Raw genomic sequence first — 56,749 nt, 5'->3', positions numbered from 1 at the left:
TTTGATTTAGCCTCGAAGCCCCCGCATTGCGGGGGTTTTGTCGTTCTGGACGGGCCAAAGATGTCGCCTCGTTCAACTCATGACCGATGAGTCGTTTGGTCTGATCACGGAAAGTTTCGCACTGAGTCTTGAAGGCTGCCGCCAGTCGCACCATGATCCGTACCTGCGACTGGATATTCAGGCGCCTTTTTGCAAAAGCAGGATCCCGGGGAGCTGGGCTGCGTCCATCACAAAAACAAGAGAAAACGATGAGCAGTAGCAAGAACAAGGAAATCGAGTATCTGCGCGGCGTGGCCATCCTGATGACGGTGTTGGCCCATAGTTCGTTGTTGTTGCCATTCCATAGCGACTTCATGCAGAAAGTGTTCAATGTGTTTTCCCCGTGGTCAGGGGTGGACCTTTTTTTCTGTATTTCCGGTTACGTGGTCAGCAAAGCGTACCTCGATTATTTTGATAAAAATCGTGAGCAGGGCCGATTCGGCCTCGCGGCCACCTCGTTCTGGATCCGGCGGGCCTACCGCCTGCTGCCCACGGCGTGGCTGTGGGTATTGATTCCGCTGGCGTTCTCGATCTTCTTCAACCAGTCGAATGCATTCCAGTCGTGGTTCGATAATTTGCGCAGCTTCACGGCGGTCGCGACCTTCACCGGCAATCTGGCGAACCAGTACGGTGTGCTGCTGGGGCCGAACTCGGTGTACTGGAGCCTGGCGCTGGAGGAGCAGTTTTACTTTATCTTCCCGCTGTTTCTGCTGCTGATCACATCCACCCGTTGGCGAGTAATCGCCCTGCTCGCACTGATTGCCGTGCAGTTCCCGTTCAATCGTTATGCCTTCGGCGGGCCAACGGCGGCCATGCTCTTCTCGTTCCGTCTGGATGCGATGATGTGGGGCATTCTTCTGTGCCTGTTCACGCGCACCTCACTGTACAAAGACATTGAGCCAGTGGCGCTGGGCGCCAGCCTGATCAAGCGGTTCGGGTTGACGCTGTTCCTGCTGTACATGCTCGGTGCCATTGCCGGGCAACTGATCGCCATGCCCATCGCGGTGGGGCTGATCGCATTGAATGCATTGGTTCTGGTCTGGCTCTCCAGTTATCAAAAAGGCTATGTCTACTGCCCGGCGTTCTTGAGTGGAATTGCCCAATGGCTAGGCTCGCGTTCTTACGCTTTGTACGTGATACACATGTTCGCCTACCACTTGAGTACCGAAATCTGGAGTCGAGTGGCCAGCGACAGAGGTGTCGAACTGGGGCCTGAGTTCACCGTGGAAATGTTGCTCACCTCGTTTGCGATCATGTTGGTCTGCAGCGAGTTGAACTACCGTTTTGTCGAAACTCCGCTGCGTCGTCGCGGCGCGGAAATCGCACGGCGCAGAATGGCTGGTGTGAGCACGTCGGAAACCGCCAGGGACAAACTCCCGGCAGATCGTCCGGTACGCTCGACAGAGCTGTCTTGACCGAGGGCGAAAAAAAACCGTAGAGCTCACGCGCTACGGTTTTTTTATGGCTGAAAAGTGGCCTATGGCTCAGTCGAGGATCAGGTGCGGCAGGAAGCGGCTCGAGTCTTTGGTGATCAGGCTGTTGTCTTCGCGCACGCCAATACCTGCGGCTTGATCGCCAATCACCCACGAACCAATCAGCGTGTAGCTGTCGCCAAACTTCGGCAGTGGCGCAAATTCCTGCAGGATAAACGGCGCATCGGTGTAGGGCCCGTCTTCTTTGACGATCAGACCTTCAGCCGTCTGCAACTCAATGTTCGCGCCTTCACGGGAAAAGTACGGCTTGCGCACCCAACCCTTGGGCACCGCGCTGGCCGGGTTTGGATCAAGGTGCGCCGCGAGCAAGTTCGGATGACCCTTGTGCAGTTCCCACAATAAAGGGAGCGCGCCTTTGTTCGACAGAATCGCCTTCCACGCCGGTTCAAAAAACTGCGTATCGCACTCGGCAATCGCCGCGCCGAACGGTTCGTGGAAGATGAACTCCCAGGCGTGCAGCTTGAACAGGTGCGGGATCCAGCGATCCTGCAGATCGACAAAGCGGCCCTCAGAAGTCAGGCCAATGTCTTCAATGTCGATGTGCCGCGATTCGATGCCGACTTTTTCTGCGATCAGCCGCAGGTAATCGGTGGTGCCCTTGTCTTCGACCGAGTCTCTCATCGAAGAGAAATAGAACGGCCGCGTCAGCTTCAGTTCGGCAAAGGCCTGATGCAGTTTGGTGTCGATGCTGTTGAACTGGTCGGCATTCGCCGGCAGCGTTCCGCGCTCGATGCATTGCTCCAGCCAGCCCCACTGAAACGCCGCTGCCTCGTACAGGCTGGTCGGCGTGTCGTAGTTGAGCTCCAGCAGTTTCGCCGGGCCGTTGCCGCTGTAGGAAAAGTCCATGCGCCCGTACAGATGCGGATGACCTTCGCGCCAGGAGGTGCGGATCATGTCGTAGTACGGCGCAGGGATGCTCAGACGATCCAGCAACTCTTCGCTGTTGACCACGCGGTCGACCAGGTCCATGCACATCTCGTGCAGCTCGGTGGTCGGATCCTCAAGATCGTTTTCGATCTGCGCGAGCGTGAACTGGTAGTACGCGCTTTCGTCCCAGTAGGGCTCGTCGTCGATGGTGTGAAACATAAAGCCGAGGCTTTCGGCGGTCTGTTTCCAGTCGGGGCGCTCGGCGCAGAGGATTTTCTTCATCGTCAGCTGCTCGAGCGACCGGAACTGCTGCCCCAGCCACCCCAACCGCTGCGAGCACTCGACTGGCTACCGAAACCGCCGCGCGAGGTCGACGAGGCAACGTTGACCGGTTTGCTTTTGCTGCTTTCGTAATCCGTTTGGCTGCGCGTCGTCGTTTCGGCTCGGCGGTATTGCGTCGAAGTGTTGTAGGGCTGGCGCGTGTCGCGATCGCGGTACACCGTGCGATTGACGTTGTTGCTCATCGCGTTGCCGATCAGCCAACCGGTCAGCCAGCCACTGCCGCCGCCACTGGAGGTGTGCGAGGTGTTTTGCACATTCTGCGCGGCGTCACCCGCCGGCATTTGCGCGCCGGCGATGGCGTCGAGGTTCTGCGCCGGTTCACCGTTCTGCGGCACTTTGAAGCCGCCGAGTTTCGGCACGAAGCGGCCATCGGAATTTTTCTGACACCAATCGGCGGCGAAATCCGCGTCGCACTTGGCCTTGTCGTCGTACGCCGGGGCGATGCGCCGGTGTTCGGTCAGGGCAGCGACGTAGGCGTTGGAGCAGACATCGGCAGCCACTTCGGCATCGACGCACTGTTCCACGCTCTGGAAGTTACGCGGCTGCTCGACCGCCGCCGCTTCACCGGAGATGGCCATGGCCACCGACGCGGCGAGGGACAACTGCACATATTTACTGCGTTTCATCGAAGGCTTCCTGCCGGTCAGTTGGACGGGGTCATGCACGCGGCGTTGAGCATGCCAACGCTGATGGCGACCGCTGCCACGTAAATGCCCGAAGCGATTTCACCGTTGGCGATGCGCTGCGAGGTGCCCTTGAGCACCAGGCCGGTGGCGAGGAATGCCAGCAGTTGCACAACAGCGGCAATCACCGCCCACAGGACGAAGTCGAGGACGTTGACCGAGAAGGCGATCACGTTGCTGGCCGGGATCGCGAAACCGATGATCGCACCGGACAGCGCGATGGCGGCGGCGACGTTGCCGGAGCGAATCAACTCGAACTCTTTGTGCGGGGTGATGCGGGTGTAGACGAATTGGAACAGCATGAACAGCAGCACGGCGCCGATCAGGTAGACGACGAAACCGACCAGCGCGGTTTTGTTCAGGGAAACGGCCAGCACTTCCAGCATGAAAAACTTCCTTTTTTAGATGGGGCTCAGATCAGTCGTGTACAGCGAGATACCCAAAGAGGTGCTCAGGCTGACGGTGCCTTCTTCGTCCTGTTCGACGGAGAACAGCAGCAATTCGCGGCGATCGGTCAGGCCGGTTTCGCGCGCGTAAAGCATCGAGTGGTGTTCGATGGTGTAGGACTCGTCCGGGTTGATGACTTGTTCGGTCATCGGCACCAGTTCGGTCTGGCCCTGTTCGGTGCCCCATTCGCGGGTGTACTCGACGCCATCGTGGGTGTAGGTCGGCAGGCCGATCGCGCTATTAGGGCCGGCCAGGCGCTGCAGTTCGGCGTCACTGTTGACGGTCACGTAACTGAGGTAGTTGAACAGCGTGACCGATTCGATCTGGTCGTCGCCGGTAACGTGGATCTGCAGCCAGAAATCCTCGTCGTTCATGTAATAGCGGTGCAGTTTGTTCGACTGGCCGAGGTCGACCCAACCGGCGCTCCAGATCGCTTGATCGAAGGGCACGCGCACCGTGGTCGAACCGTCGAGCAACAGCGCCAGCGTCGTATCGAACCTGACAGCCTTGCCCTGGGCCATGCCGAGTGGGCCACTGGCAACGGTCGGTGTCGGCGCAGCGGTCTGCCAGTTGCTGGTGCCCAGCAAATCTTTAAACCATCCCATGGGTACGTTCCTTGAGGCGGGTGGAGGTGTTCGTCGGCGGAAAAAGCGTGGCTAGTGTACCGGGCCGGGATCCCATGTAGGAGCTGCCGAAGGCTGCGATCTTTTGATTTTGTTTTTAAAGACAAGATCAAAAGATCGCAGCCTTCGGCAGCCCCTACACAGGGCAGGTTGCGATGTTACTGAGCGGATTTCTGCTTCAGGCGCTCAAGGATCGCATTGGCGCTGCCGGCGTTCGGCGTGATGCCGGCTTCTTGCAGTTTGCGATCCAGGTCATTGCCGGTCGCGGCGTCTGCCAGTTCATCGGCAGCGCTCAGTTCGGCAGCGCGTTGTTGCTGTTTGGCTTGCAGGCGGTTCAGCGTACCCACGGCGGTTTCCAGTTTGCCGTTGGCGCCGCCGCTGGCGATGGACGCACTGACCTGAGCCTTTTGCACGCTGTCGCGGGCCTTGGCCATGTCGACTTGCTGGCGCAGGCTCTTGATGCGGGCTTCGGCCTTGTTGATGTCTTTGCGCATGTTTTCGGCGTAGACACCGAACTCGTCGCTCTGCTTTTTCTCGGCATCGAGGTCGTTGGTCAGGGTCGAAATCGCTTCGGCCACTTCCAGCGCCAGATCTTCACGGCCAGCGTTCAACGCCGACACAGCCTTGGCTTCGAGATCCTTGATCTTGGCGTCGTACTCGCTCACACGGTCGGCGGCCAGTTTGTGCTTGGCCATGATGGTGACCAGCTCGCGACGTGCGTTCGACAGGGCGGTGTCGGCATCGCGGATTTCCTGATCGAGGATGCGCAGGGCCTGTTGGTCGACGATCGATTCGCCGACTTCATTGGCGCCGCCGCGCAGCGCGGTGAACAACTTGCTCCAGATGGACTGAGTCATTGGATTTTCCCTGTTGATTACTTGAAGAAGTGTTCGAAGGCTTCGCTCGCGCGCTGCACGTTGTCGACCAGGGTTTTCACCTCGGTGACCACGTTGGTCAGGCTCGAGTCGGCGCTGAGGGCGCCAAACATGTTGTAAACGGTCTGTCCGTTGGGCATCGATTCGATACCGATCGACGACAGCGGGAACATTTCCCGGCTGCGCAACACGGCGTCGTTGAAGGCGTGCACGTCGGTGATCGAATCGATATCGACCAGCACGGTGTCAACGATGATCTGCTGACCGGCGACGGCGATGTGAATCGGCAGACCGCCGAATTCGTTCATTTCCAGCTTGATGCTGGGTTCGGAGCTCTGGATCAGCGACAGCGTGATCTCGTGCGAAGCCACCTCGTCCAGGGCCTTGAGGGCGTTGAAGAGGCTATCGATATTCCAGTTGTTGCCTGCGCTCATGTAATTCTCCGACATGAAAGAGCCAGCCAGAATCGGTTGGCGTAGCTGTTGCTCCATTTGCTTGAGCAAGCTTCGGTTTTCGGGAAGCACCCAAGTTTCGTGTTTCACATAACCGGCAGCGGCCAGGCCCGCACGCATCTGCTTCATATAAAAGCTCGACGGTTTTTTTGCGGACGCCTTCGCGCGCTCTCCCTTGGGACTATCAGATTTCGCGGTGGGGGAACGGCTTTTCATGGCTATGACTCGGTTATGAACATCTCACGCGTGAGCCACACTACAACCAATCCAAAATGCCATCAATGGCTCACGCGTGAGTTTTTTATGACAGACGAAAAAAGGCCCGCAACGTGGCGGGCCCTCTGTTTATAGACTGTTTGCAAAGTGTTGCTTAGCGATCAGCCGACAGAAATTCGTCCGTCGAGATCACATTGGCGTAGGCAAAGCCCAGTGCTGACATGAACGCGGCGTGTACATGGGCGGCAGGCACGGTCAGGCCGTTGAATTCCAGATCGCGGCTGGCGCAGGCGTCGTGAATCACCGTCACGGTGTAGCCCAAATCCGCTGCCGCGCGAGTGATGCCATCGACGCACATGTGGCTCATGCTGCCGACCACCACCAGCTCCTTGATGCCTTGCTCATCGAGGATCGATTGCAGTTCAGTCTCGCGAAACGAATTGACGAAGTGTTTGAGCACGACCGGCTCGTCGGCGCGGTTGAGCACTTTCGGGTGCAGCTTGGCGCCGTCCGAACCCGGAGTGAAAAACGGCGCATCCGGCGAAGTGAATTCGTGGCGGATATGCACTACCGAATCGCCCGCTTCGCGGAACGCTGCAATCAGTCGCACGGCGTTGTCGGCGGCGGCATCCGCGCCGACCAGCGGCCACTTGCCTTGGGGGAAGTAGTCGTTCTGGATATCGACTACGATGAGTGCTTGCTTGGCCATGGGTGTGTCCTCGAATTGCTTGTTGGTGTGGTGCAAGTATTGGCGCTGGCCGATGATTCGAGGATTGGCCGCACCGACAATAGACAGGGGAAAACTGACAATGGGCGTTGAAAAAGCCGCCATCGCTGAACTCGGCGTGCTGATTTATCCCGGCGCGCAGATGGCGGCGGTGCATGGCTTGACCGATCTGTTCGGCGTGGCCAACCGCATTGCCGCTGAGCATCAGACCGCGCAATTGCCGGTGCTGCGGGTCAGTCATTGGCAGGTCGACGGTGATCAGCCGCCCGTGCGGGTTTACGACAGTCATCCGAGCGACGAAAGCGATTTGCTGGCGGTGCTGATTCCGCCGTCAATTGGCGGCTTCAGTTCGGCAAACATGCCAGCCAGCCTTGCGCAGTGGTTGCGCGATCAACATGCCCGTGGCGCGACGCTCGGCGGTGTCTGCGTGGGTTCGCTGATGTTGGCGGAAAGCGGTTTGCTCGATGGCCGTAGCGCCACCACCCACTGGACATCGGCCAAGGCGTTTGCCGAGCAATACCCGAAGATCAAATTGAAAGCCGATACGCCCATCGTCGATGACGGCGACCTGATTACCACCGCTGGATTGATGGCCTGGTCGGAGCTTGGCTTGCGCCTGGTCGACAGGTTGCTCGGGCCGAGCATCGCCACCGGTACCGCACGTTTTCTGGTGATCGAACACAGCGACAGTGCCAGTGAGTGCGGGAGCAATTTTGCGCCGATTCTCAGTCATGGCGATGCGGCGATTCTCAAGGTTCAGCATTGGCTGCAAAGCACCGGCGCGACGGATGTTTCGCTGACCGCGATGGCGGAGAGGGCGGGGCTGGAAGAGCGTACGTTTCTGCGGCGCTTTCGCGCGGCGAGCGGGTTGAAGCCGACCGAGTATTGTCAGCATCTGCGGGTGGGCAAGGCGCGCGAGATGCTCGAGTTCACCAATGGCACGATCGATCACATTGCGTGGACAGTGGGGTATCAGGATCCGGGAGCGTTTCGGGCGATCTTCAGGAAGATCACCGGGCTGGCGCCGAGTGATTATCGGGCGCGGTTTGGTGTGACCCCAACCCCAAAAGCAACGAATGCCTAATGTGGGAGCAGAGCTTGCTCGCGAAGGCAGTGTGTCAGTCACATATTTGCCACCTGACACAGCGCTTTCGCGAGCAAGCTTTGCTCCTACAAGGGCCATAGATCGTGCAATTTGCCGGGGTTTTGTCGGCGGTCGTGCAGATTGAAACAGGCGTGGTGCCAGCACGATTCCGCCAAGTTTCTGATTAAACGAGGGTTTCCCTAGAGCAGCCGTTGGCCTGATCTCTGCACCCTTCACCGCTACAGTCATCGAACCGAGGGAAGGGGGACGCATGACCCCGATCACCCGCAGGAAAATCGTCGTCGCCCACTCGGTGCGTGCCGGCGCGCCGCAGCATGAAGTGCAAACCAACAAAGCACTGGCCCGTTGGCTGGCGCAAATTCTCGGGTTCAAATTCGGTGGCAGTTACGACCCGGAAAAACATCGCGGTCGTGACCTTTATCTATTGCCGACGCAAACCATCGTCGGCGCCACCCACGCTCACGAACTCGGCATCAAAGGCCCGGAAGATTTGTGGGGCGGATTTGTCGAGCACGACTTCATTTGCACCAAAGCCATCAGCCACGGTTTGCGCAGCCACTTGGCCCATGCGCCTGAGGGCTGGTCGCCGCTGTTTTCCGAACGGGTGCGCAACGTGGTGCTCGACGGCCTCAGCGTGTTTTCCCTGGAAGATGCGCGACCCGCCGCCGAGCATTTGCTGTACAGCGGGCCGATCCGTTTGAAGCCGGTTCATGCCTGCGCCGGTCGCGGCCAGGAAGTGATCAAGAGCCTCGACGCTTTCGACGAAATCCTCGCTCGGCCCGATAGCGAAAAACAGTTCAGCGAAGGCGTGGTACTGGAGCAGGACTTGAGCGACGTCGTCACCCACAGTGTCGGCCAGACGTTCATCGGCGACAAAGTGCTGAGCTACTGCGGTGATCAATACTTGACCAAAGATGCCCACGGCGAAGACGTGTATGGTGGTTCGAACCTGCTGGTGGTGCAGGGCGGCTATGCCGATCTGCTGGCGCTGGATCTGGCGGATGATGTCCGGCTGGCCATCGAACAGGCGCAGATTTTCGACAGCGCCGCCGATGAAGCTTATCCGCGCTTCTACGCCTCGCGGCGCAATTACGACATCGCTCAAGGGTTGGACAGTAACGGCAAAACCCGCAGCGGCGTGCTCGAACAATCCTGGCGCATGGGCGGTGCCAGCAGTGCTGAAGTTGCCGCGCTGCAAAGCTTCGTCAACGACCCGGGGATGCGCGCGATTCGTGTGTCGTCGGTGGAAACCTACATCGATCAGCCGCTGCCGGCGGACGCCATCGAGGTGTATCGCGGCCCGGCGGAAAACAGTGAATTTCTCCTCAAATACGTAACGGTCAAATCTTATGACGGCTAGAAGCGAAAGCATTCAAATCGACATTGATGATGAACAGATGAGCGGGACGTTTCTCAGTCCCAAATCGAAAGTCCCGGGGGTGTTGTTTGTTCACGGATGGGGCGGCAGTCAGGAGCGAGATCTTGAACGGGCCAAAGGTATCGCAGGGCTGGGTTGCGTGTGCCTGACCTTCGACTTGCGCGGGCATACCGGTGGCACCGGAATTCCGCTGACTCGCGTCACCCGTGAAGACAATCTGCGTGATTTGCTCGCGGCGTATGACCGCTTGCTCGCGCATCCTGCGCTCGATACCTCGGCGATTGCCGTGGTTGGCACCAGTTACGGTGGTTATCTGGCTGCGATCCTGACGTCGTTGCGCCCGGTGCGCTGGCTGGCGCTGCGGGTGCCGGCGTTGTATCGCGACGAGCAATGGCACACGCCGAAGCGGGAGCTGGATAAAGCGGATTTACGTGATTATCGAAGCACGCTGGTGCGCGCCGACAGTAACCGTGCGCTGCATGCGTGCTCGCAGTTCACCGGGGATGTGTTGCTGGTGGAATCGGAAACCGACGACTACGTGCCCCACGCGGCGATCATGAGTTACCGCGCGGCTTGTCAGCAGACGCATTCGCTGACACACCGGATTATTGATGGTGCCGATCACGCGCTGAGCGAGCCGGTTTCGCAGCAGGCGTACACCTCGATATTGGTGGACTGGATTACCGAGATGGTCGTCGGCGAACGGTTGAGCATTATTCAATCTACTTGAATTTTTAGCGTTCTTTCGGACGCCTTCGCGAGCAAGCTCGCTCCCACAGGGGATCGCATTTCAAATGTGGGAGCGAGCTTGCTCGCGAAGGGGGCATTAGCCTCACCCAAAAATTCAAGAAGGTTTTTTCTCTATCCGCAACGCCTTGGCTTTGGCCTCAACCACCAAATACATCACCACCGTAATCAACAACGGCAACAGAAAATAAATCGCCCGATACGCCAGCAACCCCGCCACCAGACTCCCTCGCGAAGCCTCGTGCTGCAGCAGCGCAACAAACACCGCCTCCAGCACGCCAAGCCCCGCCGGAATATGCGTGATCACCCCGGCAATCGCGCTGATCAACAGCACACCCAGCACCAACGGATAATCCAATTTGCTCGGCAATAATGTGAAAATCACCGCCGCCATCAGCGACCAGTTCAACGCGCCCAACAGCAGTTGCAACACCGACATGCGCAGCGATGGCAGGTTGATTTCCACGCCACGAATCGACCACTCGCGGCGCTTGGAAAACTGACACGCCGCGAGGTAACCGGCGCTGACCAGCAGCAACAAAATCCCGATGCCCTGCAACGCGTCGCTGCTGACTTTCCACCCCGGCGGCATAGTCACCAGACCACTGCTGAACACCGCGCCGGCAATGGTCATATAGCCAAACCAGTTAGTCGCCAGGCTCAGCCCGAGAATCTTGGCGATGTTGCCTTTACTCACGCCCAACCGTGAATACAGCCGATAACGCATGGCGATGCCGCCGACCCACGCGCTCAGGTTCAGATTGAACGCGTAGCTGATAATCCCCACCGGCAGGATCTGTTTCCAGGTCAGATCCTGACGAATGTAAGTGCGGCCGATCAGGTCGAAACTGGCGTACACCAGAAAGCTCAGCAGCGTCAGGCTGGCGGCAATGATCAGCGTGCGCACCTTGAAGTCGGCGAGGGTTTCCAGCACTTCTTTCCATTCGATGCGCGTGGCGAACATCGTCAGCAGCACGATCAGTGCGAGGAAAAACAACAGGGTCAGCGGGCGTTTCCAGCGGCTCCATTTCGAGTGCGTCGCTGGCGCCGCGTGACCGCTCGGGTGCGCTTCGGAATGGCTCATGAGCGGTTACCTCGAAACGGCTTGAGCCGCGGTTTGTGCGCCGGCAGCCAACCCGCCATCGCCGGGAAATGCCGCAGAAAGTGGAACACCAGAAAGCCCACGGTCATGTGCCAGATGCGCCCGCGTGGCGACTTGCTGGCGTCCATGGCTTTGCAATGGTTCTGGCTGAGGTCTTCGAGGCGCTCGAACAAGTGCTGATTAAACGCGCGATCGCGGATCAGCACGTTGGCTTCCAGGTTCAGCGACAGACTCAGCGGATCGAGATTGCTCGAACCGACGGTGCTCCATTCATCATCGACCAGCGCGACTTTGCCGTGCAGCGGACGCTGGCAATACTCATGAATCTGCACGCCAGCCTTGAGCAAATAATCGTAGGTCATGCGCGCCGCGAGTTTCGCCACCAGCATGTCTGGCTGGCCTTGCAGGATCAGCCGCACATCGACACCGCGCCGGGCGGCATTGCGCATTTCACGCAGCAAGCGGTAACCGGGAAAGAAGTAGGCGTTGGCGATCACCACACGGCGTTTGGCGCGGCGCAGCACTTGCAGATAAACGTCTTCGATATCGGTGCTGTGCTGGTCGTTGTCGCGGAACACCAGGCGTACCTGACCGTCATGATCATCGAAGGCCATTTCCGCGCGACGCTGGCGCCGGCGTTGCCACCAGAACCGCGCGCGACCCGGGCGACCACTTTGCAGCAGGGCGAAGTGATGGATGTCGGCGACCGCCGGGCCCTGAATTTCCACCGAATAATCCTGCTTGGCTTCAGGGCCGAAATCAGCCAGATGATCGCCGGAAAAATTGATCCCGCCGATGAACGCGACCATGCCGTCGACCACGACGATTTTGCGGTGCAAGCGGCGGAACCAGTTGGTTCGGATACCGAGGCGTTTCGGCGCTGGATCGAAAATCTGCAAATGCACGCCGGCCTCGCTCAATGCGGCGAGATAACCGGTAGTCAACTCGCCACAACCGAAGCCGTCGAGGCTGACGGTGGTGCGCACGCCGCGCTTGGCCGCATCAATCAGAATCTCCTGCAACTCGGCGCCGACCTTGTCTTCGAAAACGATGAAGGTCTCGAGAATGATTTCACTCTTCGCCGCACGCATTGCTTCAAACACACGCGGGAAGTATTCCTCGCCGTTTTCCAGCAATTGCACATGGTTGCCGCCCTGCCAGCGGTACTCGACGTCGACCTGGCCGGGCTCGCGCACCGGCGGGGTAATGCTGATGGGTTCCACGGCGGATTTCTCCAGCGGCGCGCTGTTCATAGTTCGATCTCCACCGATAACGGTGCGTGGTCAGAAAGGTGAGACCAGGGCCGGTTGGCAAGGACTTTCGGCTGGCTGGCCTTGAGGTTACGGACATAGATACGGTCGAGGCGCAGGGTTGGCAGGCGTGCGGGGAAACTGCGCGCCGGTTTGCCGTGGTGCTCGGCGAACACTTCACGCAGGCCACAGGGTTTGAGCAACGCATCGGCGCGCTGGCGCCAGTCATTGAAGTCACCGGCGACGATCACCGGTGCGTCGTCCGGCAGTTCGGCCAAGCGTTCGCCGAGTAGCTTCAACTGCGCGTTGCGATGACTTTCACGCAGGCCCAGATGCACGCAGATCGCATGGATCTCGGCGCCGTCGCCGGGCAGGCGCAGCACGCAATGCAGCAGACCACGGTTCTCGTGGCCGCTGATCGACACGTCGAGATTGTCGTGGCGGATGATCTGGAATTTCGACAACAACGCATTGCCGTGATCGCCGTCCGGGTACACCGCGTTGCGCCCATAGGCGAACTGCGGCCAGAGGCTGTCGGCGAGGAATTCGTACTGCGGCATCGTCGGCCAATTGCTGTAGCGCTTGTGATGATGTTCGTGGGTGCCGTGGACTTCCTGCAAAAACACCACGTCGGCGGCGACGCTGCGCACCGCTTCGCGCAATTCCGGAAGGATGAAGCGCCGATTCAGTGCGGTAAAACCCTTATGGGTGTTGACCGTCAGCACGGTGAATGTGCGCACGGACGGCGCGACGACCGAGCCTTCGTCAGTGAAACCGACCGGTTCTGAAATACTCATGCCAGCACTCCTTCGCCAGCGGGTTCGCCGGGGGTGGTGGCGAGGTCTTTATCCAGCTCGAAACGCTGCAGCAGATCACGGGCGTCGTAGGGCGCGCGGACTTTGATGTCGTTGTCGAAATAGCAGAACACTTCGCGGGATTTGCGTGCGCGTGGCTTCAAGCGCGGGGCGATCAGATGGGCATCTTTCGGTTGCTCGCCATGGTGCCAGGCGTCGATGCGCTCGGCCCAGCGCTTGAGGGCTGGCGCCGTGTAACCGCTGGCGTAGAGTTCTTCGGCACCGTGCAGGCGCAGGTAAACGAAGTCGCTGGTCAGGTCTTCACGGTAGGGCCATTTATCGGCGGTGTCGGCGATTACCAGCGCGGTGTTGTAGCGCTTCAGTAACCGCACAAATTCGGGATCGAGGAAGCTGTCGTTGCGGATTTCCACGGCATGACGCAGCGGCTTTTTGCGCCAGGCTTTCATGCTCGCGTGGCCGTGCAGGTGGGAGTCGTGTTGATGGGCGAGGGCGGCGGCCGCTTCGGTGTCGTGGGGCAGTAGCGCGAGGAAATGTTCGAAACGCTCGGGCTCGAATTTGAAGTTCGGCGGGAACTGCCAAAGGATCGGCCCGAGTTTTTCCTTGAGCTCCAGAATGCCCGAGGCGAAGAAATTCGCCAGCGGTTTTTCGATATCGCGCAAACGGCGGATATGGGTGATGAAGCGCGGGGCTTTGACGCTGAAGACGAAGTCGTCGGGTGTTTCGGCGTACCACTGCGCATAGCGTTCGGGTCGTTGCAGGGCATAGAACGATCCGTTGATTTCGATGCTGTTGACCGCCCTCGACGCGAATTGCAATTCGCGCTTTTGCGCCAGTCCCTTGGGGTAGAAATCCCCGCGCCACGGTTCGTAGCGCCAGCCGGAAATACCGATGTGAATCGTCGCCATGCCACCCTCCCGTTGAAAGCCCTCGTGTTGCCGCTGTCTTTTGATGACTGCGGGCGGATCGGGAAAGTTTCGGCGGTATTACGGACGGTCACATCTATGGCGAAGATCAAAAGCGCTCCCCCTCACCCCAACCCTCTCCCCCAAGGGGTCGAGGGGGAAGGGAGCAGATCTGCGTGGTTTTGAAGGCCTGAGTTCGACTGTAGACCTTCAGGTCGATGCATCAAGACCAGTCAACTCGGTCAGTTCCCTCTCCCTCTGGGAGAGGGCTAGGGTGAGGGGGCTCTTGAACTTGCCGCGCAAAACTTGATCAGTTCCTTACAGGTTCAGCCACGGGAGATCGGAGTTTTGGTCAAGTTCAGGATCGCCATTCTGCTGGGAGCATTGCTGTTTCTCGGTGCCAGTGAAATCGACGCCGCCGCGCTGCCGGGTGTTCCGGCCGCTGCCGAGGAACCGGCCAAACCCGAGCCGCTGGTGCAGGGCGGTCTGCTCGGTGCGATCAGTTCGAGCATCGACGACGTGCAGGACAAACTCGACATCAACGAACATCTGGTCGACGCCTGGCGCCTGCGCGCCGACCGTGCGGCCGATGAAGTCGACAAATTGGTCAACCAGCCGTCGAACCGCTCAGGCTGGAGTGTCGCCGGAGATTTCCTCACGCTGTCCGGCACCTGGCTCGGCAGTTTTGCGCTGCTGACCGTTCTCGGCAGTTTGTTGGCCAACCGTATGCGTGGAGGTCGCTGGTTACGCACCCGCCAGCGCAGTCAGGATCTGATCGGCTACTTGCTGCCGTACACGCTTCCGGCGCTGATCTGCCTGCCGTTGACCCTGTATGTCAGTCATTTTCTGCAAGCTTCGGTGGGGCGCGCGCTGGCGCTGTGTCTGGCTTATGCCACCAGCAGCGGCATCTTTTCCACTTCGATGCTGTTATGCGTGGTGGTGATGTTCAACGTCGGGCACAAACGTCCCGCCGCACGCATCATCCGCAATTATTGCCCGCGTCCGTTGTTCCTGATCGGCTTCCTCGCCGCCCTCAGCGATGCGCTGACCAGCCCGCAAATCGCCCGGCAACTGGGCGGCAATATCACCAGCAGCGTCGCCGTGTTTACCGGCCTGATCGCCTCGGTGATTTTCGGACTGTTGGTGATTCGCTTGCGTCGCCCAGTGGCGCATCTGATCCGCAACCGTTCGCTGGCCCAACGTTTGAAACAGCCCTCCTTGCAAGAGTCACTGCGGATTTTTTCCGGGCTGTGGTATTGGCCGATTGTGTTGATGGTGCTGGTCTCGGCGGTCAACCTCATCGGCATCGGCGAGGACAATCAAAAAGCCCTGCGCTGCGCGTTGTTCACTACGGTGCTGCTGATCGGCACGGTATTTCTCAGCACGATTCTGCAGCACTTGTTCAAGTCACGAAAAGCCGAAGCGATCCAGCGCAGCAGCGCCTACAAGGAACGCTTCCTGAGCCTGCTGCACGCCTTGCTGCGCATCGTGATCGCCATCGCCTTCATCGATATTCTCGGACGGATCTGGGGCGTGTCGCTGCTCGATTTCGCCCAGAGCAGCACGGTCGGGCGAGCGATCAGTAACGCGTTGAGCAGCATCGGTTTGATCTTCCTGGTGACCTGGCTGTTGTGGGTGGTGCTCGACACGGCGATTCAGGAGGCACTGAAACCACCGCTCAGCAAACGCGCGGCGCGCCAGCCGAGCACACGGGTGAAAACCATCCTGCCGCTGCTGCGCAACGCGATCAAAATCATCCTCGTGGTGATCTGCGCGATCACCACCATGGCCAACCTGGGGATCAACGTTGCGCCGCTGCTGGCGGGTGCCGGTGTGGTCGGTCTGGCCATCGGTTTCGGTTCGCAGCAACTGGTGCAGGACGTGATTACCGGGCTGTTCATCATCATCGAAGACACCCTGTCGATCGGCGATTGGGTGGTGCTTGATTCCGGGCATGCCGGTACGGTCGAAGGGCTGACCATTCGTACCCTGCGCCTGCGTGACGGCAAGGGTTTTGTGCACTCGGTGCCGTTTGGCCAGATCAAGGCTGTGACCAACCAATCGCGGCAGTTCGCTTATGCGTTTTTCTCGGTGCAGTTCACCTATGACACGGACGTGGATAAAGCCATTGAGTTGATTCGCGAGACCGGCGATTCGATCCGCGAAGACCCGTTCCTCAAGTACAACCTGCAAGGGCCGCTGGATGTGTTTGGCGTGGACCGGATGGATTTGAATGGCGTGGTGCTGACGGCGCAGTTCAGGACGGTGTCGGGCGGGCAGTATGCGGTGAGCCGGGCGTTTAACCAGCGTTTGAAGAAGCTTGTGGATAACACCGAGACGGTGCATTTCGCGCAGACTTATCCACAGCAGGTTTTGTTGCCGAAGCGGCAGGTGCAGGAGGGAGAGGTGGTGGCGACCGAGGTGCCGCAAGGGTCGCGGACATAGCGCAAGATTATGTGGGGCAGTGCCGGCCTCTTCGCGAGCAAGCTCGCTCCCACATTGGATTTGTGTACGCCGCAAATCCCTGTGGGAGCGAGCTTGCTCGCGAAGGGGCCAGTGAGGACAACCTCAATGCCGGATCAATTTGCCGCGCACCTGCTCCATATCCATCTGATCCAACTCCAGCCAGAACTGCTGCTTGCCGGCAATCTCCGCCGCCGCCGGCAACCCATCCCGATACACCAACCGATTGCTCACCAGCGCCGGCACTTTCACCCCCGGCAACAACGTCCCGGCCAGGTTCAGCGGATCAACCCCACACACCGCCACCAGACTGCCGTCATGCGGCCGCCGCCGTACCTCGCGCAACAGTGGAATGGCTTCGGGCAAGGCAAACTGTTCCCCCGCCAAACCACTGACAAACCGCCCGCCACGAATCTCGCCGCGCGCTTCCAGCCGATGAAACGTGCTCAGCAATTCCCGCCAACTCGGCAGCCAATCCGCCTCACGCTCCAGCAAGCGCCAGAACACCACGCCGTAACGGCGCAGCAAGGTCATGGCGACATGCTCCAGGGTTTCGCTGTTATCCACAGCCGCCCCGCGCCGTAGCAAAGCCCAGCGCCCGGCATCATCCATGCCGCCAACAAACGCCCCGCGTCCACGCCGACTGCTGCGCTGCTGGCGCTTGCTTGCCGGGGTAATCAGCGCACGCAGGCCGGCGAAGCTGTCGGCGTTCACCAGCCCGGCGCCGACCAGTTCCTGCAAGGCGATTTCCAGTTCGGTGCGCAGCAAATGCGCTTCATGAATCAGCTCATCGAAAAACAGCGCACCGTGCTGACTCAAGGCTTCAAACACTTTCTGGGTTTTCGGCGAGAGTTCGCTCACGGGCGTCTGTTCGGCCAGCGCGCTCCATAAGCCAACCTGATTGCGCGGCAGCAAAACGATTGGCGTACTGCGTAAAGCCGTGCCGCTGATTTTTTGCCGGGCACTGAGGCGCGTCCACACCAGTTTGCCGTTGCGGCACAGGTCATCCAGCCAGCTCGGCGAATAGTCTTTCAGGCGCGCCGGGAGAATGTCGCTGTCCCACGCCGAAGCGGCTGCTGCGTAGCCTTCGAACTGGCCGACAATCGCCGGCAACACGGCGCTGCCCTGACCACGAGTCGCGGGCGAAAGGTGCTGCCAGTCGAACAGAAAGCGCATGAAATCCTGCAACGCCACCGGTTCGATTTCCCGGCGCAGACGCTTGACCGTGTAGCGATGAATACGCGCGAGCAGGTGGCGTTCGCACCATTCTTCGGTGTTGAGTTTCGGCGTGAATTGACCGCGCAGCACGTAGCCTTCACGCTCCAGTTGGGCGAGAGCCTGATTGACTTGAGCGGTCGGCAGCGCGAGCGGTTCAGCTATGGCAGGTAACGGCAGTGGGCCGAACGCACCGAGGCGCGCACGGATTACTTCGACCAACGCCTCGTCGAACGGCCAGACCTCATCGAATCCCGGCAACGCCTCCAGCTCAGGTTGCACTTTGGCCTGTGGATAAAGCGCTTGCAGGCAAGTCAGACGTTCGCGGGCCAGCCATAAACAATGCTCGGCATTGATCTGCAATCGGCAGGCGCGGCCGCTGCTGGCCAGGGTTTCCAGCCATTCACGCCAGCCTTCGTTCGCTTGCACCTCATCCTCGCTGATGCATGCCAGACTCATCAGCGCCTCATGCATTTCATCCACAGCATTCGGCGTCGGCCACGCCTCTTCGCGCACAGCCGTAATCGCGTCGGCATCCAGCGCACCGAGATCATCAGTCGATTGCGGATCACTCCAGCGGCGGTTGATCACCGCTTGGGTACGACGTTCTTCCAGCGGTGCATCGTCGAGAAAAGCGTACGGCCGCGCACTGAGGATTTCCGCCGCGAGCGGTGAGGGCGCCGGTAGATCGCGGCTGATCAAGCGCATCTCGCCACGTTCCATGCGCCGCAGCAGATTGAGCCAGCCTTCGCTGTCCATGGCCTCGTGCAGGCAGTCGTCGAGGGTTTGCTCAATCAGCGGATGCTCAGGGATTTCCCGCTCGCCGGCGAGATTTTCCAGACAGGCGATCTGATCGGGAAATACGCTGGCAATCAGGTCTTCGCTTTTCATTCGCTGCAACTGCGGCGCGACTTTGCGCCCACCGGTAAAACGCGGCAGCGCCAATGCCACCCCGGCATTCCAGCGCCAGCGCACGCCGAACAGCGGCGCATCGAGCACCGCTTGAATAAGGATGTGCTCGGCGCTGTTGCTGTGCAGGTAACGCCAGATCTCATCCAGTTCAAAACTGTGGCTGGTGGACAGCGATAGCACGATGGCGTCTTCGCTGGCCGCTGCCTGCAATTCGAAATTGAACGTGCGGCAGAAACGCTTGCGCAGGGCCAAACCCCAGGCGCGGTTGATGCGGCTGCCGAACGGTGAATGGATGATCAGTTGCGTGCCACCGGACTCGTCGAAAAACCGCTCCATCAGCAGCGTGTCTTGCGAGGGCAGGGCGCCGAGGGTTTGCCGGGCGCGGGCGAGGTATTCGACCAGTTGTTCGGCGCTGGCGCGGTTGAGGCCGAGGGTCTGCGTCAGCCAGTCGAGGGCTGGTTGCAAGTCTCCGGGGCTGGCGCCAAGCAACGCGTCGAGTTGCGCTTGCAGGCGCGCCACGGCGAACGACAATTCATCGCTGCGCCCCGGTGCTTCGCCGAGCCAGAACGGAATGGTCGGCGGCTGACCGTGGGCATCCTCGACGCGCACCTTGCCGGTTTCCACACGGAGGATGCGGTAGGAGGTATTGCCGAGCTGGAACACATCGCCGGCAATGCTTTCCACGGCGAAGTCTTCGTTGACGCTGCCAATGTTCAGGCCTTGCGGCTCGAGCATCACGCTGTAATCGGCGTTGTCGGGGATGGTGCCGCCGCTGGTCACGGCAGCGAGTTTCGCACCACGGCGGCCACGCAAAGTGCGGCTGACGGCGTCGCGGTGCAGGTAGGCGCTGCGGATGCCTTGGCGACCGTTGTAACCTTCGGCGAGCATGCTCAGCAGGGCTTGATAGTGTTTTTCGTCGAGGTCGCGATAGGGCGAAGCCTGGCGGAACATCGCCAGCAAGGCGTCTTCTGACCATTCCTGACAGCTGACTTCGGCGATGATTTGCTGGGCGAGTACATCCAGCGGCGCGACGGGAATATGCAGGGTGTCGAGTTCGCCACGGCGTACGCAGTCGAGCAGGGCGGCGCATTCAATCAAGTCATCGCGGGTGGTGGCGAACAAGCGGCCCTTGGGCGTGCCGCCGACCTGGTGTCCGGAACGACCGACCCTTTGCAGAAACCCGGCGATGGAGCGCGGTGAAGCGATCTGACAGACGAGATCGACTTCGCCGATATCGATGCCCAGTTCCAGCGAAGCGGTGGCGATCAACACCTGCAACTCGCCACGCTTGAGGCGTTGTTCGGCGTCGAGACGAAACTCCTTGGCCAGACTGCCGTGATGCGCCGCCACTGCGTGCTTGCCGAGGCGCTCGCTGAGGTGCCTGCTCAGGCGTTCGGCCAGACGCCGGGTGTTGACGAAAATCAGTGTGGTGCGGTGCTCGCGGGCGAGTTCGGCGAGGCGGTCGTAGACCAATTCCCAGACATCGTTGGCCATGACGGCCGACAACGGCACGGGCGGCACTTCGATGCCGAGATCCCGTGGCCGGGCGTGACCGATGTCGATGATTTCGCAGGGCCGGTCATGGCCGACGAGGAACTGCGCCACGGCTTCGACAGGTTTTTGCGTGGCGGACAGGCCGATGCGGGTCAGCGGTTCGGCGCACAGTGCTTGCAGGCGCTCCAGGCTCAGGGCCAAGTGACTGCCACGCTTGCCGGCGGCCATCGCATGGATTTCGTCGATGATCACCGTGCGCGTGGTGCCGAGCATTTTCCGTCCGGATTCCGAGCCGAGCAGCACGTAGAGCGATTCCGGCGTGGTCACCAGAATGTGCGGCGCGGTTTTGCGCATGGCGGCGCGGTCTTTTTGCGGGGTGTCGCCGGTGCGCACGGCGGTGGTGATGTGGACTTCCGGCAGGTTCATCTGCCGCAGCTGTTCGGTGATCCCGGCGAGTGGATTTTGCAGGTTAATGCGGATGTCGTTGGACAGCGCTTTCAGCGGCGAGACATAAACGACGAGCGTTTCGTCGGGCAGGCCGTCGGGGTTTTCCAGTCCACGGTGGACGAGGTCGTCGAGTACGGCGAGGAACGCGGTGAGGGTTTTGCCCGAGCCGGTGGGCGCGGCGATCAGCGTCGAGCGGCGCTGGCGGATCAACGGCCATGCGCGGGCCTGGGCGGCGGTGACCGTCGGGAAGGTCTTGCGGAACCAGGCGCTGACGGCGGGGTGAAAGCCTGCCAGAGCGCTGTCGGCGGGGAGGGGCAGATTCATGGCTTAAGTTATGCGGTCGCAGGGGGGAAGATGCAAGTACCGCTCAGGATCTTCAGTGTCTGGTCGGGCCTCTTCGCGAGCAAGCTCGCTCCCACAGGGGATTTGCGGCGCACATAAATCCACTGTGGGAGCGAGCTTGCTCGCGAAGGGGCCAGCGGCCACAGCACAAATCCTTGGGATGAACACTTTACGGATGACGGTTGCGCACTAAACCCGCAAAATGCAACGATTCCGGCAATTATCGGCGACGCTTCCACAAGATCCGTCGCTCAAGCCATCGTTCCAATCAGACTGGGCCTGCTGACTCTATGCGAATGCGCCTTATGTTACTGGGCGGCGGAAATGCCCTTGGGCAGGCGCTGATTCGCCTCGGTGCGGAGGAAGACATCGGTTTCCTCGCCCCCCGCCCGCCCGAAAACGGCTGGGATGCCGCGAGCCTGACCCAATTGCTCGACGACACCCGTCCCGATGCGTTGATCAACCTCGCCTACTATTTCGACTGGTTCCAGGCCGAGACGGTCAGCGAAATCCGTATGGCCGGGCAGGAACGCGCGATCGAGCGTCTGGCCGAATTGTGCCAGCACCACAACATCGTCCTCGTGCAGCCCTCCAGTTATCGGGTGTTCGACGGCTCGCGCGCCACCGCTTACAGCGAAAAAGATGAACCAGTGCCGCTGGGTCTGCGCGGTCAGGCGTTGTGGCGTACCGAACAGAGCGTTCGCGCGACCTGCCCGCAGCATGTGTTGCTGCGTTTCGGCTGGCTGCTCGATGACAGCGCCGACGGCACCCTCGGGCGTTTCCTCGCCCGCGCCGAGCAACCGGAAGAATTGCTGCTGGCCGATGATCGCCGTGGCAATCCGACCCCGGTCGACGACGCTGCGCGGGTGATCATCTCGGTGCTCAAGCAACTCGATTGCGCGGCGCCGCTGTGGGGCACTTATCACTACGCCGGCCATGAAGCGACCACGCCGCTGGCGCTGGGTCAGGCGATTCTGACCGAAGCGCGCAGCCTGCACGCCCTGGCCATCGAAGCGCCGACCGCTCAGGCTCACGCCGCGCGCCCGGACGCTGCCGAAGAACCGCAACACGCGGTGCTGGCCTGCAAGAAAATTCTGCACACTTTCGGGATCAAGCCGCGCGCCTGGCGTGCCGCGCTCCCGGCTTTACTGGATAGGTTTTATCGTCATGGCTGAAGGCCCTGTTTTAATCACCGGCGGCGCCGGTTTCATCGGCTCGCACCTGACTGACGCGTTGCTCGCCAAGGGCCATTCGGTGCGCATTCTCGATGACCTGTCGACCGGTAAACGCGCCAACCTGCCGCTGGACAATCCCAAGGTCGAACTGGTTGTCGGCGATGTTGCCGATGCGGCGCTGGTCGCTCAGGCGATGCAGGATTGCAGCGCCGTGGCGCATCTGGCCGCTGTGGCCTCGGTGCAGGCTTCGGTGGATGATCCGGTGAAGACGCATCAGAGCAATTTCATCGGCACGCTGAATGTCTGCGAAGCCATGCGTCAGGCCGGGGTTAAACGTGTGCTGTTCGCCTCCAGCGCGGCGGTGTACGGCAACAATGGTGAGGGTGAGTCGATTGATGAAGACACGCCGAAAGCACCGCTGACACCGTATGCCTCGGACAAATTGGCCGGTGAGCATTACTTCGATTTCTATCGCCGCCAGCACGGTCTGGAACCGGCGATTTTCCGCTTCTTCAACATCTTCGGCCCACGCCAGGATCCGTCCTCGCCGTACTCCGGGGTGATCAGCATCTTCAGTGAGCGCGCGCAGAAAGGGTTGCCGATCACCGTGTTTGGTGATGGCGAGCAGACGCGGGATTTCCTTTATGTCGAGGATCTGGTCGACGTGCTGGTGCAGGCGATTGAAAAGCCTGAAGTGGAAGCCGGCGCGGTGAATGTTGGCTGGAATCAGTCGATGAACCTCAAGCAAATGCTCGCGGCGTTGCAGACAGTGGTGGGTGAGTTGCCGCCGATTAGCTACGGGCCGGCGCGGTCGGGGGATATTCGGCATTCGCGGGCGAATAATCAGCGCTTGCTGGCGCGGTTTAAGCTGCCACCGCAGACGCCGATGAGCGTGGGGTTGGCGCGGTTGTTGGGTCGTTCCTGAGAAGAACCCCTCACCCTAGCCCTCTCCCGGAGGGAGAGGGGACTGATCGCGGTGGATAGTTGAATAACGCCGACGTGAAATACCGGGTCGAATTCAGGTTTTGAACAGCACACAAATCGGCTCCCTCTTCCTTCTTCCTGAAGGACTGATTGCGGTAGATGGTCGAGTTACGCCGACGTGAAATACCGGGTCGAGCTCAGGTTTTGAAAAACATGAAGATCGGCTCCCTTTCCCCCTCTCCCTGAGGGAGAGGGCTGGGGTGAGGGGGTTGGATTTCAGCCACCCAACAATTCCAGCAGACATGAAAAAGGCGCCCTTCAACAGGCGCCTTTTTCACGGCCGGAATGTACCGCTATCCCTTGTGGCGAGGGGATTTAACGAATCGTCTCACCGCCCCGATCAACTGCATGGCAGTCGCCTTCAGATTCAAGTCTGCCCACCACCAAGCCTCATCCACCACCACGCGAATGTTCCTTAGAACTTGTAACCCAACCCCACCATGTACACAAACGGATCGACATCCACATTCACCCGTGCCCGAGTACCCGGCGCCACTGCGTTGTTCTCCACTGTCGCGCGAGTATCGATGTCGATATAACGCACCTGGGCGTTGATCATCACCTTGTCAGTCAGCATGTAATCGGCACCGACCTGCCACGCCAGACCCCAGGAGTTTTTCGCCTTGAAGTTGCTGAAGCCTGCAGTCTGCGCTTCGCTGCCGACGTGTTCGTCATAGATCCAGGTGTAGTTGATGCCGCCGCCCACATACGGTTGGAAAGCCGACTTCGAATCCAGCGGGTAGTAGACGACGCTGAGGGTCGGCGGCAGGTGTTTCAGGGTGCCGAGTTTGCCGTTAGCTGCTGGCAGGGCCGTGTTTTTCAGCTTCACGTCATGTTCGAACGGCGAGGCCGCCAGCAACTCGATACCGATGTTGTTGGTGATCATGTAAGCGAAGTTGAGACCCAATTGGGTGTCGCTGCTCATGGTCGCCTTGCCGCCCAGGTTGGCGCCGCTCAGCGGACCCTGATCGACCTTGACGCTGGAGCTGTCGGCCTTCGGGTTGACGGTGATTGCACCGGCGCGAACGATGATGTCACCGGCATCGTGGGCGTGGGCGAGCGGGGCTGCGAGCGCGAGGGCAAACAACGAAGCGCTGAGCAAGGACTTGTTCATGGGGGCTCCAAAGGACGTTAAAAATTTCTGATGTCCTATGGTACGAAGCCAACTGATACGGTCTTTTGACGCAGCTCAATGAAACAGTGAAGTCCGCAAAAGATCGCAGCCTTCGGCAGCTCCTACAGAGAAACATGATCCCCTGTAGGAGCTGCCGAAGGCTGCGATCTTTTGATCTTGAAACTACCGGGATTTACTCCGGCAGCTCATACACATAAATCTTGTCCGCCTCCATCTGATACCCGGCATCCGCCAGCTCGCTGCTCGACGCCTTGACCTGCAACGGCCCCTCGATCCAGTACGGCTGATACAGCTCATCCAGCTTCACACCCAACTCGCTTTTCACATGCACGATCTGGTTCGACGGCGGTGGCGGCACATGGATGCACGCGCCGAAATACGGCACCAGCAAGAAGTCCGTGGTGCGCCCCTCTTCATTGACTTCCAGCGGCACGATATAGCCCGGCAACCGAATGTTCTGGCCATCGAGCGCCTGCACCACCGGCGCGTTCGGCAGATCCTGCTTCGCCGCTGGCGCTGACTCCGCCGACAGCGCATCGCTCATTTTCGACATGTCGTGCAGCGGGGTCATGTTCGGCACTTCCGGTGCGGCGTCCGGCGGGATCATTTCCGACCATGTCAGGTCTTTTGGCGCCGCGGCCCACACGGGCAGGGCAACCAGCAACAGCAGCGCAAGTACGGCGCGGGGCATGGTGAACATCCTCATAAACGGATCGACAGGCCATCGGCCAACGATTGGCGATAAGCGCGCCAGGCCGGCACGCTGCCCATCAGCAGCGCGGCCGCCAGAATGCCACCGAGCAGCGTCCATTCATACTCGCTCGGCCACGCCAGCGGCAGAAACAAACCGTAGTTGGCCTGAACGTAACCCTGCGCCGCAGCGATGCCGATGTACAGCAACGCAACGCCGGCGATCACCCCGGTCAGCGCCAGAGCGAACGCTTCCAGCACCAGCAGGCTCGCGATGTGCCACGGTCGCGCACCGACCGAACGCAGAATCGCCATCTCCCGGCGACGCTCGTTGAGGCTGGTGAGAATCGCCGTGAGCATGCCGATCAAACCGGTCAGTACGACGAACAGCGAAACCACGAACAGCGCTTTTTCAGCGGTGCTCATCAGGCTCCACAACTCCTGCAACGCCACGCCCGGCAGGATCGCCAGCATCGGCTCGCCACGGAATTCGTTGATCTCACGTTGCAGCGCAAAAGTGGAAATCTTGCTGTTGAGGCCAAGCATAAACGCGGTGATCGCTTGCGGCGTCAGATCCATGTTGCGCGCCTGATCCGCCGTGATTCGGCCATTGCCACGTGCCGGCACGCCGTTGTGCCAGTCGATGTGAATCGCCTCCATGCCACCGAGGCTGATGTGCAACGTGCGATCGACCGGCGTGCCGGTGCGCTTGAGAATGCCGACCACGGTGAACGGTTTGTCGTCGTGTTTGACCAGACTGATCGCCGCCACACCGTGGGCCAGCACCAGTTGGTCGCCGAGTTTGTAATGCAGTGCATCGGCGACTTCGGCGCCGAGCACCACTTCAAACGGATCGGTGGCAAACGCACGACCGTCGGCCAACTCCAGATGCTGCTTGCGACCGTACTGGTAGTGCTCGAAATACGCTTCGGTGGTGCCCATCACGCGGTAGCCGCGATGGGAGTCGCCGAGGGACATCGGGATCGCCCACTTCACTTTCGGGTTGTTGGCGAAGTGTTCGAAGCTGTCCCAGCGAATGTTGTTGGTCGCGTTGCCGATGCGGAACACCGAGTACAGCAATAGATTCACCGAACCGGAGCGCGCGCCGACGATCAGGTCGGTGCCGCTGATGGTGCTGGCGAAACTGGCTTTGGCTTCGGTGCGCACCCGTTCAACGGCGAGCAGCAGGCACACTGACAAGGCAATCGCGAACGCGGTGAGGAGGGCGGTAAAGCGGCGGTTGGCCAGGCTGGCCATGGCCAGACGAAACAGATACATCTCAGACCTCGGCAGACGTGGCGGCGCGATTGAGTTCGGCCAGGGACAGATGACGGTCGAACAACGGCGCCAGGCTCTGATCGTGGCTGACGAACAGCAGACTCGATCCGGCTTCGCGGCACTCGGCGAACAACAGACGAATGAAGTTTTCCCGGGCGTCGTAATCCAGCGCCGAGGTTGGCTCGTCGGCGATCACCAGTTCGGGCTGGCCGATCAATGCGCGTGCGGCGGCCACGCGTTGTTGCTGACCGATCGACAGCGAATCGGCGCGGCGGCTGAGGATGCTTTCATCCTTCAGACCCAAGTGCGCGAGCAGGGTAGCGGCGGCTTGATCAACGCTGCCGTGACGCTGTTTCGCCCGTTGCGCACGCAGTTTGGAGAAGTGGCATGGCAGCTCGACGTTCTCGCGTACCGAGAGAAACGGCAGCAAGTTGAACTGCTGAAAAATGTAGCCGGTGTGATCGACGCGGAAGGTGTCGCGGGCGCCGGCGGAGAGTTCGGTCAGTTCCTGGCCGAGCAAACGAATGCTGCCGCGATCAGGTTTCTGCACGCCGCCGAGCAGGCCGAGCAGGGTGGTTTTGCCGCTGCCGCTCGGGCCTTTGAGAAACAGGGTTTCGCCCGGTTCCAGACGAAACGCCGGGATGTCCAGCAGCGGCGGGTGACCGGGCCAACTGAAGCCCAGGTCGGACAGTTCGATGAGTGCTTGGGTCATGGCACCAATTTCATGAGGTGAACGCATTACCCCTGTGGGAGCGAGCTTGCTCGCGAAAGCGGTAGATCAGTCAATCCAGAGGCGCCTGACGAATCGCATTCGCGAGCAAGCTCGCTCGCACAAGGGTGTTTCGGTGAGGCTTAGAATTTCAGGGAGGCAGCCTTGGCCGTCACTTCAGCACCTTGCTGGCCGCTCGCGCTGATCAGTTGTACCTGAATTTTCTGGGTCGCCGGGAAGGTATTGAAGATGTTCGCCAGATCCAGTGTCTTCAACGCGCCGGGCGTTGCGCACTTGATCTGGTAGTGCGCGTGGATTTCGCTGTGGTCGTGGTGATGTTCGTGACCGTCCTTATCCGCTTCATCTTCGTCATGATCGTCGGCATCCGGTTTGTCGCCAAACAACGGACTCTCGAGTTCCTGACCGACGACTTTGCAACCGGCAGCGGCCGGCAGACTGAACAGCGCCAATGGTTTTTCCAGCTGCGCACGGGCTGCGGCGACTTTGGCTTTATCGGCATCCGTGGTCGCGAGGTGTTCGAAACCCACGAGGTTCATCGCCGGGCTTTCCAGCTCCAGCTCCAGCATCTGGCCGTCGAGCGCGGCGTTCAGGCGACCGACACCGTGCTCATGCGCGCCGAGGCTGCCGTGTTCATGATCGTGGTCGTGCTCATCGGCAGCATGGGCGACGGCCAGCGGCAACAGGGCAAACGGCAAAGCGAGCAGCAGACGGCGCATGGCGAACTCCGGGAGTAAAGTGAAAAGTTTGTTATGTAATCTTATAACGAAAGTCCGCAGAGTTTGCCCGTGCGCTTGGCGTTGCACAAGTCCCGTGGGAGCATGCAGGTCAGAAAAGTGCAGGAGCGAACTCAATGTTGCGGATACGCGGAACCGTCGGTGACCTGCCGGTGGATTTGACGGTGGAACTGGATGACAGCGACTGGGCACGGCTCGGCTCGGCCCTGAATGGGCAAGTGCAGACGGCGCAGCCTGAAGTGGCCACGTCGGCGCCAGCAGCGAAAACGCTGAATCAGGATGATGCGTTTTGGCAGGTGGCGCGGGATCTGTTGCGCAAGGCCGGGCAACTCAGCGGGCCGGATCTGCTCGATCAGCTTGAAGGGCTGACCGGCAGCGCGGTGGCGGGCAAGCGCTTGCTGGTGCGTCTGCGCCACAGTTCGGACGTGAAAGTGGTGAGTGGCGGGGATACGCCGCTTTACAGCTGGATCGAGTGAATCGCAAAAGATCGCAGCCTGCGGCAGCTCCTACAGGGATGTACACGATCCCAATGTAGGAGCTGCCGAAGGCTGCGATCTTTTGATTTTAATAAAGCGCAGCAAACATCTTCCGGCGGTAAACGCTGACCAACGGATGATCATTGCCCAGCAGCTCAAACACCTGCAGCAACGTCTTGTGCGGTAACCCTTCGGCATAATTGCGATTGCGGATAAACAGCTTGAGCATCGCCTCCAGCGCGGCTTCGTACTGTTGACGCGCCAGTTGCTGGATCGCCAGTTGATACACCGCCTCATCGTCCTGCGGATCTTTTGCCAAACGCGCTTTCAAGTCAGCCGCATCCGGCAGATCGCGCGCCAGACCGAGAAACTTGATCTGTGCCTTGGCCCCGGCCAGCGCGGCTTTGTGCTCGTCGCTTTTGACCGCATCCAGCACGGTCTGCGCTTCGCCCAGCTCACCGCGTTCAGTCAGGCAGCGCGCATAGAGAATCAGCGCTTTGGCGTTGGTGTTGTCTTCATTGAGCATCACCACCAGCGCCGCTTCGGCATCGGCATAACGGCCGTCATCGAACAACGCTTGAGCCTGTTCGAATGGATCGGCTTCGGCCGGCGGTGGCATCTGCACATGCGGCTCAAGCAGGGCACGCACGGCGGATTCCGGTTGCGCACCGGCAAAGCCGTCGACCGGTTGACCGTCCTTGAACAGCACCACGGTCGGCAGGCTGCGAATGCCGAAACGGGCGACGATGTCCTGCTCGATGTCGCAGTTGACCTTGGCCAGCAGCAACTCGCCCTGATAGCTCTCGGCAATGGTTTGCAGCATCGGCATCAGCGCCTTGCACGGCGCACACCATTCGGCCCAGAAATCCACCAGCACCGGTTTGCTGAAAGAAGCCTCGATCACCGACTGGTCGAAATCGGCCGTCGTGGCGTCGAAGATGTACGGCGTTTGCTCACTCATGGGGGATCTCGTCAAAGCGTGGATGGGGCAACTATACGGCTTGGCGGGGGGTGGCCGGAAGCGGGGCAGATCTTGGAGGTGTGTTGTCTGGCAGGGCCTCTTCGCGGGCAAGCCTTGCTCCTACAAGGATCACCGCTGACCTGTAGGAGCAAGGCTTGCCCGCGAAGCTTTTAATTAACGCCGCGCATGGTAAAGGCTGACATGCCGAAATTCCTCAGGCTCCGCGAGATCCGGCAACGTCATCGCCTCAAGCATTTCAATGCGCTGATACAACGGATGGCGAAAATCCCGCACCCGCGAATCCGCCACCAACGCCTCACGGCCACGGCTCAAAAACGCATCGAGCAACGGCAGATTCGCCCGGTCATACAACACGTCCGCCACCAGAATCAGATCAAAGCGGTCGGCCTCGGCAAAGAAATCCGTCGAATAACCCATCTCGACATCATTCAACGCGGCGTTCGCCCGGCAGGCGGAAATCGCCAGTGGATCGACATCGCACGCCACCACCTCAAGCGCTCCAGCCTTAACCGCCGCAATCCCGGCAATCCCGGAACCAGCGCCGAAATCCAGCACGCGCTTACCGTGCACCCACTCGGGAAACTCCGCCAGATAACGCGCCACCGCCAAACCGCTGGCCCAGCAGAAACCCCAGTAGGGCGGCTCATGCAGAATTCGCTGGATTTCTTCCTGGCTGAATTGGCGATCCATGTTGTCGCCATCGATCAGCCATAGCTGTAAATCAGTTTCGGGCAACGCGCAGACCTTGAGTCTGGCATCGCCGAGCAATTCACCTAACGCCTGTTGCAGGTCGAGCGGTGCCGTCATGGTGCTTTGACAAATTGCAGCTGGCCCAACGCTTGAGTAGTCGGCTGGCTGATGGTTTGCGAAGGCAAGTGCAGGATCAACTGGCCGGACTGGCTGGCGCGGCCACGCAGCTCAACCCGCGCACCGGCCGGGAAAGCGTCCGGGTTGAAGCGCAGGCGGAACGGCAGGATCTGGTTGTTGCCGATCAGGCTGGAACTGGCGAGCAATTGTTGCGGGCGATCCTTCTCGTCGATCACCAGCAACGCCAGTTCGACTTCGGCGCCGGCCGGCACGCCTTGCAGGGTGCCACTCAGTTCACGCTGATAGGCCGGCAGCGGGCCGAGCTCGGCAGCCTCTTTGGCTTTTTTCTGCGCCTGTTGTGGCGCCGGCCCCGGAGTCGGCGGCTGCGGCTTTGGAGCATCGCTGCCACAGGCCACCAGCAGGCTGAAAAGACTGAGCAAAACGAGCGGACGTAACGGCATTGGAGGCTCCGGCAAAATGAAATCCATGGATCAAACGATCATGCCGTTCTGTATACCGCAAACCCTATGGCTTGTCTTGCCACCGGGATGCGCTACCATGGCCCTCCCTTTTTTTGTTGCCAGCCACCATGCACTGTCCCTTCTGCGGTGCCAACGACACCAAGGTCATCGACTCGCGTCTGGTCGCCGAGGGCGAACAGGTGCGCCGCCGGCGTGAATGCCTGGCCTGCGGCGAGCGTTTCACGACGTTCGAGACGGCCGAACTGGTGTTACCGCGCCTGATCAAAACTGACGGCAGCCGCCAACCGTTCGACGAAGAAAAACTCCGCGCCGGCATGCAACGCGCCCTGGAGAAACGTCCGGTGAGCGTCGAGCGCCTCGAATCCTCTCTGGTTCACATCAAGCACAAACTGCGCGCCACCGGCGAGCGCGAGGTCAAATCCCTCGTGGTCGGCGAACTGGTCATGGCCGAATTGCAGAAGCTTGATGAAGTCGCCTACATCCGCTTCGCTTCGGTGTACAAGCGCTTCCAGGATCTCAACGAATTCCGCGAAGAAATCGACCGCCTCGCCCGCGAACCGGTGAAAGAATGACCACCGTCGCCGAGCAGGCCATCCTCGACGCCCACTTTATGGCGCGTGCGCTGGAACTGGCGCGCAAAGGTCACTACACCACCCATCCCAATCCTCGGGTCGGCTGTGTGGTGGTGCGCGACGGGCAGATTGTCGGCGAAGGCTGGCACGAACGCGCCGGCGAACCGCATGCCGAAGTCCACGCCCTGCGCGCCGCCGGCGAACTGGCCCGTGGCGCCACTGCTTATGTGACTTTGGAACCGTGCAGCCACCATGGCCGCACGCCGCCGTGTGCCGATGCGCTGGTGAATGCCGGGGTTGCTCGGGTGGTTGCGGCAATGCGTGACCCGAATCCGCAAGTTGCCGGACGTGGTTTGCAGCGTCTGGCCGATGCCGGCATCGCCACCGAAAGCGGTGTGCTCGAAGCCGAGGCGCGCAAGCTCAACCAGGGTTTCCTGAAACGCATGGAACACGGCTTGCCGTTCGTGCGGGTCAAGTTGGCCATGAGCCTCGACGGTCGCACCGCGATGGAGAACGGCGAGAGCCAATGGATCACCGGCCCGGCCGCGCGTTCGGCGGTGCAGCGTTTGCGCGCTCAGGCCGCCGTGGTGCTGACCGGCGCTGACACCGTGCTGGCCGATGGCGCGCGTTTAACTGTGCGCGCCGACGAGTTGGGTCTGGATGGCGAACAAACCGCGCTGGCCATGAGCCGTCCGCCGTTGCGCGTGCTGATCGACGGGCGCCTGCGCGTGCCGCTCGATGCACCGTTCTTCAAGGCCGGCCCGGCGTTGGTTGCCACTTGCATGGCGGTCGAAGAGCAATACGCCAATGGCCCGGAATGCCTGATCGTGCCGGGTGATGACGGTCAGGTCGATCTGCATCAATTGCTGATCGAACTGGCCAATCGCGGCGTCAACGAAGTGCTGGTCGAGGCTGGCCCACGTTTGGCCGGCGCCTTCGCTCAGCTCGGCCTGGTGGATGAATTCGTGATCTTCATCGCCGGCAAGTTTCTCGGCTCCACGGCGCGTCCATTGCTCGACTGGCCGCTGGCCCATATGAAGGATGCTCCCGAGCTGAAAATCAGTGAAATTCGTGCGGTGGGCGATGACTGGCGAGTCACTGCCATCCCTGTGCCATCGGCGAGCGTATAATTCCCGGCCATCGCGTTAGCGCTGGCTCAGTTCTCAAGGAGAACCCATGTTTACCGGCATCATCGAATCCATCGGCAGTATCCGCGCACTGACCCCAAAGGGCGGTGATGTGCGGGTCCACGTCGCCACCGGCAAGCTCGACTTGAGCGACGTCAAACTCGGCGACAGCATCGCGGTCAACGGCGTCTGCCTGACGGCGGTTGAGCTGCCGGGCGACGGCTTTGCCGCCGACGTCAGCCGTGAAACCCTCGACTGCACCGCCATGAATGACCTGAAAAGCGGCAGCCCGGTCAATCTGGAAAAAGCCCTGACCCCGACCACCCGTCTCGGCGGGCATCTGGTCAGCGGCCACGTCGACGGTGTCGGCGAAATCGTCGCGCGCTCCGACAATGCCCGCGCCGTGGAATTTCGCATCCGCGCGCCGAAAGAACTGGCCAAGTACATCGCCCATAAAGGCTCGATCACCGTCGACGGCACCAGCCTGACCGTGAACGAAGTCGATGGCGCCGAGTTCATGCTGACGATCATTCCGCACACCCTGAGCGAAACCATCATGGCGTCGTACAAGCCTGGGCGTCGGGTGAATCTGGAGGTCGATTTGCTGGCGCGTTATCTGGAGCGTCTGCTGCTCGGTGACAAGGCGGCAGAGCCAAGCGCTGGCGGCATCACTGAAAGCTTTCTGGCCGCCAATGGCTATCTCAAATCCTGACTCAAGGGGGTGCCTTGTGGCGCTCAATAGCATCGAAGAACTGGTTGAAGACATCCGCCAAGGCAAGATGGTCATCCTCATGGATGACGAAGACCGCGAGAACGAAGGCGACCTGATCATGGCCGCCGAATGCTGCCAGGCCGAGCACATCAACTTCATGGCCAAGCACGCCCGTGGCCTGATCTGCATGCCGATGAGCCGCGAGCGCTGCGAACTGTTGAAGCTGCCGCTGATGGCACCGCGCAACGGTTCCGGTTTCGGCACCAAGTTCACCGTTTCGATCGAAGCGGCCGAAGGCGTCACCACCGGCATCTCCGCCGCTGACCGTGCGCGCACCGTGCAAGCGGCGGCGGCCAAAGATGCCAAGGCTGAAGACATCGTCAGCCCGGGCCACATCTTCCCGCTGATGGCTCAGGCTGGCGGCACCCTCGCTCGCGCTGGCCACACCGAAGCCGCCTGCGACCTCGCGCGCATGGCCGGTTTCGAGCCGAGCGGCGTGATCTGCGAAGTGATGAACGACGACGGCACCATGTCCCGTCGCGCTGAACTGGAAGCTTTTGCTGCCGAACACAACATCAAGATCGGCACCATCGCCGACCTGATTCACTACCGGATGATCCACGAACGTACCGTTCAGCGGATTGCCGAGCAGCCACTCGACAGCGAACTGGGCCAATTCAACCTGGTGACCTATCGTGATTCGGTGGAAGGCGACGTGCACATGGCACTGACCCTGGGCACTGTTTGCGCCGAAGAACCAACGCTGGTTCGCGTGCACAACATGGATCCGCTGCGCGACCTGTTGATGGTCAAACAACCGGGCCGCTGGAGCCTGCGCGCCGCGATGGCTGCGGTTGCCGAGGCCGGCAGCGGTGTTGTTCTGTTGCTCGGTCACCCGCTCGATGGCGACGTGTTGCTGGCACATATCCGTGAAACCGGTGATCAGCCAGCACCGAAAAAACCGACCACCTACAGCATTGTCGGTGCCGGTTCGCAGATCCTGCGTGACCTTGGTGTACGCAAAATGCGCCTGATGTCTGCGCCAATGAAATTTAATGCGATATCCGGTTTCGATCTGGAAGTTGTAGAATACGTGCCCTCCGAATAATGACCGGTCGTTTCCGGCATTGTTGACATGGATTCTTGTGGTGAGGGGATTCATCCCCGACGGGCTGCGCAGCGGCCCCTGTTTTTGGGACTGCTGCGCAGTCCATCGGGGATAAATCCCCTCGCCACAGTTTGTAATCAGTCAGCAATGCGGTTTGTTCCGGCCATGTATTCGTGGCTAATATCACTGAGGGATGCGTACGAGACGCGTCCCGGCTCTTTAAGAGATCTGACGAATGACCCTGAAGACCATCGAAGGTACCTTCATCGCCCCAAAAGGCCGCTACGCTTTGGTAGTAGGCCGTTTCAACAGCTTTGTTGTTGAAAGCCTGGTCAGCGGTGCAGTTGATGCCCTGGTTCGCCACGGCGTGAGCGAAAGAGACATCACCATCATCCGCGCGCCTGGCGCCTTCGAAATCCCGCTGGTTGCGCAGAAAGTCGCTCAGAAAGGCGAGTTCGCAGCCATCATCGCCCTCGGCGCGGTCATTCGTGGCGGTACTCCGCACTTCGAATACGTGGCTGGCGAATGCACCAAGGGTCTGGCCCAGGTGTCCATGGAGTTCGGCGTACCGGTCGCGTTCGGCGTCCTGACCGTTGATTCCATCGAGCAAGCCATCGAACGTTCCGGCACCAAGGCCGGTAACAAAGGTGCCGAAGCTGCCCTGTCCGCTCTGGAAATGGTCAGCCTGCTGGCACAGTTGGAGGCCAAGTGATTAGCGACGAAAGCGATCGTTTCAACCCGCGCGAGCCGCGTCCAACCGACGCCGGCAAGCCTTCGAAAAGTGAAAAGCGCCGCGCTGCCCGTCAGTTGGCGACGCAAGCGTTGTACCAGCGCCACATGGCCGGTGCTTCGCTGAACGAAATCGAAGCGCAGTTTCGCGTCGATAACGACTTCACCTTCGCCGACCAGAGCTACTTCCACGACATCCTGCACGGTGTTCCGGCCAGTCTGACCGAGATCGACACCGCGCTGGCGCCGTGCCTGGATCTGACCATCGAAGAGCTCGACCCGGTTGAACTGTGCGTCCTGCGCCTGTCGACCTGGGAACTGCTCAAGCGCGTCGACGTGCCGTACCGCGTTGTGATCAACGAAGGCATCGAACTGGCGAAAGTCTACGGTTCCACCGACGGGCACAAGTTCGTCAACGGTGTGCTCGACAAGCTGGCCCCGCGCCTGCGTGAAGCTGAAGTGAAGGCGTTCAAGCGCTGAAACGCGCTTGATACTTCAATGGGCGAGTTTGAGCTGATCCGCAATTTCTTCGCCGCCGCGCCTTGTGCGCAGGGCGGCGAAGGCGTTGCTCTCGGGATTGGCGATGACTGCGCCTTGCTCGCTGTTCCCTCCGGGGAACAGCTGGCGATCTCTACCGATACGCTGGTGGCCGGTGTGCATTTCGCCGACCCCTGCGATCCGTTTCTGCTCGGTCAGCGCTCGCTGGCCGTTGCGGTCAGCGATCTGGCCGCCATGGGCGCCACGCCCGTTGCCTTTACCCTTGCCCTGACTGTACCGACGGTGACCGCCGATTGGCTGCAAGCCTATGCCCGCGGTTTGAACCGCATGGCGCAGAGTTGCGGCGTTGCATTGGTTGGTGGCGATACCACGCGCGGGCCGTTGAGCCTGACGGTGACTGTGTTTGGTCGCGTGCCTGCAGGTCAGGCGTTGACCCGCGGCGGCGCGCAACCGGGCGACTTGCTCTGCGTCGGCGGCGAGTTGGGCAATGCTGCCGGCGCGCTGCCGCTGGTGCTCGGTCAGCGTGATGCCGAACCTCATATCGCCCAACCGTTGCTCGATCACTACTGGTCGCCGCAACCGCAACTCGCCCTCGGTCAGGCCCTGCGCGGCAAAGCCACGTCGGCGCTGGACATCTCCGATGGCCTGCTCGCCGACTGCGGCCACATCGCGTTGGCGTCGCAGGTGCGACTTGAGATTGAACGCGAGCGCGTACCGTTGTCGGATGCTTTAGTGGCGTTTCTCGGTCAACGGGGTGCCGAGCGCGCGGCGTTGAGCGGTGGCGATGATTACGTGCTGGCGTTCACCCTGCCGTCCGTCGAGTTGTCGGCGCTGCTGGCCAATGGCTGGCCGATCCATGTGATCGGCCGCGTGGCCGAAGGGCAGGGCGTGGTGCTACTGGATCGCGAAGGGCACGACATCACCCCGCAAACCCGGGGCTATCAACATTTTCAGGAGACACCGTGACAGATCACCCGAAACAGGTTCCGGCCGAATTCGTTCCGCCGTCGGTCTGGCGCAATCCCTGGCATTTCCTCGCGTTCGGCTTCGGTTCCGGCACGCTGCCGAAAGCGCCGGGCACGTGGGGCTCGTTAGTTGCGCTACCCTTTATCCCGTTGTGGCAGATGCTGCCCGACTGGGGTTACTGGCTGATGCTCGGGATCACCATGCTGTTCGGCTTCTGGCTGTGCGGCAAAGTCGCCGACGATCTGCGGGTACACGACCACGAAGGCATCGTCTGGGACGAAATGGTCGGGATGTGGATCACTCTCTGGCTGGTGCCGGAAGGCTGGTACTGGTTGCTCGCGGGTTTTCTGGTGTTCCGCTTCTTCGACATTCTCAAGCCGTGGCCGATTCGCTGGATCGACCGGCATGTTCACGGCGGCGTCGGCATCATGCTCGACGACGTGCTGGCCGGCGTGTTCGCCTGGCTGGCCATGCAGGGACTGGTGTGGATTTTCGCCTGATCCGCGCCGTACAGGGTTAAGTGAGGACACTAGGGATGGCTCGACGCTGGCTGGCGCTGCTGATGTTGACCTTGTTGAGCACTGTCGTCAGTGCTCAGGAAGCTGTGCATGCGCCGGCGGTGATTCATCTGGCCAGCGAAGACTGGGAAGACTACACCGCCGCCGACGGCCACGGACTCGCCTGGGATGTGCTGCGCAAGGTATTTGAGCCGATCGGCGTCAAAGTCGAGATCCGCAGCGTGCCGTACACCCGCTCGATCGGTTTGGTGCAGTTGAAGGAAGTCGACGCGCTGGTCGGGTCCTATCGTGATGAAGCCGAGCAAGTGCTGTATCCGCACTGGAATTTCGATTCCGATCACATCTACGCGCTGGGTCTGGCGAGCAACCCGCCGCCGACCTTGGCGACCCTCGGCAAATACCGACTGGCCTGGGTGCGCGGTTATCGCTACGAAAACTACCTGCCGAACGTCAAACGCTACAATCAGATCGAGCGCCGCACCGGCATCCTGCCGATGCTCAAGCAGGGGCGGGCGGATTACTACATCGACGCGCTGACCGAGATCGAAGCGGTGATGCGCAGTGCGCCGGATCCGGCGCAGTATCGCTATTCACACCTGGTCGAGTTGCCGCTGTACCTCGGCTTCGCCGACACCCCGCAGGCTCGGGTCTTGATGGCGCTGTATGACCAGCGCATGGAGCAACTGGTGAAGAGCGGCGAGTTGAAGCCGATCTTCGAGAAGTGGAAACAACCCTACCCCTTCGCCACAAATCCCCTGTAGGAGCTGCGGCACGCTGCGATCTTTTGATCTTGATTCTAAAAAACAGATCAAAAGATCGCAGCCTCGTTTCACTCGACAGCTCCTACAGGGATCCATGTCGACCGGGTAGTTATCAAACTTTTTGATCGTTATCTCCGATAATTCAGCCTAAGCGCCGGTAGGAACCTGCTGTTACAATGCCGGCCTGCGAATTTTCAGACTCTTTAGATCAGGAGCACACCGGTGCCTGTCGTCTTTGTCGCCGCTTCCAAGCTGCCAACGCCTTTTGCGCAATTCACCATGCACGGTTTTCTCGATGAAGCCACCGGCCGCGAGCACGTTGTGCTGAGCCTCGGTGAATTCACCGACGGTGCCCCGGTACTCGGCCGTTTGCACTCCGAATGCCTGACCGGCGATGCCTTGTTCAGCCAGCGTTGCGACTGCGGCTCGCAACTCGAAGGCGCACTCAAAGCCATCGCTCGCGAAGGCCGAGGCGTATTGCTCTATCTGCGCCAGGAAGGTCGTGGCATCGGTCTGTTGAACAAGATTCGTGCTTACGAGTTGCAGGACGGCGGCGCCGACACCGTTGAAGCCAACGAACGTCTAGGTTTCGCCGCCGATCAGCGTGACTACGCCATGTGCCTGCCGATGCTCGAGCATCTGGGCGTGAAATCCCTGCGGCTGATGACCAACAACCCGCGCAAGGTCAAAGCCTTGACCGACATGGGCATCACCGTCGCCGAGCGCGTGCCCCTGCACACCGGCCACAACCCGCACAACAAACTCTACCTGGCGACCAAGGCCAGCAAGCTCGACCACATGATGGGCAACGAGCATCAGGGCGAGGTAGACCGGGCGTGACCCGTGGTCAGGTGCGGCGCCGATTGTCCGTCGCCTGGTGGAAATACCTCGCGCTGGCACTGGTGCCGCTGTTCGTGATCAACGCATTATTCGGCCAGAGCGACGGCATTCTGCCGGTGCTTGCGATGCCGCTGTTCATTGCCGGCGTGGCGTCGATGTTTGTCAGCCTGAAGTTTTTCGGCCGCTACAAACACGCACTGATCGCCACGCAAAAAGCCCTCGATACCCCTGAAGAACCCGGCGCGTGGATTGCCCTTGCGGCGAACCGTCGCTCGGCGTTTCTCGCGGCAGCCTTGCCAGCGTGGATCGGCGCACTGGCGGTATTCGTCGGTCTCGAAGCAGTACCGTTGATGCTGCTGGCGCTGTCCACCGCCGTGCTGTTTTATCTCTACCGCATCCCGCGTCAACTCGGCTGATGTACCGTCTCTGGCTGGCGGTTCTGCTGCTGGCCGTCAGCGGCCCGGTGCTGGCAAACCTGCGGGTGGTCAGCCTGGCGCCGTCGCTTTCTGAAATTGTCGTTGAGCTGGATTCGGCCGACCTGTTGGTCGGGGTGCTGGATGCCGGTGAACGTCCTGCGGAAATTGCCAACGTTCCGTCGGTGGGTCGTTACGGCCAGCTTGACATGGAACAGTTGCTCAGCCTTAAGCCTGATTTGTTGCTGCTCTGGCCCGGCAGCGTCGGCCCGGCACAACGTGATCAGTTGAAGCGCTTGGGCATTCCGACTTTCGTCGCCGAACCGCATTCTTTAGATCAACTCTCCACGCAGATTGAAGCCATTGCCAAGCAATTGGGCAGGCCTGAGCGTGGGGTGAAACTGGCAGCGGATCTGCGGCAAAAACTCGCGGATCTACGCCAGCGCTATCACCGGGAAGTGCCGTTGCGGGTGTTTTATCAGGTGTGGGACAAGCCGCTGTACACCGTTGGTGGCGGGCAGATCATCAGTGATGCGCTGCAAGTGTGCGGGGCGCGGAATGTGTTCAGTGATCTGACCTTGCCTGCGCCGCAAGTCAGCATCGAATCAGTGTTGCAACGTGATCCCGAAGTCATTCTGGCCAGCGACCATTCCCAGCTCAACGCCTGGAAAAACTGGCCGCAGGTCGCCGCTGTAAAGAGGGAGAACTTGCTACTAGTCACCGACAAAGGCCTCGAACGCCCAAGCGGCCAAATGATCGACGCCACCGCCAAACTCTGCCAACTCATCCAGCCGCACCGATAACCCCTGTAGGAGCTGCCGAAGGCTGCGATCTGTTGATCTTGCTTTGGGGCTGAGTCGGGATTGCCGAAGATCAAAAGATCGCAGCCTTCGGCAGCTCCTACAGGGTGTTGGGTGATATCCAGATGCGGGGTCTTAGCGGATTTCGGGTGTCCAGGTGACACCAAACATCCACATCCGACCTTCCTCGCGATAACCATACTGACCGCCGTCATAGCTGTAATTCGCTCGGCTGTAACCTTTGTCGAAAACGTTATCGACCTTCAGATCCAGCTTGATCTCACGGTTCAGCGCCCAACTGCTGCGCAGTCCAAACAATGCGTAGCCACCCAGCGATTGATTGTTGTCGCGATCGTCATAACTGCTGCTCACCGCCTGCCAGCTCGCACCGACACTGATCCGATCAAACTGCCGATCCAGATCCCAGCTCAACGTCCGCCGCGCACGACGCGCCAGGGTATGCCCGGAATCACGATCGCGCGGATCAATGATCGACACGCCCAGGTTGCTCTGCCAGTCGAACAGTTCCTGTTTCAGCGCCGCTTCAAAACCGTTGATTCGCGCCGAAGCGACGTTCTCTGGACGTGAGTTGCTGCCGAAGATAATCGCGTCTTGCAGATCTGTGCGGTAAATCGACGCTTCCAGACGGCTGCTGTCGCTCAACTGGCTGCGCCATTGCAGTTCATAGCTCTTCGACGTTTCCGGTTTCAGATCCGGGTTGCTGAAGTCCGGGTAGTACAGGTCGTTAAAGGTCGGCGCGCGGAAGCCTTCGCTATAACTCAGCAACAGATCGTTATCCGGATTCAGCGGCAGGGTGAGCGTGCCGCTCCAGGTGTTCTGGCTGCCAAATTGCTGATTGTCATCGTGGCGCAGACCGAGTTCGGTGGAGAAACTGTCCGCTTGATAACGATGCTGGATAAACGCCGCGCGGTTCCAGCGGCTGTCCTCGTCAAACGCGGTACTGCTGTTGACGCGATCTTCGTACCAGTCGCCGCCGAGGATCAGGCTGTTGCGCGCGTTCAAGGTCAGGTCGTTCTGCCAGTTCACCGAATCGCGATAGGTGTTGAACACCGTGCGCTCGTCGCTGAGTTTATCCAGGGTCTTCTCGCGGTTCTCGGTATGGCCGAACTCGACGCGGGTTTTCCAGAGGTCGTTGACCCGTGCGTCGAAGTAGCTGCTGATACTGCTGACATTGAAATCGCTGTAGGGCTGCTGCTGCACCGACTCGAAGGTGTTCATGTCGAAGCGGCCGAACGGGTTGTCGAACTCGCTCTTGCCACGGTTATCCAGCAGATTGGCGCCGATTTCGATGTCATCGGTCAGCGCATGGCTGAGGCTCAAACTAACGGACTTATTGCGGTAGGCATCGTGATCGGCATCGCTTGGATACGACTCGTGCGTACGATCAATCCCGGCGGTTTCATCAAGGCTGGCGCCGAGATTGAAGCGGGTTTTGTCATCGCCGCCGGACAAACCGAGGCTGCGTTCCCACGTCTGGTTGCTGCCGAAACCAACGTGCATGCGTGGCTGCAAACCCTGCTCAGTACCGCGTCGGGTGAAAATCTGAATCACCCCGCCAATCGCATCGCTGCCGTAAATCACCGAACGCGAACCGCGCAGCACTTCCACACGCTCGATCTGCTCGATGTTCAGATGCTGCAGATTGCTGTCGCCCGAAGTCGAGTTGCCGATGCGCTGACCATCGACCAACACCAGACTCTGCGCCGATTGCGTGCCGCGAATATAGATCCCCGGCAGACTGCCGCGCCCGCCAGTCTGCGCCACTTGCACACCCGGCACGCGACGCAGCAAGTCCGGCACGTCGCTCGGTTGCAGGCGGTCGATGTCTTCACGGGTGAACACGGTGTTGGCGGCGCTGCTGTCGTTGCGGGCTTCGACCTGGCGGTTGGCGGAGATCAACGTGTCCGGCAGCTTCAACGCCTGATCACGCTCGAAGTTATCGGCGAGGGCATTAGCGGACGGCAGCAAGAAGAAGGGCAGGGCGAGGCGCGAGAGTTTCATGGCAATCCATGGTTTGTGCAAAACCCTGTAGGAGCTGCCGAAGGCTGCGATCTTTTGATTTTGCTTTTTTGAAAGGTCTGGAGCCGCCTAGAAGCAGGATCAAAAGATCGCAGCCTTCGGCAGCTCCTACAGGGGGGAACGCTTAGCGGTTGAGTAGGGCCAGACGCTGACGAATCGACGCTTCGATCCCGGCCTCATCCAGCCCGCACTCCGCCAGCATTTGCGCAGGCTTGGCGTGTTCGACGTAGATATCCGGCAAGCCCAGATGCAGCATCGACTTGAGGATGTTCTCCCGCGCCAGGAACTCGCTGACCGCGCCACCGGCGCCGCCCATGATCGCGTTCTCTTCGATGGTCACCAGTAACTCGTGGCTGCCGGCAATCTCGCGCACCAGTTCTTCATCCAGCGGTTTGACGAAACGCATGTCGACCACGGTGGCATCCAGCTTCTCGGCGACTTTCAGCGCTTCGGTCAGTTGCACGCCAAACACCAGCAGGGCGACTTTGTTGCCCTGACGGCGGACGATGCCCTTGCCGATTTCCACCGGTTCGAGATCTTTTTCGATGGTCGCATTCGGGCCGTTTCCGCGCGGATAACGCACCGCCGCCGGGCCATTGTAGAGGTGACCGGTGGTGAGCATTTTGCGCAGTTCGTTTTCATCACTCGGGGTCATGATGACCATGCCCGGGATGCAGCGCAGGTACGACAGGTCGAAGCTGCCAGCGTGGGTCGGGCCGTCTTCGCCGACCAGACCGGCGCGGTCGATGGCGAACAGCACGTCGAGGTTCTGCACCGCAACGTCATGCACCAGTTGATCGTAACCACGCTGCAGGAACGTCGAGTAAATCGCCACCACCGGTTTCGCGCCTTCGCAGGCCATGCCGGCCGCGAACGTCACCGCGTGTTGCTCGGCAATTGCCACGTCGAAGTAGCGCAGCGGGAAGCGTTCGCTGAACGCCACCAGATCCGAGCCTTCCTTCATCGCCGGGGTGATCCCGACCAAGCGTGGATCCGCCGCCGCCATGTCGCACAACCACTCGCCGAACACCGCCGAATACTTCGGCCCGCTGGCTTGCTTCGGCGCAGCGGCCGGAGCGTCCAGTGGTTCGAGTTTGGTGATGGCGTGGTAACCGATCGGGTCGACTTCCGCCGGGGCGAAGCCTTTGCCTTTCTTGGTGACGATGTGCAGAAACTGCGGGCCTTTCAGGTCACGCATGTTGCGCAGCGTGGCGATCAGCGTTGGCAGGTCATGGCCGTCAATCGGGCCGATGTAGTTCCAGCCCAGCTCTTCGAACAGGGTGCCGGGAACCAGCATGCCTTTGGCGTATTCTTCGGTACGACGGGCGATTTCCCAGGCGCCGGGCAGGCGCGACAGGACTTTCTTGCTGCCTTCACGCATGCTCGCGTAAGTGCGGCTGGACAGGATCTTCGCCAGATAATTGGACAGACCGCCGACGTTGCGCGAGATCGACATGTCGTTGTCGTTGAGGATCACCAGCATGTTGGCGTTGACTTCCGGCGCGTGGTTCAGCGCCTCGAACGCCATGCCGGCGGTCAACGCGCCGTCGCCGATCACCGCGATCGCCTTGCGATCACTGTTTTGCAGGCGGGCGGCAATCGCCATGCCCAGCGCTGCGCTGATCGAGGTGCTGGAGTGACCAACGCCAAAGGTGTCGTACTCGCTCTCGGCACGGCGCGGGAAGGCAGCGATGCCGTCCTTCTGACGCAGGGTGCCCATGCGCTCGCGGCGACCGGTGAGGATCTTGTGCGGATAAGCCTGATGACCGACGTCCCACAGCAACCGGTCGTCCGGCGTGTCGAAGACGTAATGCAGCGCGATGGTCAGCTCGATCACGCCCAGGCCGGCGCCGAAATGCCCACCGGTCTGACCGACCGTGTAGAGCAATTCCAGGCGCAACTCATCGGCCAGGGTTTCCAGCTCGGCTTCGCCTAACCGGCGCAGGCCGTCCGGCGTATTCGCGCGGTCGAGCAGGGGCGTGGTCGGGCGCTTGCGGGGAATCTCATGAAACGTCGTGGGCATCAGGCGAATCGTTATAGGTATAAAAGATGCGGCAGTTTACCTGATGCATCGCCCCCTGCCCACGCGTTGGTATTTTTTGGCTGCTCGGCGCTTAGTTGCGCCGCTCAACGATATACCGGGCCAGCTCACGCAAAGGCTCAGCCGCCGCGTCAAACGGTCGCAGCGCATGCAGAGCCTGATCGCGCAGTTCCAGGGCGTAGGCCTTGGCGGCGTCGAGGCCGAGCAATGCCGGGTAGGTTGGTTTGTCACGAGCGATGTCAGCGCCCTGGCGTTTGCCGAGGGTTTCGGTATCGCTTTCGACGTCGAGAATGTCGTCCTGCACCTGAAACGCCAGGCCGATGGCCTGTGCATAAGTCTGCAGGGCACGCAGTTCGTCTTTCTCGGCACGGCCGCTGGCCAGAGCGCCGAGTTTGACGCTGACTTCGATCAGCGCGCCGGTCTTGTGCCGGTGCATCTGTTCGAGGGCTTTTTGATCGAGCTTGAGGCCGACCGAGCCGAGGTCGATGGCCTGGCCGCCAACCATGCCCGCCGGGCCGGCAGCCTGCGCCAGCGCGGTGACCATTTGCAGACGGATATCGCTGCTGCAATCGCTCAGGCGCGGATCGAGCAGGGCGCTGAAGGCCAGGCTCTGCAAACCGTCACCGGCGAGAATCGCGCAAGCTTCATCGAATTTTTTGTGGGTGGTCGGCTGGCCGCGACGCAGATCGTCATCGTCCATCGCCGGCAAATCGTCGTGAACCAGCGAATACGCGTGGATCAACTCAACCGCGCAGGCCGCGCCGTTGGCTTGCTCAGCCTTGCCGCCCAACGCTTCGCAGGCAGCATAAGCCAGCAGCGGACGCACGCGTTTGCCGCCGTTCATCACGCTGTAGCGCATGGCTTCATAGAGGCGTGCGAGCTCTGGCAGCGGCGCATTGAACAGGGTTTCCAGAGCCGCATTGACGCGGTTCTGGCTGGTCGCCGTGTACGCTGCAATCATTCTGGCTGTTCCGCGTCGAAGGGTTCCTCGGCGAGTTCGCCATCACGCTCCAGCAGCACTTGCACCTTCTGCTCGGCTTGCGCCAGCGCTGCCTGGCAATCACGGGTCAGACCGATGCCCTGCTCGAAAGCGGTCAGCGAGTCTTCCAGCGACAATTCACCGTTCTCCAGACGCTCGACCAATGTTTGCAGGTCGGCGAGGGACTGTTCGAAATCCAGTGCAGCTTTTTTGCGGGCCATGGCGGCGATTTCCGGTTGACGTTAAACCGGCGCGACACTAGCAGATAGGGGGGTTGTGGGCAAATGAGCAGGGCGATGCGCGCCAGAACAAATGATCCTTTGTGCAGGATAAAGATCTTCTCTGACTGAAAAGATCCCTTGTGCAAAACAAAGATCGGATCTGAATACAAAGATCCCTTGTGAGAACAAATATCCTTTGTGGCGAGGGGATTTATCCCCGTTCGGCTGCGCAGCAGTCGTAATCAATGCTGACTCGGTAGACCTGAAAGTAGGTGCTCGTAGCTTTTGGGGCTGCTGCGCAGCCCAACGGGGATAAATCCCCTCGCCACAGGTGGGCATTGTCAGTGCTAATCCGGATAGCGGATTTGATAGCGCGTGCTCCGGCCACCTCCCGGCAGGCGCTGCAAGCATTCTTTCTCCAGCAACTCCGCAAGATGCCGGGTCGCCGTGGCCTTCGACACTTTCGCCACCGTCTGATACTGCCCGGCACTGATACCGAGCTCAAAACCCCGCTCACCGCCGTCGAGCAAACGATTGAGTACTTTGATCTGCTCCACCGACAGTCCGGACTCGCGATGCGCCTGCCAGAACCGCGTCTTGCCCAGCACACTTTCAATCCGCGTGATGGCTTGTTGCAGACTGCGCAGCAACGTTTGCAGAAACCACGTCAGCCATTCAGTGATATCCAGCGAAGCTTTCTGGCTCGACTCCAGCACTCTGTAATACCCGGAGCGGTCATCCAGAATGCTCGCCGACATGGCGTAAAAACGAATGGCTTGCGCCTCGCCTTGAGCCAACGCCAGATCAGTGATCGTGCGGGTCAGACGACCGTTGCCATCGTCGAACGGATGCAAGGTGACAAACCAGAAATGCGCGATGCCCGCCCGCAACATCGGATCGAGCGCTGTTTGATGCTGGCTGGCCTCAAACCACTGCAGAAATTGTTCAAGTTGATCTTCAAGTCCCTCGCGCGGTGGGGCTTCGAAATGTACCGTCGGACGATCAATTCTTCCTGACACCACCTGCATCGGCTCATCCCCGCGTAGCGCGCCGACCCGCAATGATCTTGAAGTGAGCTCGGTGTCCTGGTCAGGAAACAACCATCTGTGCCATTCCAGCAAACGCTCTGAGCTAAGTGGTTCTGCGAATCGCCGGGTGGCATCCAGCATCAATTGCGCCAGACCTTCACTGCGTTGGCTGACGTTATCACCATCGATCAACGCCACGCCCAAACGTCTGGCCAGCGACGAACGCACCGAGCCGACGTTCAGTTGCTCCCCCTCAATCGCCGAGGAGGTCACGATGTTTTGCAGCAAGGCATCCAGCTCAGCCTGCGCCCCCAAGGCGTTACTCACCGAACCGGCCATGCCCATTAACTGACCTTGCGCCTGCACACACTCGCGCAACAACGGCGTCAGGCGCTCTGCCTGCCAGTTGAAGTCGGGCCAGTCGGGCTGCTGCCAGATCCACTGAGTTGCCATTTGTGACTTGTCCTCAAATGCGTGAGCCGAATAGAAAGGCTATTCGGCTCATTTTGTGAGCCGAATATGATCCCTAATCGGCTCACCGTCCACCGTTTGGCCAGTTTCCTACAGCTATCGCACCTGTATCCGATTGTTAAAAAACCACCAAATGGCTAATCTTCGCGCCTTCTACGACCCGACAGTCACGGGTCTTTCAGACGAAACGCAGTTTCACCGCTGTGAAGTACCGAGGATCGGGTGCAAGGTTTCGTTCAGGCATGGCAGGAGGCATCACATGCGTTCACTTCTTTTGCTGTTGATCGGCCTGGCCTGCGCGCCAGTGCTGTGGGCCGCGCCGACTGCCGAACTGTCTGAACCGGTCGGTGGCTGGCGCTATCACGGCTTGCTCGATCGTACGGAAAACCCGCAAGTCGCCTACCCGACGCCGCCGATCGATCGCGGCATCCAGCGCAATCGCACGATGATCCAGGGTCAGCTCAAAGCTATCGGGCATCAGCGCCCGCCACACAGCCTTGCGGTAAATGGCAATCCACTGAATCTGTACACCGACGACCAGGGGCGTTTCGCCCGGCCGTATGCGTTCGGCGCCGGCTCCAACAGCGTCGAGGTGATGAGCGCCGAGGGCCAGTCGCTGAAGCGCGTGCAATTTTATGAAGCAAACAATTTGCGCACGCCGGCGCGAATTCGTCTTGTCTTGGGATGGGACGATCCGAAAGCCGAACTCGATCTGCACATTGTCACGCCCGACGGTCAGCATGCGTTCTGGGCGCAGCCGGCGCTGAGCAATGGCGGCGGGCTCGACCCGGATGGCGTCGATGGCCCCGGCCCGGAAATGTTCACCATGACTGCGCCGTTGCATGGTACCTATCTGGTTTACGTCAACTATTGGGGCAACTTCGGCAACGGCGGCTATAACTTCGAGGAGACCAGCAATCAGAACGAGGTGATCACCTCGCAAATCACGCTGGTGCTCAACGAAAACACCGTCGACGAAAAACGCGAAACGTTCATCGTGCCCCTGCGGGCGATCGGTGATCTGCTGCTGGTAAAGACTTTCAACTATTAATAAGCATCCCGCTGCACGGATGAAATCGGGCTTTGAAAAGATGAGCGAAAACACTGTGACTTCGGCTGTCGACACGCCAGCGGCGAAACCTTCGCGGCGCTGGCCATTGCTGCTGGCCGGGTTGTGCCTGGTGGCTGGCGTGGCGGGTGGTTTTGGCTGGCTGTTGCTCAAACCCAAGGCGCCGCCAGCGGAATTGGCCAGTGACAAGCTCGGTCTGAGCCGCCCGGACGCGCTGCTCGAAACACATTCCCTGAGCCAGTTGCCCAAAGACTTGCTGACCGTGCCGTTCCTCAAAGCCACGCTCACCGAAGATTTCGTCTTCTATTACGAAACCCACGCCGATCGTCTCGGCCTGATCGGTAGCCTGCGCCGGATCATCTACGAGCATGATCTGAAGTTGCAGGACAGCCTGATCGAGCAGCTTTTCGATCAACCAGCCGACGTGGCGCTGTGGCGCGGGGCGGATGGTCGCCTGAAGGATTTCCTGTTGGTGATGGATCGCGGCGGTCTGGCCAAATTGCTCGAGCCGCTGGCGAAGGTCGCACTGGATGACACGCAACTCAGCCAGATTGCCGAAATCAAGGTCGGTGGCGACACCGTGCCGCTCTATCAGTTGACTTACAACGCGAGCAAAGCCCTGCTGTTCGCTTCTCACGGCGACAAACTGGTGGTGCTGTCCAACCCGACCAAGTACGACGACCCGGAAAGCGGCGCCTCCGAAGAGTCGGGTCACGTTTCACCGCAGGCATTCGCGGCGCTGCTCAACGGTGAAAAACTGTTCCCCGAAGCCTTCGGTCTGCCAGCGAAAACCCCGGAAACCAAACAGCGTCTGTCGGTCAATTCCAGCGTCCTCGCCATGGGTTATCAGCGCTTCATCCCGAACTTCGCCGGGCTGCGTTTCGACATGGACGACAAGGGCTGGCACAGCTACCTCGCGATGGACGAACTGGAAAACCAGCCGGACTTCGATTTCAAACCGGTCTGGCAGGCGATGCCGCTCGGCGCCAGTGCCTGCGTGACCTTGCCGGTCGCGGCCGAACCGCAAAAACCGCTGCTGGTAAAACTCGGTGCCGAAGAAGCCGTGGCGCAAACCCTCACCGAACACGTGGCCGGCGCGGCAGGCCTGTGCTGGTATGCCGATTCGCGTTTGTACACGCCGCTGTTGGTCGTCAGTCTGAAAGATGAAGACAGCGGCAAACTCGACGGCGACCTCGGCAAATTGTTCGGCTCGATGGTCGGCGCGTTTGAGTCCAATGTTGAAGAAAACGTATTCCCGGTGGTCGAGAAACAGGAAGGCCAGAACCACGTCTGGCAGCGTCAGGTCAGCTCCAACTTCGGCCCTTACGCAGCCAAAGATGCCGAGAACCCGGAGGCTATTTCCGGCAAGGCTTTCATGAAAGTCAGTCTTGCCCGTCACGGTTCGACGCTGCTCTTCTCCCTCGATGACAAACTTGTCGACAAGGCACTCGGCACCCTCGACAAACGCTTCCCGCCGATGGCCGACGTGCTGCCCAAAGATGTGCTGATGCCGATCTACTTCGGCCCGGATTCGATGGCGCAACTGATGCAGCAGGAAACCCTCGAAAGCCTGCCGCAGGACATGGAACCGGTGTTTTACAACGCCGCGCAAACCTACCTGATCCCGAAACTGCGCACCCTCGGCGGCTACGGCAAATATGCCCTGACTTTGCCTGAAGGCAGCGAGCCTGACGGCCACTGGCAGTGGCTGCCGCTGGAGTGGAAAGCGCTGTGACGACACTGATCCGCAGTCTCGGCTTGCTCGCACTGTTACTCAGTGCGGGTGCCCGAGCCGTCGAAGCCCCCGCGCTGGATCCCGCGCAATCCCAGGTGTTTCGCGCCTGGTTCGTGCGCATCGCCCAGGAGCAACTCAGCCAAGGCCCGAGCCCGCGCTGGTATCAACAGGATTGCGCCGGGCTGGTGCGTTTCGCCGCCAACGAAGCGCTGAAAGTCCACGACGATAAATGGCTGCGCAGCAATGGCCTGTCCAATCGTTATCTGCCGCCGGAGCTGTCGCTGACCGATGACCAGCGCAAGCTCGCCCAGCAATGGCAGCAGGGTGGCGGCAAGGTCGGGCCTTACGTCAACGCGATCAAACTGATTCAGTTCAACAGCCATCTGGTCAGCCGCGACGTGTCGCAGGCGCGGCCGGGTGATTTGATGTTTTTCGATCAGGGCGACGACCAGCACCTGATGATCTGGATGGGCCGCTACATCGCCTATCACACCGGCACCACCACCCCGACTGACAACGGCATGCGTTCGGCAAGCCTGCAGCAACTCATGACATGGAAGGACACCCGATGGATACCCGACGCAGCCAACCCCAACTTCATCGGCGTCTATCGACTGAACTTTCTCTCCCAATGACCGGTGCCCGCATGTTGCGTTTCCTGCCCCTACTGTTGGTATTAGCCCTGCCTTTTTCGGCGGTGAATGCCGAAGATACCGTCGAGCCGAGCGGCTATACGCCGGTCTCCGGTGAGAGCTTTTTCCTGCTTGCCGACAGCAGTTTCGCCAGTGATGAACAGGCAATGGTTCGACTCGAAGCGCCGGGCCGCGATTACCGTCGATTCCGCATGGAGCCGTATGGCGGCGCCGACATTCGTGTGTACCGCATCGACAAGCCGTTGGACTTCCTCAAGCGCCAAAAGAACTTGCACCGTGTGGTCAGCGACGGCCAGTTCAAGGGTGAAGGCCTGTCCAACACCCTCGCGTACCTGTGGGATAACTGGTACCGCAAATCCCGTCGGGTGATGCAGCGCGCGTTCTCTTATGAGTCGCGCAAACAGGTCACCGAAGAAGTGCCGGAACTGAAGATGGGCAACGCCATCGCCGCACCGACGCCGTACGACGCGCAGCCGCAATTTGCGTTGATTCCGGGTCTGCCGGTGGTCAGCCAGTTCCGCTATCCGTTGTGGCAGGCCAAGCCGATTCAGCCACCGGAAGGTGTGAATCTGACGGGGTCTTCCAGTGATTTCGTCAGCGTCGCACCGGGCAACGTCTACATCCCGTTGGGCAATCTGAAACCCGGTCTGTATCTGGTCGAAGCGCTGATCGGCAAGTACCGCGCGACCACCATGGTCTTCGTTTCCAACACGGTGGCAGTGAGCAAAATTGCCGGCGATGAATTGCTGGTCTGGGCCGCACGCAAACATGAAGGCAGCTCGGTGCCGAAGGTCAATGTGCTGTGGACGGATGGCCTCGGTGTGATGAGCAGCGGCGCGACCGACACTGATGGTTTGCTGCGCCTGAAACACGTCAGCCCTGAGCGCTCGTTCGTCATCGGCGAGGACGAAGAGGGCGGGGTGTTTGTCTCCGAAAACTTCTATTACGACAGCGAAATCTACGACACCAAACTCTATGCCTTCACCGACCGGCCGCTGTATCGCCCGGGTGATTGGGTATCGCTGAAGATCGTTGGCCGTGAGTTCAAGAATGCGCGGGATTCGGTGTTGCCGGGGGCGGCGGATGTCAGCGTCGCGGTGCTGGATGCGACGGGCACCGAGTTGCAGCACCTCGATTTGAAACTCGATTCGAAGGCCGGCACTCAGGGCCGCTTCCAGTTGCCGGACAACGCGGTGGCGGGCGGTTACGAGATTCGTTTCAACTACAAGGATCAGGCCTACAGCAGCGCTTTCCGTGTAGCCGAGTACATCAAGCCGCACTTCGAGATTTCGCTGAGCCTGGCCAAACAGGATTACCGCACCGGCGAACCGGTGAAGGGCAGTCTGGTGCTGCTGTACCCGGACGGCAAACCGGTGGCCAACGCCAAACTCACTCTGAGTCTGCGCGCCCAACAACTGTCGATGGTCGACAACGAACTGCAATACCTCGGGCAATTCCCGGTGGAACTGACCAGCACCGAACTGACCACCGACAGCAAGGGCAACGCGACCCTCGACCTGCCGGCCGCCGACAAACCGAGCCGCTACATGCTCACCGTGTTTGCCAGCGATGGCGCGGCGTATCGGGTCAAGACCACCAAGGAAATCCTGATTGACCGTGGCGCCGCAAGCTTCCGCTTGAGCGCGCCGCAACGCTTCAGCGCGGTCGGCGACAAGGTTGCGTTCAGCTACGCCAACGAGGGCGGCAGCGAGCAGAGCAAAGCGGTGACGCCGAGCACTTATGGCTGGGTGCGTCTGGAAGACCAGAGCACGGGCGAAGGCAAACTTGCGGCGACTGACAAGGGTTTCAGTCTGGCCTTCGATCGTCCCGGCACTTACAACCTGACGTTGAAAGACCAACACGGTCGCGTGCTCGGTGCCACCGGGCATTCGGTCACCGGCGATGGCGTCAAAGCAGTGCCAGGTACCGTGGAAATCGTCCTCGACAAACCTGAGTACAAGGCTGGTGATGAGGCGCTGGCGCTGATCACGTTCCCGGAGCCGGTCAGCGATGCCTTGCTGTCGCTGGAACGTGACAAGGTCGAAGCCACTGCGCTGCTGGCCAAGGGTGGCGACTGGCTGAAGCTGGAAAAACTCAGCGACACCCAATACCGCGCGCGCATCCCGGTGAAAGACAACTTCGCGCCGAACCTGACCTTCTCCGTGCTCTACACCAAGGGTGGTCAGTACAGTTTCCAGAACGCCGGGATCAAAGTCATCGCGCCGCAAATCGACGTGGCGATCAGCACTGACAAACAGGTCTATCTGCCGGGCGACACCGTCACGGTTGACCTCACCACGCAGTTCGCCGGCAAAGTGGTACCGGCGCATCTGACCGTCAGCGTCGTCGACGAAATGGTCTACGCGCTGCAACCGGAAGTCGCGCCGACCATCGACCAGTTCTTCTATCACCCGCGCCGCAACAACGTGCGCACCAGCGCCAGCCTGTCGTTCATCAGTTATGACGTCGCGCTGCCGGGCAGTCCGGGTGCGCCGGGCAAAGCCAACCGCAGCGAACGAGGAGTGAAAGTGCTGGAGCGTCCGCGTCGTGAAGACGTTGACACCGCCGCATGGCAACCGGAGTTGTTGACCGGCGCCGACGGCAAAACCCGCTTCACCTTCAAGATGCCAGACTCGCTGACCCGCTGGCGCATCACTGCCCGAGCGATCGCCGACGACGGTCAGGTCGGGCAGAAGAAGCAGTTCGTGCGCTCGGAAAAACCGCTCTACCTGAAGTGGAGCGGGCCGAGCAAATTCCGCAAAGGTGATCAGCCACAGCTTGGTGTGTTCGCGTTCAGTCAGGCCGAGAAACCAGTGAAGGCTGAATTGGTCACTCACTACGCTGGCACCGAACAGCGTCTGCCGGTGACTTTGAACAACGGCATCAATTACCTGCCACTGCCAGGGTTCGCATTGGCTTCCGGCGAATGGACTGCGGAACTGGTGCAGGACGGTAAAACTGCTGATGCCTTGGCTGTACGCCTCAGCGCGACGGGTGATGGCTGGCAAGTGACGCAGACGCAAAGTCTCGACGTCGCCAGCGGCGATACACCGTTAAGCCTGCCAGCGGATGCCACCGATATTCGCCTGCGCCTGGATGACAGTCCGCAAGCGCTGTTCCGCTCGGCGCTCGATGATCTGCTCAGCTATCCGTACGGCGGCGTCGAACAAACGGCCAGCCGCTTGCTGCCGTTGAGCATCGCTTATCCATCGCTGGCGTCGAACCCGCAGATCCGCGATCGCTTGCGCCTGATCATGCAAAACAGCCGCCTGCGTCTGGTGCAAATGGCCGGGCCTTCGGCGAGTTTTACTTGGTGGGGCTACGACGGTGAGCCGGATGCGTTCCTCACCGCTTACGCCTATTACGCCGACTTCAACGCCAGCCAAGTGCTGGAACTGACCTTGCCGCCGGAGCACTGGCAGCGAGTGTTGGAGGTTTACGCCAAACAAGCGCCGAACACGCCGTTGCTGCAGCGCGCGTTGATTCTGTCGTTCGCCAAGCAGATGCATCTGCCGGTGAATACGTTGCTGACAGGATTGATGGAGGATCTGGCCAAGGCTGGTGAAGGCAATGCCGAAACCATGCTCGACGATGGCCAAAACAGTTTGGTGATGAGCGATCCGGATTCAGCGCTCGGTCTGGCGGCGGCGCGGGTGTTGACCGCAGCGTTGGCTGCGCAGTCGAAAGTGACCTTGCCGGAAGCCTTCAATCGTCAGGTGGGCGCTGCGCAACAGCGTCTGTCGGTGAGTTCGCAGCCATTTGCCGAAGCGCTGAATGTGTCGCTGCAACCGTTCGATCAGGCGCGCGCGCAGGCATTGTTGCAACGTCTGTTGCCGCAGCAATCGACCTTGGAGCGAGCGCTAGCGCTGACCTGGCTACAACGCAGCATCGCTCAAGCCTCGCCGACCATCGCGCTGACGCCGGGTGAAGGCTGGAAGAAAAACTACGGTGCAACCGGTGAGATGTACTGGACGTGGCAGGGCACGACGCCGGTGCCAAGCGTGTTGACGGTTTCCGGTACTCAGGAGCGTCCATTGCGCGCGGCGCTGAGCTTCCAGACTCAGCAGCCGGCAGTCGATCCGATGGCCGTGACCATCACCCGTCGTCTGTCGCGACTGGTGCCGGGCGACGAAGCATTCACCTTCAAACTGGAGCCGGTCGGCAGCAAGCCGTTGTCCAGCGACAGCCTGTATCTGGACGAAGTGATCCTCACCAGCAAAGCGCCGAAGCCGCTGCGTTACGGCATGCTCGAAGTGCCGTTGCCGCCGGGTGCCGATGTCGAGCGTACGACGTGGGGCATCAAGTTGCAGGGTAAGGACGGCACTGAGCCGAGCGCGCTGGAGAAGGCGCGCTTCGAACCGGGACAGCTGGCTTACGCGGTGCCGGTGGATGCGCTGAGCGGCGAGTTGCGTCTGCGTCATCTGGTGCGTTTCTCGCAGAAAGGCCAGTTCAATCTGCCGCCGGTGCGCTTCACCCAGATTTACGCGCCGCAGCATCAGGCCCAGGAAGCGAAAGCCGCGCTCGGTCAGGTCACGGTCAACTGACATGACCCGCTCGCTGCTGTGGCTGATGTTGTGTGTGATGCCTGCGCTGGCGACGGCGCAGGATGAGCCGCTGCGTCTGGCTTATAAAGGCGAGTTGTTGTCGCTGAATCACACGCAGTTGATTGCTCGCGAACCGTTGCCACCGACGCTGGACACGCCCCTGGGCAGTCTGTGGAAGTTGTTCGTCTACGCGTGGCTGGTGGATACCGTCGCGCACGAACCGGCATATGAATGTCGTGGGCAGTCGAAGGAAGAGGTTTATTGCTGCACGGCGGGCGGCAAGATCGAGCGTGATCAGGCGTTGGTGAAGTCTTGCGGGTTGTATTTCGAGCCTTCGCGGTTGGGGATCGCGGCTGGGGATTGGCGTGCTTATTGGCAGGCGCGGCAGGCGCCGTCGTGGCTGCTGGATTTGCCATCGGTGCAGCCAGCTCAACGCGTTTCCGTTGTCGAGCTACTTAAGGTGTTGGCGACTTTGCCTGCACAGGATCAGGCGCGGCGGGTGCTGCTCGATGTACTGCTTAATGCAGCGGACGGCAATGTCGTGGGTGAACTGGGCGGACGTCTACGGGTGAAAACCTGGAGTTGGCTCGGCGATCGGGATCCCCAGTCACGGCAGGGTGGTTTCGCCGGTTGGACGGCTGACGGCTCGCCGCTCTGGGCGGGCGGGCGCGGCACCAGTCAGATGGTCTTGCGTCATTACGCGCAAGCGCTGTCGACGGTTTTGCCAATTACATGGCCGGCGGAAGCGGGGCGCTGTGTTGAAGTCGGCCTGTTTTCGAAATATCCGGTTTCGAGGGTTTTAGCGGGCGAACGTATCGCGGCATCGGGTTCATTAAAGGGTGACTACCGTGTCGAGTTCGCCAACGGCAACGCGCTGGATATCCACAGCGACGGCGAACTGTTTCTGCTCAACGACAAACTCGTCGCCCGCGTGGATCGCGAAGAATATGTCGCCCGAGTCCTTGAACGCGAAGCCAAAGCTGACCCCGCCGAAGCTGCCAAAGCACTTGCCGTCGCCATTCGCACCTATCTATTGCAGAACGCGACGCGCAATGGCGATTGCCTGAGCATTGATGACAGCAGCAATCGGCAGCGAGTTGCGCCGCGTCCGGCCTCTGTCGAGTCGCGCAACATTGCCGCGTGGACAGCCGATCTGGTGTTGGCCGGCAGCACCGTCACTTATCACTCGGATCAGCCCGGCCCGGACAAACTCTCTTGGCAGCAGGCTGTCGAGCAGGCGAATGCGGGGCAACGATATGACGCGATTTTGCTGCACGCCTATCCGCGCGCCAGCCTCAGCCGTTGGGATAACCCGATTGCTTCTTGCCAAGCATTGCCCGCCGCACAGGACTGGCTGCAAAAACAGCGTCGTGGCTGGCGGCCAAAACTGGACAGCGAAACCGGCTACAACGAAGTCAGCACATTTGCCGTGTGCAAACTCGCGTTCGGACGACCTTACGTCGACCGCGAACGCCAGCGCATTTATGTGCGCGGCGTGCTGACCTTGCAGGATCGCCTCGATCTGACTCACGAATATCTGCACCTGGCCTTTGAAGCACACCCCAATGGCCAGGATGAAACCTACATCGAAGGGCTCGCCCGTCACCTTTTGCTGGAATAGACCATGACACTCCGTTATCCACAGGTCTTGCTGCTGCTCTGTGCCTTTAATGTGCTGCCCGTGGCCATGGCTGCCGACAGCGTCAAACTCGACACGCCGGTCGGTGGCTGGCGCAGCGGCGCGCCCGAAGGCGAGGGCGAAAGTTTTCGTCAGACCGTCAACTACCCGGCCTCGTCAGTGAACACGCCGATCGGCCAGGCCAAGACCGCGCGCATCAGTGGCGAGATCAAAGCCACGCCGAAGAGCAACGAGCCCGGCCGATTGATTGTCAACGGTGTGAGCATGCCGTTGAAGATCGACGAATCCGGACGCTTTGACCGACCGTTCTCCTTCCCCAATGGCAGCAACAGTGTCGAAGTGCGCAGCCCCGACGGACAACAACGCCATCGCACGCAGTTTCTCAACACCAGCGGCGGCGCGACCCCGGCCAAGCTTCGCGTTTTATTGGCATGGGACAGCGACGGTACCGACCTCGACCTTCATCTGGTGACGCCCGATGGCGCGCACATCTGGTACGGCAATCGCGTCGCGCCAAACGGTGCAGCGCTGGATGTCGACGTCACCACTGGTTACGGCCCGGAAATCTTCGCCATGCCGGCACCGATCAAGGGTCAGTATCTGGTTTACGTGAATTATTACGGCGGTGGCTATCGCGGAGATGAAGAGGGAGGGGATGACGCGGTGCAGCCGTTAACCACGGCGCAGGTAACGGTGATCACCGAAGAGGGAACACCGAGCGAGAAGATGGAGACGTTCCTTATCCCGATGCGCGCGGTGGGAGAGTTGACGCTGGTTAAGTCGTTTAGCTATCCGTGAGGCTCAGGTACAGCGATCGCAGCTTATATATAGAAGAGCAGGGCTACGAAGGCCGACCCCTTGGGGTCGGCCTTCGTG

Annotated in this window: 51 protein-coding genes; 26 read left to right on the top strand and 25 right to left on the bottom strand. The window is 60.4% G+C overall.

Annotated features, from left to right (window positions below; all coding sequences use genetic code 11):
• Nucleotides 1-248: 248 nt before the first annotated feature.
• On the top strand, nt 249-1,454 hold the full coding sequence (locus AD669_RS24080; RefSeq protein WP_082341493.1) for an acyltransferase: 1,206 nt from the start codon (nt 249-251) through the stop codon (nt 1,452-1,454).
• A gap of 69 nt (nt 1,455-1,523) precedes the next feature.
• Here the strand turns inward: AD669_RS24080 and AD669_RS24075 are convergent, their stop codons facing one another.
• From AD669_RS24075 to AD669_RS24045, 7 genes are all read right to left on the bottom strand, one after another.
• Nucleotides 1,524-2,681: a glutathionylspermidine synthase family protein gene (locus AD669_RS24075; RefSeq protein WP_053124302.1), complete on the bottom strand. Its 1,158-nt coding sequence runs from the start codon at nt 2,679-2,681 to the stop codon at nt 1,524-1,526.
• A 2-nt stretch (nt 2,682-2,683) separates the two neighbouring features.
• Nucleotides 2,684-3,367, bottom strand: a complete 684-nt coding sequence (locus tag AD669_RS24070) for a DUF1190 domain-containing protein (RefSeq protein WP_053124299.1) — start codon at nt 3,365-3,367, stop codon at nt 2,684-2,686.
• A 17-nt stretch (nt 3,368-3,384) separates the two neighbouring features.
• Entirely contained in the window at nt 3,385-3,810 is a 426-nt protein-coding gene (locus AD669_RS24065; RefSeq protein ID WP_053124298.1) for a DUF350 domain-containing protein, read from the bottom strand.
• A 15-nt stretch (nt 3,811-3,825) separates the two neighbouring features.
• Nucleotides 3,826-4,476, bottom strand: a complete 651-nt coding sequence (locus tag AD669_RS24060) for a DUF2491 family protein (protein ID WP_053124297.1) — start codon at nt 4,474-4,476, stop codon at nt 3,826-3,828.
• Nucleotides 4,477-4,652: 176 nt separating this feature from the next.
• Complete coding sequence (locus tag AD669_RS24055; RefSeq protein ID WP_053124296.1) at nt 4,653-5,351, bottom strand: PspA/IM30 family protein; 699 nt, start codon at nt 5,349-5,351, stop codon at nt 4,653-4,655.
• A 17-nt stretch (nt 5,352-5,368) separates the two neighbouring features.
• The gene (locus AD669_RS24050; protein ID WP_246542012.1) at nt 5,369-5,950 is read right to left on the bottom strand and encodes a YjfI family protein; all 582 of its coding nucleotides are present in this window, start codon (nt 5,948-5,950) and stop codon (nt 5,369-5,371) included.
• 241 nt (nt 5,951-6,191) lie between these two features.
• Nucleotides 6,192-6,746 (bottom strand): cysteine hydrolase family protein, encoded by a 555-nt coding sequence (locus AD669_RS24045; RefSeq protein WP_053124293.1) that lies wholly within the window; start codon nt 6,744-6,746, stop codon nt 6,192-6,194.
• A gap of 100 nt (nt 6,747-6,846) precedes the next feature.
• On the opposite strand from AD669_RS24045, the gene AD669_RS24040 reads away from it, so the two are divergent.
• From AD669_RS24040 to AD669_RS24030, 3 genes are all read left to right on the top strand, one after another.
• A complete protein-coding gene (locus AD669_RS24040; protein ID WP_053124290.1) occupies nt 6,847-7,848 on the top strand; it encodes a GlxA family transcriptional regulator in 1,002 nt (333 codons plus the stop codon).
• Nucleotides 7,849-8,119: 271 nt separating this feature from the next.
• Entirely contained in the window at nt 8,120-9,229 is a 1,110-nt protein-coding gene (locus tag AD669_RS24035; protein WP_053124288.1) for a DUF3182 family protein, read from the top strand.
• Entirely contained in the window at nt 9,219-9,977 is a 759-nt protein-coding gene (locus AD669_RS24030; RefSeq protein ID WP_053124286.1) for a S9 family peptidase, read from the top strand. Before AD669_RS24035 ends, AD669_RS24030 begins: the two co-directional genes overlap by 11 nt.
• Nucleotides 9,978-10,091: 114 nt before the next feature.
• On the opposite strand, the gene AD669_RS24025 is transcribed toward AD669_RS24030, so the two are convergent.
• The 4 genes from AD669_RS24025 to AD669_RS24010 are packed head-to-tail and all read right to left on the bottom strand — an operon-like array spanning nt 10,092 to nt 14,066.
• Nucleotides 10,092-11,078 (bottom strand): lysylphosphatidylglycerol synthase domain-containing protein, encoded by a 987-nt coding sequence (locus AD669_RS24025; protein ID WP_053124284.1) that lies wholly within the window; start codon nt 11,076-11,078, stop codon nt 10,092-10,094.
• Nucleotides 11,075-12,349, bottom strand: a complete 1,275-nt coding sequence (gene clsB, locus AD669_RS24020; RefSeq protein WP_053124282.1) for a cardiolipin synthase ClsB — start codon at nt 12,347-12,349, stop codon at nt 11,075-11,077. The genes AD669_RS24025 and clsB overlap by 4 nt, the downstream gene beginning before the upstream one ends.
• The gene (locus tag AD669_RS24015; protein WP_053124281.1) at nt 12,346-13,143 is read right to left on the bottom strand and encodes an endonuclease/exonuclease/phosphatase family protein; all 798 of its coding nucleotides are present in this window, start codon (nt 13,141-13,143) and stop codon (nt 12,346-12,348) included. The genes clsB and AD669_RS24015 overlap by 4 nt, the downstream gene beginning before the upstream one ends.
• Entirely contained in the window at nt 13,140-14,066 is a 927-nt protein-coding gene (locus tag AD669_RS24010; protein WP_053124279.1) for a DUF72 domain-containing protein, read from the bottom strand. Before AD669_RS24010 ends, AD669_RS24015 begins: the two co-directional genes overlap by 4 nt.
• 345 nt (nt 14,067-14,411) lie before the next feature.
• Between AD669_RS24010 and AD669_RS24005 the strand changes: the two genes are divergently transcribed.
• Nucleotides 14,412-16,508, top strand: a complete 2,097-nt coding sequence (locus AD669_RS24005) for a mechanosensitive ion channel family protein (RefSeq protein WP_053124278.1) — start codon at nt 14,412-14,414, stop codon at nt 16,506-16,508.
• Between the two features lie 123 nt (nt 16,509-16,631).
• On the opposite strand, the gene AD669_RS24000 is transcribed toward AD669_RS24005, so the two are convergent.
• Nucleotides 16,632-20,918, bottom strand: a complete 4,287-nt coding sequence (locus AD669_RS24000) for a DEAD/DEAH box helicase (RefSeq protein ID WP_053124277.1) — start codon at nt 20,916-20,918, stop codon at nt 16,632-16,634.
• 308 nt (nt 20,919-21,226) lie between these two features.
• Here AD669_RS24000 and AD669_RS23995 point away from each other — a divergent pair, with 308 nt between their 5' ends.
• The gene (locus AD669_RS23995) at nt 21,227-22,111 is read left to right on the top strand and encodes a sugar nucleotide-binding protein (RefSeq protein WP_053124275.1); all 885 of its coding nucleotides are present in this window, start codon (nt 21,227-21,229) and stop codon (nt 22,109-22,111) included.
• Nucleotides 22,104-23,036 (top strand): NAD-dependent epimerase/dehydratase family protein, encoded by a 933-nt coding sequence (locus AD669_RS23990; protein WP_053124273.1) that lies wholly within the window; start codon nt 22,104-22,106, stop codon nt 23,034-23,036. The genes AD669_RS23995 and AD669_RS23990 overlap by 8 nt, the downstream gene beginning before the upstream one ends.
• 474 nt (nt 23,037-23,510) lie before the next feature.
• On the opposite strand, the gene AD669_RS23985 is transcribed toward AD669_RS23990, so the two are convergent.
• The 5 genes from AD669_RS23985 to AD669_RS23965 all read right to left on the bottom strand — a co-directional run bounded on the left by AD669_RS23985 (nt 23,511) and on the right by AD669_RS23965 (nt 27,644).
• Nucleotides 23,511-24,209, bottom strand: coding sequence for an OmpW family protein (locus tag AD669_RS23985; RefSeq protein WP_053124272.1), 699 nt, complete (start codon nt 24,207-24,209; stop codon nt 23,511-23,513).
• A gap of 193 nt (nt 24,210-24,402) precedes the next feature.
• Nucleotides 24,403-24,921, bottom strand: a complete 519-nt coding sequence (locus tag AD669_RS23980; protein WP_053124335.1) for a DUF3299 domain-containing protein — start codon at nt 24,919-24,921, stop codon at nt 24,403-24,405.
• Between the two features lie 11 nt (nt 24,922-24,932).
• A complete protein-coding gene (locus tag AD669_RS23975; RefSeq protein WP_053124270.1) occupies nt 24,933-26,198 on the bottom strand; it encodes an ABC transporter permease in 1,266 nt (421 codons plus the stop codon).
• Between the two features lies 1 nt (nt 26,199).
• Nucleotides 26,200-26,910 carry an ABC transporter ATP-binding protein gene (locus AD669_RS23970; protein ID WP_053124268.1) on the bottom strand — a complete coding sequence of 237 codons (711 nt, stop codon included), beginning with the start codon at nt 26,908-26,910 and terminating at the stop codon, nt 26,200-26,202.
• A 140-nt stretch (nt 26,911-27,050) separates the two neighbouring features.
• Nucleotides 27,051-27,644, bottom strand: a complete 594-nt coding sequence (locus AD669_RS23965; RefSeq protein ID WP_053124266.1) for a DUF2796 domain-containing protein — start codon at nt 27,642-27,644, stop codon at nt 27,051-27,053.
• A gap of 134 nt (nt 27,645-27,778) precedes the next feature.
• Between AD669_RS23965 and AD669_RS23960 the strand changes: the two genes are divergently transcribed.
• Complete coding sequence (locus AD669_RS23960; protein ID WP_053124264.1) at nt 27,779-28,138, top strand: hypothetical protein; 360 nt, start codon at nt 27,779-27,781, stop codon at nt 28,136-28,138.
• An 88-nt stretch (nt 28,139-28,226) separates the two neighbouring features.
• Here the strand turns inward: AD669_RS23960 and trxA are convergent, their stop codons facing one another.
• The 3 genes from trxA to AD669_RS23945 form a co-directional block, all read right to left on the bottom strand.
• A complete protein-coding gene (gene trxA / locus AD669_RS23955; protein WP_053124262.1) occupies nt 28,227-29,099 on the bottom strand; it encodes a thioredoxin in 873 nt (290 codons plus the stop codon).
• A 174-nt stretch (nt 29,100-29,273) separates the two neighbouring features.
• Nucleotides 29,274-29,927 (bottom strand): methyltransferase, encoded by a 654-nt coding sequence (locus AD669_RS23950; RefSeq protein ID WP_053124261.1) that lies wholly within the window; start codon nt 29,925-29,927, stop codon nt 29,274-29,276.
• Complete coding sequence (locus AD669_RS23945; RefSeq protein ID WP_053124259.1) at nt 29,924-30,388, bottom strand: YbaY family lipoprotein; 465 nt, start codon at nt 30,386-30,388, stop codon at nt 29,924-29,926. Before AD669_RS23945 ends, AD669_RS23950 begins: the two co-directional genes overlap by 4 nt.
• 128 nt (nt 30,389-30,516) lie before the next feature.
• Between AD669_RS23945 and nrdR the strand changes: the two genes are divergently transcribed.
• From nrdR to AD669_RS23885, 12 genes are all read left to right on the top strand, one after another.
• The gene (gene nrdR / locus AD669_RS23940; RefSeq protein ID WP_007910946.1) at nt 30,517-30,981 is read left to right on the top strand and encodes a transcriptional regulator NrdR; all 465 of its coding nucleotides are present in this window, start codon (nt 30,517-30,519) and stop codon (nt 30,979-30,981) included.
• Nucleotides 30,978-32,111 carry a bifunctional diaminohydroxyphosphoribosylaminopyrimidine deaminase/5-amino-6-(5-phosphoribosylamino)uracil reductase RibD gene (ribD, locus tag AD669_RS23935; RefSeq protein WP_053124257.1) on the top strand — a complete coding sequence of 378 codons (1,134 nt, stop codon included), beginning with the start codon at nt 30,978-30,980 and terminating at the stop codon, nt 32,109-32,111. Before nrdR ends, ribD begins: the two co-directional genes overlap by 4 nt.
• A gap of 46 nt (nt 32,112-32,157) precedes the next feature.
• Entirely contained in the window at nt 32,158-32,820 is a 663-nt protein-coding gene (locus AD669_RS23930; RefSeq protein WP_053124256.1) for a riboflavin synthase, read from the top strand.
• Between the two features lie 16 nt (nt 32,821-32,836).
• Nucleotides 32,837-33,928, top strand: a complete 1,092-nt coding sequence (gene ribBA / locus AD669_RS23925; RefSeq protein WP_008081846.1) for a bifunctional 3,4-dihydroxy-2-butanone-4-phosphate synthase/GTP cyclohydrolase II — start codon at nt 32,837-32,839, stop codon at nt 33,926-33,928.
• Between the two features lie 235 nt (nt 33,929-34,163).
• Nucleotides 34,164-34,640 (top strand): 6,7-dimethyl-8-ribityllumazine synthase, encoded by a 477-nt coding sequence (gene ribE, locus AD669_RS23920; RefSeq protein WP_053124254.1) that lies wholly within the window; start codon nt 34,164-34,166, stop codon nt 34,638-34,640.
• Nucleotides 34,637-35,137: a transcription antitermination factor NusB gene (gene nusB / locus AD669_RS23915; protein ID WP_053124252.1), complete on the top strand. Its 501-nt coding sequence runs from the start codon at nt 34,637-34,639 to the stop codon at nt 35,135-35,137. Before ribE ends, nusB begins: the two co-directional genes overlap by 4 nt.
• A gap of 18 nt (nt 35,138-35,155) precedes the next feature.
• Entirely contained in the window at nt 35,156-36,121 is a 966-nt protein-coding gene (thiL, locus tag AD669_RS23910; RefSeq protein WP_053124250.1) for a thiamine-phosphate kinase, read from the top strand.
• Entirely contained in the window at nt 36,118-36,621 is a 504-nt protein-coding gene (locus tag AD669_RS23905) for a phosphatidylglycerophosphatase A (protein ID WP_007910933.1), read from the top strand. Before thiL ends, AD669_RS23905 begins: the two co-directional genes overlap by 4 nt.
• A gap of 35 nt (nt 36,622-36,656) precedes the next feature.
• Entirely contained in the window at nt 36,657-37,400 is a 744-nt protein-coding gene (locus tag AD669_RS23900) for an ABC transporter substrate-binding protein (RefSeq protein ID WP_053124248.1), read from the top strand.
• Between the two features lie 222 nt (nt 37,401-37,622).
• A complete protein-coding gene (ribA, locus tag AD669_RS23895) occupies nt 37,623-38,240 on the top strand; it encodes a GTP cyclohydrolase II (RefSeq protein ID WP_053124247.1) in 618 nt (205 codons plus the stop codon).
• The gene (locus tag AD669_RS23890) at nt 38,237-38,656 is read left to right on the top strand and encodes a hypothetical protein (RefSeq protein WP_053124245.1); all 420 of its coding nucleotides are present in this window, start codon (nt 38,237-38,239) and stop codon (nt 38,654-38,656) included. Before ribA ends, AD669_RS23890 begins: the two co-directional genes overlap by 4 nt.
• Entirely contained in the window at nt 38,656-39,456 is an 801-nt protein-coding gene (locus AD669_RS23885) for a cobalamin-binding protein (RefSeq protein WP_053124243.1), read from the top strand. Before AD669_RS23890 ends, AD669_RS23885 begins: the two co-directional genes overlap by 1 nt.
• A 132-nt stretch (nt 39,457-39,588) precedes the next feature.
• Here AD669_RS23885 and AD669_RS23880 read toward each other — a convergent pair whose 3' ends face one another.
• The 5 genes from AD669_RS23880 to AD669_RS23860 form a co-directional block, all read right to left on the bottom strand.
• Nucleotides 39,589-41,475 carry a TonB-dependent receptor domain-containing protein gene (locus AD669_RS23880; RefSeq protein ID WP_053124241.1) on the bottom strand — a complete coding sequence of 629 codons (1,887 nt, stop codon included), beginning with the start codon at nt 41,473-41,475 and terminating at the stop codon, nt 39,589-39,591.
• 142 nt (nt 41,476-41,617) lie between these two features.
• Nucleotides 41,618-43,516, bottom strand: coding sequence for a 1-deoxy-D-xylulose-5-phosphate synthase (gene dxs, locus AD669_RS23875; protein ID WP_053124238.1), 1,899 nt, complete (start codon nt 43,514-43,516; stop codon nt 41,618-41,620).
• A gap of 91 nt (nt 43,517-43,607) precedes the next feature.
• Nucleotides 43,608-44,495, bottom strand: a complete 888-nt coding sequence (ispA, locus tag AD669_RS23870; RefSeq protein WP_053124236.1) for a (2E,6E)-farnesyl diphosphate synthase — start codon at nt 44,493-44,495, stop codon at nt 43,608-43,610.
• A complete protein-coding gene (locus AD669_RS23865; protein ID WP_003228627.1) occupies nt 44,492-44,734 on the bottom strand; it encodes an exodeoxyribonuclease VII small subunit in 243 nt (80 codons plus the stop codon). The genes ispA and AD669_RS23865 overlap by 4 nt, the downstream gene beginning before the upstream one ends.
• Before the next feature lie 347 nt (nt 44,735-45,081).
• Nucleotides 45,082-46,215, bottom strand: coding sequence for a Fic family protein (locus AD669_RS23860; protein WP_053124234.1), 1,134 nt, complete (start codon nt 46,213-46,215; stop codon nt 45,082-45,084).
• Nucleotides 46,216-46,492: 277 nt separating this feature from the next.
• Here AD669_RS23860 and AD669_RS23855 point away from each other — a divergent pair, with 277 nt between their 5' ends.
• Genes AD669_RS23855 through AD669_RS23830 form a run of 6 tightly spaced genes read left to right on the top strand, consistent with a single transcriptional unit; the run spans nt 46,493 to nt 56,671 of the window.
• Nucleotides 46,493-47,284, top strand: coding sequence for a YfaP family protein (locus AD669_RS23855; RefSeq protein WP_053124232.1), 792 nt, complete (start codon nt 46,493-46,495; stop codon nt 47,282-47,284).
• 40 nt (nt 47,285-47,324) lie between these two features.
• Nucleotides 47,325-49,037 carry a DUF2138 domain-containing protein gene (locus AD669_RS23850; RefSeq protein WP_053124333.1) on the top strand — a complete coding sequence of 571 codons (1,713 nt, stop codon included), beginning with the start codon at nt 47,325-47,327 and terminating at the stop codon, nt 49,035-49,037.
• On the top strand, nt 49,034-49,672 hold the full coding sequence (locus tag AD669_RS23845; RefSeq protein ID WP_053124230.1) for a DUF1175 domain-containing protein: 639 nt from the start codon (nt 49,034-49,036) through the stop codon (nt 49,670-49,672). The genes AD669_RS23850 and AD669_RS23845 overlap by 4 nt, the downstream gene beginning before the upstream one ends.
• Nucleotides 49,669-54,234, top strand: coding sequence for an alpha-2-macroglobulin (locus AD669_RS23840; RefSeq protein ID WP_082341492.1), 4,566 nt, complete (start codon nt 49,669-49,671; stop codon nt 54,232-54,234). Before AD669_RS23845 ends, AD669_RS23840 begins: the two co-directional genes overlap by 4 nt.
• A 1-nt stretch (nt 54,235) precedes the next feature.
• On the top strand, nt 54,236-55,855 hold the full coding sequence (locus tag AD669_RS23835) for a DUF2300 domain-containing protein (RefSeq protein ID WP_053124229.1): 1,620 nt from the start codon (nt 54,236-54,238) through the stop codon (nt 55,853-55,855).
• Between the two features lie 3 nt (nt 55,856-55,858).
• Nucleotides 55,859-56,671 carry a YfaP family protein gene (locus tag AD669_RS23830; RefSeq protein WP_053124227.1) on the top strand — a complete coding sequence of 271 codons (813 nt, stop codon included), beginning with the start codon at nt 55,859-55,861 and terminating at the stop codon, nt 56,669-56,671.
• The last annotated feature ends 78 nt before the right edge of the window (nt 56,672-56,749 follow it).

The sequence above is a fragment of the Pseudomonas sp. P1.31 genome, assembly GCF_001269815.1.
Classification (GTDB): Bacteria; Pseudomonadota; Gammaproteobacteria; order Pseudomonadales; family Pseudomonadaceae; genus Aquipseudomonas; species Aquipseudomonas rustica.
The sequence above is the reverse complement of the archived record's forward strand: the minus strand, read 5'-3'. Positions and strand labels throughout refer to the sequence as shown.

What these genes read in the sequence shown, in the direction of transcription:
- thiL (WP_053124250.1), top strand. Translation starts at nt 35,156, where the DNA reads ATGGGCGAGTTTGAGCTGATCCGCAATTTCTTCGCCGCCGCGCCTTGT.
- AD669_RS23965 (WP_053124266.1), bottom strand. Translation starts at nt 27,644, where the DNA reads ATGCGCCGTCTGCTGCTCGCTTTGCCGTTTGCCCTGTTGCCGCTGGCC.
- AD669_RS23980 (WP_053124335.1), bottom strand. Translation starts at nt 24,921, where the DNA reads ATGCCCCGCGCCGTACTTGCGCTGCTGTTGCTGGTTGCCCTGCCCGTG.
- AD669_RS24070 (WP_053124299.1), bottom strand. Translation starts at nt 3,367, where the DNA reads ATGAAACGCAGTAAATATGTGCAGTTGTCCCTCGCCGCGTCGGTGGCC.
- ispA (WP_053124236.1), bottom strand. Translation starts at nt 44,495, where the DNA reads ATGATTGCAGCGTACACGGCGACCAGCCAGAACCGCGTCAATGCGGCT.
- AD669_RS23985 (WP_053124272.1), bottom strand. Translation starts at nt 24,209, where the DNA reads ATGAACAAGTCCTTGCTCAGCGCTTCGTTGTTTGCCCTCGCGCTCGCA.
- AD669_RS23835 (WP_053124229.1), top strand. Translation starts at nt 54,236, where the DNA reads ATGACCCGCTCGCTGCTGTGGCTGATGTTGTGTGTGATGCCTGCGCTG.
- AD669_RS23930 (WP_053124256.1), top strand. Translation starts at nt 32,158, where the DNA reads ATGTTTACCGGCATCATCGAATCCATCGGCAGTATCCGCGCACTGACC.
- AD669_RS23840 (WP_082341492.1), top strand. Translation starts at nt 49,669, where the DNA reads ATGACCGGTGCCCGCATGTTGCGTTTCCTGCCCCTACTGTTGGTATTA.
- AD669_RS23950 (WP_053124261.1), bottom strand. Translation starts at nt 29,927, where the DNA reads ATGACGGCACCGCTCGACCTGCAACAGGCGTTAGGTGAATTGCTCGGC.
- AD669_RS24050 (WP_246542012.1), bottom strand. Translation starts at nt 5,950, where the DNA reads ATGAAGCAGATGCGTGCGGGCCTGGCCGCTGCCGGTTATGTGAAACAC.
- AD669_RS24055 (WP_053124296.1), bottom strand. Translation starts at nt 5,351, where the DNA reads ATGACTCAGTCCATCTGGAGCAAGTTGTTCACCGCGCTGCGCGGCGGC.
- AD669_RS23960 (WP_053124264.1), top strand. Translation starts at nt 27,779, where the DNA reads ATGTTGCGGATACGCGGAACCGTCGGTGACCTGCCGGTGGATTTGACG.
- AD669_RS23850 (WP_053124333.1), top strand. Translation starts at nt 47,325, where the DNA reads ATGAGCGAAAACACTGTGACTTCGGCTGTCGACACGCCAGCGGCGAAA.
- AD669_RS23995 (WP_053124275.1), top strand. Translation starts at nt 21,227, where the DNA reads ATGCGAATGCGCCTTATGTTACTGGGCGGCGGAAATGCCCTTGGGCAG.
- clsB (WP_053124282.1), bottom strand. Translation starts at nt 12,349, where the DNA reads ATGAACAGCGCGCCGCTGGAGAAATCCGCCGTGGAACCCATCAGCATT.
- ribD (WP_053124257.1), top strand. Translation starts at nt 30,978, where the DNA reads ATGACCACCGTCGCCGAGCAGGCCATCCTCGACGCCCACTTTATGGCG.
- dxs (WP_053124238.1), bottom strand. Translation starts at nt 43,516, where the DNA reads ATGCCCACGACGTTTCATGAGATTCCCCGCAAGCGCCCGACCACGCCC.
- ribE (WP_053124254.1), top strand. Translation starts at nt 34,164, where the DNA reads ATGACCCTGAAGACCATCGAAGGTACCTTCATCGCCCCAAAAGGCCGC.
- AD669_RS24035 (WP_053124288.1), top strand. Translation starts at nt 8,120, where the DNA reads ATGACCCCGATCACCCGCAGGAAAATCGTCGTCGCCCACTCGGTGCGT.
- AD669_RS24060 (WP_053124297.1), bottom strand. Translation starts at nt 4,476, where the DNA reads ATGGGATGGTTTAAAGATTTGCTGGGCACCAGCAACTGGCAGACCGCT.
- AD669_RS24000 (WP_053124277.1), bottom strand. Translation starts at nt 20,918, where the DNA reads ATGAATCTGCCCCTCCCCGCCGACAGCGCTCTGGCAGGCTTTCACCCC.
- AD669_RS23990 (WP_053124273.1), top strand. Translation starts at nt 22,104, where the DNA reads ATGGCTGAAGGCCCTGTTTTAATCACCGGCGGCGCCGGTTTCATCGGC.
- nrdR (WP_007910946.1), top strand. Translation starts at nt 30,517, where the DNA reads ATGCACTGTCCCTTCTGCGGTGCCAACGACACCAAGGTCATCGACTCG.
- AD669_RS23945 (WP_053124259.1), bottom strand. Translation starts at nt 30,388, where the DNA reads ATGCCGTTACGTCCGCTCGTTTTGCTCAGTCTTTTCAGCCTGCTGGTG.
- AD669_RS23975 (WP_053124270.1), bottom strand. Translation starts at nt 26,198, where the DNA reads ATGTATCTGTTTCGTCTGGCCATGGCCAGCCTGGCCAACCGCCGCTTT.
- AD669_RS24065 (WP_053124298.1), bottom strand. Translation starts at nt 3,810, where the DNA reads ATGCTGGAAGTGCTGGCCGTTTCCCTGAACAAAACCGCGCTGGTCGGT.
- trxA (WP_053124262.1), bottom strand. Translation starts at nt 29,099, where the DNA reads ATGAGTGAGCAAACGCCGTACATCTTCGACGCCACGACGGCCGATTTC.
- AD669_RS23855 (WP_053124232.1), top strand. Translation starts at nt 46,493, where the DNA reads ATGCGTTCACTTCTTTTGCTGTTGATCGGCCTGGCCTGCGCGCCAGTG.
- AD669_RS24015 (WP_053124281.1), bottom strand. Translation starts at nt 13,143, where the DNA reads ATGAGTATTTCAGAACCGGTCGGTTTCACTGACGAAGGCTCGGTCGTC.
- AD669_RS23830 (WP_053124227.1), top strand. Translation starts at nt 55,859, where the DNA reads ATGACACTCCGTTATCCACAGGTCTTGCTGCTGCTCTGTGCCTTTAAT.
- AD669_RS24075 (WP_053124302.1), bottom strand. Translation starts at nt 2,681, where the DNA reads ATGAAGAAAATCCTCTGCGCCGAGCGCCCCGACTGGAAACAGACCGCC.
- AD669_RS23900 (WP_053124248.1), top strand. Translation starts at nt 36,657, where the DNA reads ATGGCTCGACGCTGGCTGGCGCTGCTGATGTTGACCTTGTTGAGCACT.
- AD669_RS23970 (WP_053124268.1), bottom strand. Translation starts at nt 26,910, where the DNA reads ATGACCCAAGCACTCATCGAACTGTCCGACCTGGGCTTCAGTTGGCCC.
- AD669_RS24025 (WP_053124284.1), bottom strand. Translation starts at nt 11,078, where the DNA reads ATGAGCCATTCCGAAGCGCACCCGAGCGGTCACGCGGCGCCAGCGACG.
- AD669_RS23880 (WP_053124241.1), bottom strand. Translation starts at nt 41,475, where the DNA reads ATGAAACTCTCGCGCCTCGCCCTGCCCTTCTTCTTGCTGCCGTCCGCT.
- AD669_RS23865 (WP_003228627.1), bottom strand. Translation starts at nt 44,734, where the DNA reads ATGGCCCGCAAAAAAGCTGCACTGGATTTCGAACAGTCCCTCGCCGAC.
- AD669_RS24030 (WP_053124286.1), top strand. Translation starts at nt 9,219, where the DNA reads ATGACGGCTAGAAGCGAAAGCATTCAAATCGACATTGATGATGAACAG.
- AD669_RS23885 (WP_053124243.1), top strand. Translation starts at nt 38,656, where the DNA reads ATGTACCGTCTCTGGCTGGCGGTTCTGCTGCTGGCCGTCAGCGGCCCG.
- AD669_RS24045 (WP_053124293.1), bottom strand. Translation starts at nt 6,746, where the DNA reads ATGGCCAAGCAAGCACTCATCGTAGTCGATATCCAGAACGACTACTTC.
- AD669_RS24080 (WP_082341493.1), top strand. Translation starts at nt 249, where the DNA reads ATGAGCAGTAGCAAGAACAAGGAAATCGAGTATCTGCGCGGCGTGGCC.
- AD669_RS23860 (WP_053124234.1), bottom strand. Translation starts at nt 46,215, where the DNA reads ATGGCAACTCAGTGGATCTGGCAGCAGCCCGACTGGCCCGACTTCAAC.
- AD669_RS24040 (WP_053124290.1), top strand. Translation starts at nt 6,847, where the DNA reads ATGGGCGTTGAAAAAGCCGCCATCGCTGAACTCGGCGTGCTGATTTAT.
- AD669_RS24010 (WP_053124279.1), bottom strand. Translation starts at nt 14,066, where the DNA reads ATGGCGACGATTCACATCGGTATTTCCGGCTGGCGCTACGAACCGTGG.